The sequence below is a fragment of the Nocardioides sp. genome, from assembly GCF_035697785.1.
Classification (GTDB): Bacteria; Actinomycetota; Actinomycetes; order Propionibacteriales; family Nocardioidaceae; genus Nocardioides_B.
In genome coordinates, this window is record NZ_DASSCL010000043.1 from 1 (window position 1) to 57,671 (window position 57,671).

49 protein-coding genes (1 of these 49 running past the window's edge) are annotated in these 57,671 nt (G+C 71.8%); 16 read left to right on the forward strand and 33 right to left on the reverse strand.

The genetic code is table 11. The features are described 5' to 3' along the window. Positions 1-646, reverse strand: a 646-nt coding sequence (locus VFH10_RS04400) for a metal-dependent transcriptional regulator (protein WP_325126333.1), incomplete at its 3' end; no start/stop codon positions are given. A gap of 47 nt (positions 647-693) precedes the next feature. Between VFH10_RS04400 and VFH10_RS04405 the strand changes: the two genes are divergently transcribed. After that, positions 694-2,058 (forward strand): deoxyribodipyrimidine photo-lyase, encoded by a 1,365-nt coding sequence (locus tag VFH10_RS04405; RefSeq protein ID WP_325126335.1) that lies wholly within the window; start codon positions 694-696, stop codon positions 2,056-2,058. Next, entirely contained in the window at positions 2,055-2,804 is a 750-nt protein-coding gene (locus VFH10_RS04410) for a hypothetical protein (protein WP_325126337.1), read from the forward strand. Before VFH10_RS04405 ends, VFH10_RS04410 begins: the two co-directional genes overlap by 4 nt. Here VFH10_RS04410 and VFH10_RS04415 read toward each other — a convergent pair. The 6 genes from VFH10_RS04415 to VFH10_RS04440 form a co-directional block, all read right to left on the reverse strand. Beyond that, positions 2,801-3,271, reverse strand: a complete 471-nt coding sequence (locus tag VFH10_RS04415; RefSeq protein ID WP_325126339.1) for a hemerythrin domain-containing protein — start codon at positions 3,269-3,271, stop codon at positions 2,801-2,803. The two genes, VFH10_RS04410 and VFH10_RS04415, sit on opposite strands and share 4 nt — an antisense overlap. A gap of 130 nt (positions 3,272-3,401) precedes the next feature. After that, positions 3,402-4,118: a respiratory nitrate reductase subunit gamma gene (gene narI / locus VFH10_RS04420; protein WP_325126341.1), complete on the reverse strand. Its 717-nt coding sequence runs from the start codon at positions 4,116-4,118 to the stop codon at positions 3,402-3,404. Then, entirely contained in the window at positions 4,115-4,837 is a 723-nt protein-coding gene (gene narJ / locus VFH10_RS04425) for a nitrate reductase molybdenum cofactor assembly chaperone (RefSeq protein ID WP_325126343.1), read from the reverse strand. Before narJ ends, narI begins: the two co-directional genes overlap by 4 nt. Beyond that, positions 4,834-6,501, reverse strand: a complete 1,668-nt coding sequence (gene narH, locus VFH10_RS04430) for a nitrate reductase subunit beta (protein WP_325126346.1) — start codon at positions 6,499-6,501, stop codon at positions 4,834-4,836. The genes narJ and narH overlap by 4 nt, the downstream gene beginning before the upstream one ends. Beyond that, positions 6,501-10,208, reverse strand: a complete 3,708-nt coding sequence (locus tag VFH10_RS04435; RefSeq protein ID WP_414689835.1) for a nitrate reductase subunit alpha — start codon at positions 10,206-10,208, stop codon at positions 6,501-6,503. The genes narH and VFH10_RS04435 overlap by 1 nt, the downstream gene beginning before the upstream one ends. A 44-nt stretch (positions 10,209-10,252) precedes the next feature. Then, positions 10,253-11,464, reverse strand: a complete 1,212-nt coding sequence (locus VFH10_RS04440; RefSeq protein WP_325126351.1) for an MFS transporter — start codon at positions 11,462-11,464, stop codon at positions 10,253-10,255. A gap of 163 nt (positions 11,465-11,627) precedes the next feature. Here VFH10_RS04440 and VFH10_RS04445 point away from each other — a divergent pair, with 163 nt between their 5' ends. From VFH10_RS04445 to VFH10_RS04455, 3 genes are all read left to right on the forward strand, one after another. Beyond that, a complete protein-coding gene (locus tag VFH10_RS04445; protein ID WP_325126353.1) occupies positions 11,628-12,275 on the forward strand; it encodes a response regulator transcription factor in 648 nt (215 codons plus the stop codon). A 116-nt stretch (positions 12,276-12,391) separates the two neighbouring features. Continuing rightward, complete coding sequence (locus VFH10_RS04450) at positions 12,392-13,006, forward strand: hypothetical protein (RefSeq protein ID WP_325126355.1); 615 nt, start codon at positions 12,392-12,394, stop codon at positions 13,004-13,006. Next, a complete protein-coding gene (locus VFH10_RS04455) occupies positions 13,003-13,884 on the forward strand; it encodes a universal stress protein (protein WP_325126357.1) in 882 nt (293 codons plus the stop codon). The genes VFH10_RS04450 and VFH10_RS04455 overlap by 4 nt, the downstream gene beginning before the upstream one ends. Here VFH10_RS04455 and VFH10_RS04460 read toward each other — a convergent pair. From VFH10_RS04460 to VFH10_RS04495, 8 genes are all read right to left on the reverse strand, one after another. Further along, on the reverse strand, positions 13,881-15,446 hold the full coding sequence (locus tag VFH10_RS04460) for a GAF domain-containing protein (RefSeq protein ID WP_325126359.1): 1,566 nt from the start codon (positions 15,444-15,446) through the stop codon (positions 13,881-13,883). The genes VFH10_RS04455 and VFH10_RS04460 overlap by 4 nt on opposite strands. A gap of 39 nt (positions 15,447-15,485) precedes the next feature. After that, positions 15,486-15,926 carry a pyridoxamine 5'-phosphate oxidase family protein gene (locus VFH10_RS04465; RefSeq protein WP_325126361.1) on the reverse strand — a complete coding sequence of 147 codons (441 nt, stop codon included), beginning with the start codon at positions 15,924-15,926 and terminating at the stop codon, positions 15,486-15,488. A 103-nt stretch (positions 15,927-16,029) separates the two neighbouring features. Then, positions 16,030-16,476, reverse strand: coding sequence for a MarR family winged helix-turn-helix transcriptional regulator (locus VFH10_RS04470; protein WP_325126363.1), 447 nt, complete (start codon positions 16,474-16,476; stop codon positions 16,030-16,032). Further along, positions 16,473-18,056, reverse strand: a complete 1,584-nt coding sequence (locus VFH10_RS04475) for an MFS transporter (protein WP_325126365.1) — start codon at positions 18,054-18,056, stop codon at positions 16,473-16,475. Before VFH10_RS04475 ends, VFH10_RS04470 begins: the two co-directional genes overlap by 4 nt. 78 nt (positions 18,057-18,134) lie before the next feature. Continuing rightward, positions 18,135-19,382: an MFS transporter gene (locus VFH10_RS04480; RefSeq protein WP_325126367.1), complete on the reverse strand. Its 1,248-nt coding sequence runs from the start codon at positions 19,380-19,382 to the stop codon at positions 18,135-18,137. Positions 19,383-19,753: 371 nt separating this feature from the next. Continuing rightward, positions 19,754-21,790, reverse strand: coding sequence for an ABC transporter ATP-binding protein (locus VFH10_RS04485; protein WP_414689833.1), 2,037 nt, complete (start codon positions 21,788-21,790; stop codon positions 19,754-19,756). Beyond that, positions 21,787-23,517, reverse strand: coding sequence for an ABC transporter ATP-binding protein (locus VFH10_RS04490; protein ID WP_325126369.1), 1,731 nt, complete (start codon positions 23,515-23,517; stop codon positions 21,787-21,789). Before VFH10_RS04490 ends, VFH10_RS04485 begins: the two co-directional genes overlap by 4 nt. Then, complete coding sequence (locus tag VFH10_RS04495; RefSeq protein WP_325126371.1) at positions 23,511-24,143, reverse strand: helix-turn-helix domain-containing protein; 633 nt, start codon at positions 24,141-24,143, stop codon at positions 23,511-23,513. Before VFH10_RS04495 ends, VFH10_RS04490 begins: the two co-directional genes overlap by 7 nt. A 148-nt stretch (positions 24,144-24,291) precedes the next feature. On the opposite strand from VFH10_RS04495, the gene VFH10_RS04500 reads away from it, so the two are divergent. Further along, entirely contained in the window at positions 24,292-25,641 is a 1,350-nt protein-coding gene (locus tag VFH10_RS04500) for a hypothetical protein (protein ID WP_325126373.1), read from the forward strand. Between the two features lie 7 nt (positions 25,642-25,648). On the opposite strand, the gene pdxH is transcribed toward VFH10_RS04500, so the two are convergent. Further along, positions 25,649-26,314 carry a pyridoxamine 5'-phosphate oxidase gene (pdxH, locus tag VFH10_RS04505; RefSeq protein WP_325126375.1) on the reverse strand — a complete coding sequence of 222 codons (666 nt, stop codon included), beginning with the start codon at positions 26,312-26,314 and terminating at the stop codon, positions 25,649-25,651. A gap of 97 nt (positions 26,315-26,411) precedes the next feature. On the opposite strand from pdxH, the gene VFH10_RS04510 reads away from it, so the two are divergent. After that, positions 26,412-27,521 (forward strand): citrate synthase 2, encoded by a 1,110-nt coding sequence (locus tag VFH10_RS04510; RefSeq protein WP_325126377.1) that lies wholly within the window; start codon positions 26,412-26,414, stop codon positions 27,519-27,521. A 136-nt stretch (positions 27,522-27,657) separates the two neighbouring features. Next, positions 27,658-28,242, forward strand: a complete 585-nt coding sequence (locus VFH10_RS04515; protein WP_325126379.1) for a class I SAM-dependent methyltransferase — start codon at positions 27,658-27,660, stop codon at positions 28,240-28,242. On the opposite strand, the gene VFH10_RS04520 is transcribed toward VFH10_RS04515, so the two are convergent. The 3 genes from VFH10_RS04520 to VFH10_RS04530 form a co-directional block, all read right to left on the reverse strand. Continuing rightward, entirely contained in the window at positions 28,239-29,003 is a 765-nt protein-coding gene (locus VFH10_RS04520; RefSeq protein ID WP_325126382.1) for a hypothetical protein, read from the reverse strand. The genes VFH10_RS04515 and VFH10_RS04520 overlap by 4 nt on opposite strands. Positions 29,004-29,074: 71 nt before the next feature. Next, positions 29,075-29,497 carry an SRPBCC domain-containing protein gene (locus tag VFH10_RS04525; RefSeq protein ID WP_325126384.1) on the reverse strand — a complete coding sequence of 141 codons (423 nt, stop codon included), beginning with the start codon at positions 29,495-29,497 and terminating at the stop codon, positions 29,075-29,077. Positions 29,498-29,698: 201 nt separating this feature from the next. Beyond that, positions 29,699-30,202: a GNAT family N-acetyltransferase gene (locus VFH10_RS04530; protein ID WP_325126386.1), complete on the reverse strand. Its 504-nt coding sequence runs from the start codon at positions 30,200-30,202 to the stop codon at positions 29,699-29,701. A 162-nt stretch (positions 30,203-30,364) separates the two neighbouring features. On the opposite strand from VFH10_RS04530, the gene serC reads away from it, so the two are divergent. Continuing rightward, complete coding sequence (gene serC / locus VFH10_RS04535; protein WP_325126388.1) at positions 30,365-31,489, forward strand: phosphoserine transaminase; 1,125 nt, start codon at positions 30,365-30,367, stop codon at positions 31,487-31,489. 119 nt (positions 31,490-31,608) lie between these two features. Here serC and VFH10_RS04540 read toward each other — a convergent pair whose 3' ends face one another. Both VFH10_RS04540 and VFH10_RS04545 read right to left on the reverse strand, forming a co-directional pair. Further along, positions 31,609-32,604 carry a hypothetical protein gene (locus tag VFH10_RS04540; protein ID WP_325126390.1) on the reverse strand — a complete coding sequence of 332 codons (996 nt, stop codon included), beginning with the start codon at positions 32,602-32,604 and terminating at the stop codon, positions 31,609-31,611. After that, on the reverse strand, positions 32,588-33,847 hold the full coding sequence (locus VFH10_RS04545) for an SAM-dependent methyltransferase (protein WP_325126392.1): 1,260 nt from the start codon (positions 33,845-33,847) through the stop codon (positions 32,588-32,590). The genes VFH10_RS04540 and VFH10_RS04545 overlap by 17 nt, the downstream gene beginning before the upstream one ends. 221 nt (positions 33,848-34,068) lie before the next feature. Between VFH10_RS04545 and VFH10_RS04550 the strand changes: the two genes are divergently transcribed. Continuing rightward, positions 34,069-34,680 carry a hypothetical protein gene (locus VFH10_RS04550; RefSeq protein WP_325126394.1) on the forward strand — a complete coding sequence of 204 codons (612 nt, stop codon included), beginning with the start codon at positions 34,069-34,071 and terminating at the stop codon, positions 34,678-34,680. Positions 34,681-34,705: 25 nt separating this feature from the next. Here the strand turns inward: VFH10_RS04550 and VFH10_RS04555 are convergent, their stop codons facing one another. The 4 genes from VFH10_RS04555 to VFH10_RS04570 form a co-directional block, all read right to left on the reverse strand. Further along, a complete protein-coding gene (locus VFH10_RS04555; RefSeq protein ID WP_325126396.1) occupies positions 34,706-35,992 on the reverse strand; it encodes an MFS transporter in 1,287 nt (428 codons plus the stop codon). Next, positions 35,989-36,441, reverse strand: coding sequence for a MarR family transcriptional regulator (locus tag VFH10_RS04560; protein WP_325126398.1), 453 nt, complete (start codon positions 36,439-36,441; stop codon positions 35,989-35,991). The genes VFH10_RS04555 and VFH10_RS04560 overlap by 4 nt, the downstream gene beginning before the upstream one ends. A gap of 245 nt (positions 36,442-36,686) precedes the next feature. Continuing rightward, the gene (locus tag VFH10_RS04565; protein ID WP_325126400.1) at positions 36,687-38,267 is read right to left on the reverse strand and encodes a hypothetical protein; all 1,581 of its coding nucleotides are present in this window, start codon (positions 38,265-38,267) and stop codon (positions 36,687-36,689) included. After that, positions 38,264-39,169, reverse strand: coding sequence for an ABC transporter ATP-binding protein (locus tag VFH10_RS04570; RefSeq protein ID WP_325126402.1), 906 nt, complete (start codon positions 39,167-39,169; stop codon positions 38,264-38,266). The genes VFH10_RS04565 and VFH10_RS04570 overlap by 4 nt, the downstream gene beginning before the upstream one ends. 60 nt (positions 39,170-39,229) lie before the next feature. Here VFH10_RS04570 and VFH10_RS04575 point away from each other — a divergent pair, with 60 nt between their 5' ends. Continuing rightward, on the forward strand, positions 39,230-39,718 hold the full coding sequence (locus VFH10_RS04575) for a MarR family transcriptional regulator (RefSeq protein WP_325126404.1): 489 nt from the start codon (positions 39,230-39,232) through the stop codon (positions 39,716-39,718). A gap of 7 nt (positions 39,719-39,725) precedes the next feature. On the opposite strand, the gene VFH10_RS04580 is transcribed toward VFH10_RS04575, so the two are convergent. Then, entirely contained in the window at positions 39,726-41,216 is a 1,491-nt protein-coding gene (locus VFH10_RS04580) for an NCS2 family permease (RefSeq protein WP_414689834.1), read from the reverse strand. 200 nt (positions 41,217-41,416) lie between these two features. Here VFH10_RS04580 and VFH10_RS04585 point away from each other — a divergent pair, with 200 nt between their 5' ends. Further along, the gene (locus VFH10_RS04585; protein WP_325126406.1) at positions 41,417-41,731 is read left to right on the forward strand and encodes a DUF2530 domain-containing protein; all 315 of its coding nucleotides are present in this window, start codon (positions 41,417-41,419) and stop codon (positions 41,729-41,731) included. Between the two features lie 62 nt (positions 41,732-41,793). Here the strand turns inward: VFH10_RS04585 and VFH10_RS04590 are convergent, their stop codons facing one another. Next, positions 41,794-42,564 (reverse strand): DUF3027 domain-containing protein, encoded by a 771-nt coding sequence (locus tag VFH10_RS04590; RefSeq protein ID WP_325126408.1) that lies wholly within the window; start codon positions 42,562-42,564, stop codon positions 41,794-41,796. Positions 42,565-42,646: 82 nt separating this feature from the next. Here VFH10_RS04590 and VFH10_RS04595 point away from each other — a divergent pair, with 82 nt between their 5' ends. After that, a complete protein-coding gene (locus tag VFH10_RS04595) occupies positions 42,647-44,140 on the forward strand; it encodes an MFS transporter (protein WP_325126410.1) in 1,494 nt (497 codons plus the stop codon). A 179-nt stretch (positions 44,141-44,319) separates the two neighbouring features. On the opposite strand, the gene VFH10_RS04600 is transcribed toward VFH10_RS04595, so the two are convergent. Together VFH10_RS04600 and larE are read right to left on the reverse strand one after the other, a co-directional pair. After that, on the reverse strand, positions 44,320-44,703 hold the full coding sequence (locus tag VFH10_RS04600; protein ID WP_325126412.1) for a cold-shock protein: 384 nt from the start codon (positions 44,701-44,703) through the stop codon (positions 44,320-44,322). 123 nt (positions 44,704-44,826) lie between these two features. Then, positions 44,827-46,284, reverse strand: coding sequence for an ATP-dependent sacrificial sulfur transferase LarE (larE, locus tag VFH10_RS04605; protein WP_325126414.1), 1,458 nt, complete (start codon positions 46,282-46,284; stop codon positions 44,827-44,829). Between the two features lie 211 nt (positions 46,285-46,495). On the opposite strand from larE, the gene VFH10_RS04610 reads away from it, so the two are divergent. Beyond that, positions 46,496-49,291: a S8 family serine peptidase gene (locus VFH10_RS04610; protein ID WP_325126416.1), complete on the forward strand. Its 2,796-nt coding sequence runs from the start codon at positions 46,496-46,498 to the stop codon at positions 49,289-49,291. A 14-nt stretch (positions 49,292-49,305) separates the two neighbouring features. Here the strand turns inward: VFH10_RS04610 and VFH10_RS04615 are convergent, their stop codons facing one another. From VFH10_RS04615 to VFH10_RS04625, 3 genes are all read right to left on the reverse strand, one after another. Continuing rightward, positions 49,306-50,934, reverse strand: coding sequence for an AMP-binding protein (locus tag VFH10_RS04615; protein WP_325126418.1), 1,629 nt, complete (start codon positions 50,932-50,934; stop codon positions 49,306-49,308). Positions 50,935-50,974: 40 nt separating this feature from the next. Next, on the reverse strand, positions 50,975-51,589 hold the full coding sequence (locus VFH10_RS04620; protein WP_325126420.1) for a histone deacetylase: 615 nt from the start codon (positions 51,587-51,589) through the stop codon (positions 50,975-50,977). Positions 51,590-51,651: 62 nt separating this feature from the next. Further along, positions 51,652-54,387, reverse strand: a complete 2,736-nt coding sequence (locus VFH10_RS04625) for a helix-turn-helix transcriptional regulator (RefSeq protein ID WP_325126422.1) — start codon at positions 54,385-54,387, stop codon at positions 51,652-51,654. A 95-nt stretch (positions 54,388-54,482) separates the two neighbouring features. Here VFH10_RS04625 and VFH10_RS04630 point away from each other — a divergent pair, with 95 nt between their 5' ends. Continuing rightward, entirely contained in the window at positions 54,483-54,662 is a 180-nt protein-coding gene (locus tag VFH10_RS04630) for a hypothetical protein (protein WP_325126423.1), read from the forward strand. 75 nt (positions 54,663-54,737) lie between these two features. On the opposite strand, the gene VFH10_RS04635 is transcribed toward VFH10_RS04630, so the two are convergent. Next, positions 54,738-56,102, reverse strand: a complete 1,365-nt coding sequence (locus VFH10_RS04635; protein ID WP_325126425.1) for an MFS transporter — start codon at positions 56,100-56,102, stop codon at positions 54,738-54,740. Positions 56,103-56,372: 270 nt separating this feature from the next. On the opposite strand from VFH10_RS04635, the gene VFH10_RS04640 reads away from it, so the two are divergent. Then, positions 56,373-57,671, forward strand: partial view of a helicase C-terminal domain-containing protein gene (locus VFH10_RS04640; RefSeq protein WP_325126427.1) — the 5' portion only. The gene runs 1,113 nt beyond the window's last position; 1,299 of the gene's 2,412 nt are visible here — the first part of the coding sequence; it begins with the start codon at positions 56,373-56,375; the stop codon falls past the right edge of the window.

The window sequence follows — 57,671 nt, forward strand, 5'->3', positions numbered from 1 at the left end:
CGGAGCCGTCTCCGCCGACGATCGGCACGGGCACGCCGAAGCGACTGATCGGACGCACGTCGACGTCCTGACCGGGCACGATGCCCGCCCCCTTGAGATCCGACATCAGCCCGGTGTTCACCTGCACGTGCTCGGCGATCCGGCGCACCAGGACCCGCCCCTCCTCGTCGCTGGCCGCGTCGGACAGCGCCTCGACGCCGGTCATGAACTCCTCGCCCAGGTTCGCCTCGCCCAGCTCGTCGAGCCCGGGGATGGGGTTGCCGTACGGCGACTCGGTGGGGTGGTCGAGCAGCTTGATCAGCCGGCGCTCGACGGTCTCGGACATCACGTGCTCCCACCGGCACGCCTCGGCGTGCACCAGCTCCCAGTCGAGCCCGATCACGTCGGTGAGCAGCCGCTCGGCGAGCCGGTGCTTGCGCATCACCCGGGTCGCCAGCCGGCGGCCCTCGTCGGTGAACTCCAGGTGCCGGTCGCCCTCGACGGTGAGCAGGCCGTCGCGCTCCATCCGGGCCACGGTCTGGGAGACCGTGGGGCCGCTCTGGTGCAGGCGCTCGGCGATCCGCGCGCGCAGGGGCACGATGCCCTCCTCGACCAGCTCGTAGATGGTCCGGAGGTACATCTCGGTGGTGTCGATCAGGTCGCTCACGCGGCCATTGTTACGTACGACTGCGCGCCGCTGGCACAGTGGAGCAGGTGGCCCGCACCGACACCACCGTCATGTGGTTCCGCCGTGACCTCCGGCTCGGCGACAACCCCGCCCTCCTCGACGCCTGCGCGTCCGACGGCATCGTGCCGCTGTTCGTCCTCGACCCGGCGCTGTGGGGTCCGGCCGGTCCCGCGCGCCGGGTCTACCTGACGGCGTCGCTCCGGGCGCTCGACGCCTCGCTGCGGCAACGCCGGTCGGGGCTCTGCGTGGTGCGCGGCGACCCGGTCCGGCAGGTCGTCCGGGCCGCGCGGGCGGTCGGTGCCACGCGGGTGCACGTCGCCGCCGACTACGGCCCCTACGGGCACCGCCGGGATCTCGAGGTGGAGGAGGCGCTGGCCGCCCACGGCATCGGGCTGGTCAGGACGGGCTCGCCGTACGCCGTCGCGCCGGGCCGCGTGACGAACGGCTCGGGTTCGGCGTACCAGGTCTTCACGCCGTTCTCGAAGGCCTGGGCCGAGCACGGGTGGCGCACCCCGGTGGATCCACCCACCGACGTGCGCTGGCTGTCCCTCGACGAGACGGTGGACCTCCCCGACCCGACGCCGCCCGACGGGCTGGAGCTGCCGGAGGCGGGCGAGCGGGCCGCGCTGCGGCGGTGGCGGGCGTACCTCGAGGACGACCTCGGCGAGTACGACACCGCCCGCGACCGGCCCGGCCTCGACGCGACCTCGCACATGTCGGTGCACCTGAAGTGGGGCGAGATCCACCCACGCACGATGCTGGCCGACCTCTCCGCCGACAAGCGTGAGGGCGCCGCGACCTACCGCAAGGAGCTGGCCTGGCGGGAGTTCTACGCCGACGTGCTGTTCCGCCGGCCGGAGACGGCCCGGGAGTACCTGCGCAAGGAGTTCGCCGGCATGGAGTACGACGAGCCGGGCGAACCCTTCGACGCCTGGCGGCAGGGACGCACCGGCTACCCGATCGTGGATGCCGGGATGCGACAGCTCCGGGCGACGGGGTGGATGCACAACCGGGTGCGCATGATCACCGCGAGCTTCCTGGTCAAGGACCTGCACGTGGAGTGGCAGCACGGGGCGCGCCACTTCATGCGCTGGCTGGTCGACGGGGACCTCGCGTCCAACCAGCACGGGTGGCAGTGGGTGGCGGGCTGCGGCACCGATGCCGCGCCGTACTTCCGGGTCTTCAACCCGACCACCCAGGGACGGAAGTTCGACCCGGACGGCAGCTACGTCCGACGCTGGCTCCCCGAGCTGCGCGACGTCGGGCCGCGCCACCTGCACGAGCCGTGGGCGGTGCCGGACGGGCCTCCCGACGGCTACCCGGCCCCGATCGTGGAGCATGCCGAGGAGCGCAGAGAGGCGCTCGACCGACTCGAACGGATCAAGAAGTGAGCGACACCATCACCATCGAGCAGCGGTTCCGCGGACCCGCCCGCTCCGGCAACGGGGGCTACACGGCTGGATCCCTGGCCGAGCGGGTGCCGGCCGAGCACGAGCCGGCCACCGTGGAGGTGACGCTCCGGCAGCCACCGCCTCTCGACACCGCGATGACGGTGACGAGTGCCGTCGACGGCACCCGGCTGCTGGTCGGGGACCAGGTCGTCGCCGAGGCACGGGAGGTCGAGGACGAGCTGCACCCGGTGGAGGGGGTCGCCGCCGACGTCGCGGCAGGAGCCATGGCGTCGTACCCCGGCCTGCGGGTCCACCCGTTCCCGGGCTGCTTCGCCTGCGGGCCCGACCGGGTCGAGGGAGACGGCTTGCAGATCTACCCCGGACCAGTCACCGGCCGGGCCGACACGGTGGCGTCCCTGTGGGTGCCGCACGCCTCGCTGGCGGTGTCGGGCGACGTGGTGGACCGCGGTCTCGAGCGGGTCGGCACCGCCACGACGTGGGCGGCGCTCGACTGCATCGGTGGCTGGTCGGAGGACCTCGAGGGTCGGCCGTCGGTGCTCGGTCGGATGACGGCGCGCGTGGACGCGCTACCGGTGGTCGGCGAGCCGCACGTCGTGGTCGGTGCGCGGCTGCGACGGGACGGTCGCAAGACCTTCACGGCCAGCACGCTGTACGACGCCGACGGCCGGGTCGTGGCGACCGCTCAGCACGTGTGGATCGCGGTCGACCCGTCCGCGTTCAACTAGGCGGACGCGGCGGCCAGGAAGCTCGGCTCGGCCTCGTGGGCGCCGACCACGGTCTGCCACCCGCGGGCGCCCAGGGTGATCGTCGCGGCCGGGAAGATGCCGAGGTTCTCGTTGTCGATGTGGTCCGAGAGCTGAGCCAGCAGCGCGCGCACCCCGTCGGCGAAGTCCGCGGCGTCCGGGTCGAGCCCCGCCAGTGCCTCGTCGAACGAGACGTGCTCGGCCTCCAGCTCCTCGACGGCGTCGACGAAGTCGCCCTGCTCCTTCATCGCGGCGAAGACGCCCTGCTCCTCACGGGACACGTGCCGGCCCAGCAGTCCTGCCAGCCGCCCGAGGGTCTGCATGCAGCGGACCAGGTCACCGCCGGCGAGCTGCCTGCGGGCATCCCCCGACACCTCGAGCAGCGCCAGGTGCTCGTCCATCAGCTCCGCTATCGGCTCGACCTCGCGGCAGCCGCAGTGCTCACACATCCGGTCCCTCTCCCGTGCCCGGCGCGGGCTCGGCCGCGCCACAAGACCGCGCGTCTGCGGCCATCACCAGGCAACCGCACGGGGCCGGTCGGTCACAGGGGCGAAGGTCCCCCGCCCTTGGTGATCGCTGTCACCCGACGCGCTCCCAGCCCTTCCGGGGCTTGCGGGCACCGAGCCGCTCGTCCCGCGAGCGGTAGACGATGTAGGGGCGGGTCAGGTAGCCCAGCGGCGCGCTGAACACGTGCACGAGCCGCGTGAACGGCCACAGCGCGAACAGCGCCATCGCCACCAGGCCGTGCAGCTGGAACCCCAGCGGCGCCTCGGCCATCAGCTCCGGGTGCAGGTCGAACAGGAAGATGCCGCGGAACCAGACCGACACGGACTCGCGGTAGTCGTAGTGGTCGAGGATGTTCGACGCCACGGTGTTCCAGAGGCCGAGCAGGATCACCGCCGCGAGGAAGGCGTACATCACCTTGTCCATCACCGTGGTCGCGGAGAAGACCGGCCCGACGGTACGACGGCGGTAGATCAGGATCACCATCCCGACCAGGGTGCAGAAGCCCGCGACCGCACCCACGGTCACCGCCATGAAGTGGTAGAGCCCCTCGCTGACCCCCACCGCCTCGGTCCACGCCTTCCGCACGCCGAGCCCCATCACGTGGCCGAGGAACACCGCGAGGATGCCGAAGTGGAACAGCGGACTGCCGATGCGCAGCAACCGGTCCTCGTAGAGCTGGGAGGAGCGCGTGGTCCAGCCGAACTTGTCGTAGCGGTAGCGCCAGATGTGGCCGACGACGAACGCGGTCAGGCAGATGTAGGGCACGACGACCCACAGGAACTCGTTCATGTGCGCCCTCCCGGGAAGCTCGGCATCGGCAGCTCGGACGTGGAGCCGTGGCGGTCGGCGAGGGCGGGGTCGAACGCCGGTCCGGCGTACGGGTCGAGCCCGACCTCCTCCGCGGGCGGCCCCTCGGCGGCGAGGCGGCGGACGGCGTCGCGCTCGTCACCGCGCAGCGGCGGGAGCGTCGAGCTCAGCGCCTCGAGCAGTGCCGCCCACGGCGACCGCCGCTCGACGAGCGCCATCCGGAGCAGCTCCAGGCCGGCCCGGTGGTCGAGGAGGAGCCGCCGGCCGCGCTCGATGTCGACGGTGGCGGCGTACTCGAGCACGACACAGAGGTGGTCGGGCAGCTCGCCGCCGTGCTCCGACTCGGCGTCGAGCACGAAGCCGGAGCGCAGGTAGGTCTGCTTGAACCTCAGCAGCGCCACCCCGCGCTTGCGGGTGTCGCCGTGTGCGAAGTAGGTCAGGAAGAGGTTGCACCGGCGCCGGCTGTCGAACGTCTCGACGTAGTCGGCCTGGAGCTCCTCCAGCGGCGTCGACTCGAGGTGTACGACGAAGCCGCGGATCGGGTCACCCACCTCGTCGGGCAGGCAGCGGGACGCCTCCCGGACCGTCGCGGCGAGGCCGACCAGCTGCTCGTCGGGGTAGCCGAGCAGCAACGAGACCGACTGCCAGGCGACGCTCAGCGCGGTCGGCGGCAGCCCGGACCTCGGGTGCTTGCGGCTCATGACTGGTCCTCGGCGTCCTCGCGGGGCGGGAACAGGCCGGACGGGGAGCCCTTGCCGTCCCAGTTGAGCAGGTTGACCCGGTCGCCCTTGTTGCCCGGCGACGCCATGGTGTCGGAGGTCTGCCGGTCGCGCAGCATCTGGAAGTTCTCGACCGCGATCGGCGTCGAGGCACCGGACCCCTCGCCGAACGGGCCGGAGCCACCCATCCCGGGACCGCCCTCGTAGTCGAGCGCACACTCGGTGGCCAGCTCCTCCAGGGAGTGCGCCTGCTCGGCGTGTGCCGGTGGGATGACGTAGCGCTCGTCGTACTTGGCGAGTGCGAGGAGCCGGTACATGTCATACATGTCCTCCTCGCTCATGCCCACCCCTTCCGGGATCGAGCCGTCGGGGTCGCGGCCCATGTTGATGTCGCGCATGTAGGACCGCATCGCCGCCAGCTTCCTGAGCACGCGGTCGACCGGCGCGACGTCGCCGGCGGTGAACAGCTCCGCGAGGTACTCGACCGGGATCCGCAGCGCGTCGATCGCGGCGAACAGGTTGCCGGTGTCCTCGGCGTCGAAGCCGGTGTCCTTGACGACGTCGACCACCGGCGACAGCGGCGGGATGTACCAGACCATCGGCATGGTGCGGTACTCCGGGTGCAGCGGCAGCGCGACCTTGTAGCGGTTGATCAGCGCGTGGATAGGCGAGCGCTGCGCGGCCTCCACCCAGTCGCGCGGGATCCCGTCACGCTCGGCCGCCCGGACCACCTCGGGGTCGTTGGGGTCGAGGAGCACCGACCGTTGCGCCTCGTAGAGGTCGTGGTCGTCCGGCGTCGACGCGGCTTCCAGGACCCGGTCGGCGTCGTACAGCACCAGGCCGATGTAGCGCAGCCGGCCGACGCACGTCTCCGAGCAGACCGTCGGCAGGCCGACCTCGATCCGCGGGAAGCAGAACGTGCACTTCTCGGCCTTGCCGGTCTTGTGGTTGAAGTAGACCTTCTTGTAGGGGCACCCCGACACGCACATCCGCCAGCCGCGGCAGCGGTCCTGGTCGACGAGCACGATGCCGTCCTCTTCGCGCTTGTAGATCGCGCCGCTCGGGCACGACGCGGCGCACGACGGGTTCAGGCAGTGCTCGCAGATGCGCGGCAGGTAGAACATGAAGGTCTGCTCGAACTCGAACTTCACCTTGTCGGCGATGTTCTTGAGCATGGGGTCGTGCTGCGCGGTCGCCGCGGAGCCACCGAGGTTGTCGTCCCAGTTCGACGACCACTCGATCTTCATGTCCTTGCCGGAGAGCAGGGACTTGGGCCGGGCCACCGGCGTGTGCTCCTGCGCCGGCGCCTCGGTGAGGGTGGCGTAGTCGTAGGTCCAGGGCTCGTAGTAGTCCTTGATCGACGGCATCTTCGGGTTGGAGAAGATCGTCACCAGCTTCCTCAGCCGGCCACCTGCCTTGAGCTTGAGCCGACCGCGCTTGTTGAGCGTCCAGCCGCCCTTCCACTCCTCCTGGTCCTCGTAGGTGCGTGGGTAGCCCTGCCCGGGCCGGGTCTCCACGTTGTTGAACCAGACGTACTCCGTGCCGGTGCGGTTGGTCCACGCCTGCTTGCAGGTGACCGAGCACGTGTGACAGCCGATGCACTTGTCGAGGTTCATCACCATCGCCATCTGCGCCATGACCTTCATCAGTAGGTCACCTCCTGCGAGCGCTTGCGGATCACGGTCACCTCGTCGCGCTGGTTCCCGGTCGGCCCGAGGTAGTTGAAGGCGAAGGCGAGCTGGGCGTAGCCGCCGATCACGTGACTGGGTTTGACCAGGATCCGGGTCAGCGAGTTGTGGATGCCGCCGCGCTTGCCGGAGGTCTCGGCGATGGGTACGTCGATGAGGCGGTCCTGTGCGTGGTGCATGTAGACCGTCCCCTCGGGCATCCGGTGCGACACGATCGCCCGCGCCACCACCACACCGTTGCGGTTGACGGCCTCGATCCAGTCGTTGTCCTCGACCCCGACCTTGGCGGCGTCCTTGTCGCTCATCCAGATCGTCTGCCCACCGCGAGAGAGCGACAGCATGAACAGGTTGTCCTGGTACTCCGAGTGGATCGACCACTTGTTGTGCGGAGTGAGGTAGCGGACCGTGACCCCCAGCTCCCCCGTCGACCCGATGTCCGGTTCGGCGAACAGCGCCCCCATGTTCAGCGGTGGCCGGTAGACCGGGAGCCCCTCACCGATCTCGGTCATCCAGTCGTGGTCGAGGTAGAAGTGCTGCCGGCCGGTCAGCGTGTGCCACGGCTTGAGCCGCTCCACGTTGATCGTGAACGGGGAGTACCGCCGCCCGCCCGTCTCGGAGCCGGACCACTCCGGCGAGGTGATGACCGGGACGGGCGCGGCCTGCGTGTCCGCGAAGGTGATCTGCTTACCCTCGTGCTCGGCCGCGAGGTCGTGCAGCTGCGTGCCGGTGCGCTTCTCCAGGGTCTTGAACCCCTGGGTGGCCAGGTGGCCGTTCGTCGTACCGGACAGGGCCAGGATCGCCTCGGCCGCGTGGATGTCGCGCACCAAGGACGGCCGGCCGTCAGCCGGCCCGCCGCGCACCGGCCCGTTCTTCGAGCGCAGGTAGTCGATGGAAGCGGTGACGTCGTAGGTGATGCCCTTCGTGGTCGTGCCGAGCTTGTCCAGCAGCGGGCCGAGTGCCCGCATCTGCGCGCCGATCGCGGTGTAGTCGCGCTCGACCTCCACCAACTTCGGCATCGTCACGCCCGGCACCGGCTCGCACTCGCCGAGCTTCCAGTCGCGGACGACGCCGTGCGGGTTCGCCATCGCGTCGGGGGTGTCGTGCAGCAGCGGCACGGCGACCACGTCGCGCCGGGTGTCGAGGTGCCCGACGGCGAGCTCGCTGAACTTCGTGGCGATCGTCTGGAAGGCGTCCCAGTCGGTGCGGGTCTGCCACGGCGGCGCGATCGCGGGGTTGAACGAGTGCACGTAGGGGTGCATGTCGGTGGTGTTGAGGTCGTGCTTCTCGTACCACGTCGCGGCCGGCAGCACGACGTCGCTGAAGATCGTCGTGCTGGTCTGCCGGAAGTCGAGGGTGAGCAGCAGGTCGAGCTTCCCTTCTGGCGCCGCCTCGTGCCACTCGACGTCGCGAGGCCGCCGGTCCGGCCCGGTCTCCGTGGCCCGCAGCGAGCTGTCGGTGCCGAGCAGGTGCTTGAGGAAGTACTCGTTGCCCTTGCCGGACGAGCCGAGCAGGTTGGCGCGCCAGATCGCGAGCACCCGCGGGAAGTTCTCCGGTGCGTCCGGGTCCTCCGCGGCGAAGCGCAGGTCACCGGACCGGAGCTGGTCGACGACGTAGTCCGCCGCCGGCGTCCCGGCGGCGGCGGCCTCGTCGGCGAGGTCGAGCGGGTTGCGGTCGAACGTCGGGTACGACGGCATCCAGCCCATCCGCGCGCTCTTCGCGATCACGTCGGCGGTGCTCAGCCCGGCGAGCAGGCCGCTTCCGGTGCTGGCGGAGACCACGTCGGCGCCGAAATGGTCGTAGCGGAACTGGTTGGTGTGCAGGTACCAGTACGCCGTGTGGATCATCTGCCGCGGTGGCCGCTTCCAGTCGAGGCCGAACGCGAGCTGCGCCCAGCCGGTGATCGGGCGGCACTTCTCCTGCCCGACGTAGTGAGCCCAGCCTCCGCCGTTGACGCCCTGGCAGCCGGTCAGCGTGGTCAGCGCCAGGAAGCCGCGGTAGATCGTGTCGGAGTGGAACCAGTGGTTCGTGCCGGCGCCCATCAGGATCATCGAGCGGCCCTGGGACTCCTCGGCGTTGCGCGCGAACTCGCGTGCGATCCGCGCGGCCGCCTGGGCCGGGACCCCGGTGATGGTCTCCTGCCAGGCCGGCGTGTACGGCGCGTCCGCGTCGTCGTACCCCGTCGGCCACTCGCCCGGAAGGCCTGCTCGCGCCACCCCGAACTGGGCGAGCATCAGGTCGTAGACGGTGGTGACGAGGTGGTCGCCGATCCGGCGGACCGGGACCCCTCGAGGCAGCGACCCCGGCGTGCCGTCGAGGTCGTCGAACCGCGGGAGCTCCACGAGCGCCGTGTCCTGGCTGGTGTCGAGGAGGGACAGCTTCGGGTCCACGCCCTCGAGGTCGAGGTTCCAGCGACCCACACCGGTCTCGCCGAAGCGGTGACCGAGCGCGCCGTTGGGCACGACCGGCTCGTCGGTGCGTGCGTCCAGGAGCACGGGCTTGAAGTGCGCGTTCTCGGCCTGTTCATGGGCTGGCAGGTCCGCCGCGGTGAGGAACTTCCCGGCCCGGTAGACCTGTCCGTCGCCGACCTCGTCGAGGCGGACGAGGTACGGCAGGTCGGTGAACCGCTTGGTGTAGTCGGTGAAGTACGCCGTCGGCCGGTCGACGAAGAACTCCTTGAGGACGACGTGGCCCATCGCCATCGCCAGCGCACCGTCGGTGCCCGGGGCGATCGCCAGCCACTCGTCGGCGAACTTCACGTTGTCGGCGTAGTCGGGCGAGACCACGACGACCTTCTGGCCGCGGTAGCGCGCCTCGGTCATCCAGTGCGCGTCCGGGGTGCGGGTCACCGGGACGTTGGAGCCCCACATCACCAGGTAGCCGGCGTCCCACCAGTCGCCCGACTCGGGGACGTCGGTCTGGTCGCCGAACACCTGAGGTGAGGCGACGGGGAGGTCGGCGTACCAGTCGTAGAAGGACAGCATCGACCCGCCGAGCATCGAGGTGAACCGGGCGCCTGAGGCGTGCGACACCATCGACATCGCGGGGATCGGCGAGAACCCGGCCACGCGGTCGGGACCCCACTTCCTGATGGTGTGCACGTAGGCGGCGGCGACCATCTCGGTCGCCTCCTCCCACGACGCCCGCACCATGCCGCCCTTGCCGCGCGCGGACTTGTAGTGCCGGGCCCGGGCCGGGTTGTCCACGACGTGCGCCCACGCCAGCACGGGGTCACCGTGCTGGGACTTCGCCTCGCGGTACATCTGCAGCAGCACGCCGCGGATGTAGGGGTAGCGCACCCGGGTCGGCGAGTAGGTGTACCAGGAGAACGCCGCGCCGCGAGGACAGCCGCGCGGCTCGTACTCCGGCTTGTCGGGCCCCGTCGACGGGTAGTCGGTCTGCTGGGTCTCCCAGGTGATGATCCCGTCCTTGACGTAGACCTTCCACGAGCAGGAGCCGGTGCAGTTCACGCCGTGCGTGGACCGCACGACCTTGTCGTGGCTCCACCGGTCCCGGTAGAAGTCGTCGGCGTCACGGCCGCCGGTGTGGTGCAGGGTGCGCAGGTCGTCGGACACCTCCGCCTTGGTGAAGTAGCGACGCGTCCTCAGCAGAGCGTCGGTCCACGGTCCGTCCAGTCCGGGCTTGCTCGTGCCGGGGTCGGCGTCGATGCTCACGGGGCGTGATCCTCCAGGTCGGGGGCGGTGGTCAGCGTTCAGGCATGGGCCGGCTCCGCCTGTCTCAGGGTCGAGCGGACGACGGTCAGGGTGAGGACGAGGGTGAGCGCGGCCGTGACGGAGAGCAGCACCAGGCCGATCGCGTAGGAGTCGGTGCGGCCGTAGACGTAGCCCATGATCAGCGGGGGGACGAACCCGCCGAGGCCACCCGCGGCTCCGACGAGCCCGGTCACGCCACCGACGCGAGCCGGTTCGGTCACCTTGGCCACCAGGGCGAAGGTCGCACCGCTGCCCGAGCCGAGAGCGGCGGCCATCGACAGGAACGCGATCGTGCCGAGGTACTCGAGCAGCGGCGTGGTGGAGGCGATGGCGGCGCCGACGACGACCACGGCGTAGCCGCCGGCGAGCACGACGATCGGGCCGAACCGGTCCGACAGCCAGCCGCCCACCGGCCGCATGAGCACCGCCACCACGACGAAGCCGGCCATCCGGTTCGCCGCGTCGGCGGGGGTCAGCTCGTAGGCGGTCTTGAGGTACGAGGGGAGGTAGACCGAGAACGCGACGTAGCCGCCGAACGCCACGGCGTACAGCACGCAGGCCTGCCAGGTCACGGGCAGCTTCGCGTTGGAGACGAGCCGGCCCACCAGCGACCCCGACGGCGCGGTCCGGCCGGGCGCGTCGCGCATGACCACCCAGGCGACCACGGCGTACACGGCGAGCAGCGCGGCGGTGATCAGGAACGGCGCGGCGGACCCGAGGCCCTCGTAGAGCTGGACGGTGGTGAGTGCGCTGATCGCCGTGCCGCCCATCCCGGCGCCGAAGATGCCGACCGCGGTGCCCCGTCGCTCCGGGGGGTACCACGCGTTGACGAACGGCACGCCGACCGCGAACGCCGTGCCGCCGATGCCGAGGAAGAACCCGCCCACCAGGATGGCGGCGTACGACGACTGGGCCAGCAGCCCGATGAACAGCACGGGGACGATCGTCGCCAGCGACACGAGCGGGAACATCACCCGACCGCCGAACTTGTCTGTGAGCGCCCCGACCGGTATCCGGCCGAGCGACCCGACGATGACCGGGACCGCCACCATGAGCGCCACGTCGGACTCAGTGAGCGGACCCAGCGCGCCGTTCTCACGGAACAGCGGACCGAGCGGGCTGATCAGGGCCCAGGCCCAGAAGTTGATCGCGAACCCGATGGTGGCCAGAGCCAGCATGAGCGAGGGCGACCTTTGGACCCCCGGACTCATCACCGGCCTCCTTCCCATGCGGATGGCTGCTGACATGACACGTCCTCCTCAGACTCTGGCCGACTTCGCCCACGCTGCCAACCCCCTGCGCGTGCCGGAACGGGCCGAAGGTCCCGATTCCGAAGCCGGACGTCCCAGGACGCCGTGGCGCTACCGTGACCCCATGGCTGCACCTGATGGACCGATCCGGGTCTTCCTGCTCGACGACCACGAGGTGGTGCGCCGCGGGCTGCGCGGGCTGCTCGACGCCGAGGGTGACATCGAGGTGGTCGGCGAGTCCGGCCTCGCCGCCGAGGCCACCGCACGCATCCCGGCGCTTCGTCCGCACGTGGCCGTCCTCGACGCCCGCCTGCCCGACGGCAGCGGTATCGACGTGTGCCGCGACGTCCGTTCGGTGGACCCGAACATCAAGGCACTGATCCTCACCAGCTACGACGACGACGAGGCACTGTTCGCCGCGATCCTGGCCGGCGCCTCGGGATACGTGCTCAAGCAGATCGGTGGCCACGACCTCGTGGACACGGTCCGCCGGGTGGCCGCCGGCCAGTCGCTGATCGACCCGAGCCTGACGGCGAGGGTGCTCGACCGGGTCCGCAACGGGCCGGAGGAGCACGAGGAGCTGCAGAACCTGACCGAGCAGGAGCGCAAGATCCTGGCACTGATCGCGGAGGGGCTGACCAACCGGCAGATCGGCGAGAGGATGTTCCTGGCGGAGAAGACGGTCAAGAACTACGTGTCCAGCATCCTGGCCAAGCTCGGGCTCGAGCGGCGCACCCAGGCCGCCGTGCTCGCCTCCAAGCTGCTGGGCTAGCTCGTGCTCGGGACGGGACCTTAGCCCCGGGCCGGTCGTGTCCCATGACCCTCCCCGGGGGTACGTCGCCGCACGATCCTTGAGGGTGTCAAACAGTCACCAGGAGGCGAAAGGCCATGACACAGATCCGCCACCGCCACGAAGGCACGACCGACGTGGGCACCACCCTCGTCGAGACCGACGTCGTGACGACCACTACCGCCCGCAAGGGGCTCGCCGTACTCCGCTTGGCGTACGCCGTCACCTTCCTCTGGGCGTTCTTCGACAAGCTGCTCGCGCTCGGCTTCAGCACCGGCGCGGTCACCAACGACCAAGGCGTGAAGACCGGCACCGACTTCATGGCCGAGGGTGCTGCCTGGCTCAACGGCGGCAGCCCCACCGAGGGGTTCCTCACCTTCGGCGTCCCGGCGAACAACCCGTTCAAGGACATCTTCAACGGTATGGCCGGACAGCCGGTGTGGGACTGGCTGTTCATGCTCGGCCTGCTGGGCATCGGCCTCGCGCTCTTCGCGGGGATCGGGATGCGGGTGGCGGCTGCGGCGGGCGCGCTGCTCTACATGCTGATGTACGCCGCCTCGCTGCCGCTGACGAACAACCCGGTCGTCGACGACCACCTGATCGGTGCGATCGTCCTCGTGGTCCTGGCGCTGACGCTGGCCGGTGACACCTGGGGCGCCGGACGGGCCTGGGCACGCACCCACCTGGTCCGCCGGTATCCGGTTCTGCGATGACCGAGGCGCAGGCCGCCGCGACCACCGACGAGTGGGCATCCGCCCACCTGCCGGTGGTCGTCGGCGTCGACGGGTCGGAGGGCAGCAGGAGCGCGCTCGCCTGGGCGGCCGACGAGGCCGGCAGGGCGGGCGCGGACCTGCGTGTCGCCATCGCCGCGGGTTACCACCGCCGGTTCGGCCACGGTCGTCAGCAGGCCGAGAAGACCGTCGCCGCCATGGCCGCGGAGGTGACCGATGTCGTCCCCGCCGAGCAGGTCAGCCACGTGGTGTACGACGGGCCGCCTGAGACCGCCCTGCTCGAGCACCTGGACGACGCGCGGCTGCTGGTGATCGGCAAGCGCGGCCTGGGCACGCTCGGCCGGCTGTTCGTCGGGTCGGTGTCGCTGGCCGTCGCCGGCCGCTCGCCCGTGCCGGTGGCGGTCGTGCCCACCGGCTGGGACCAGGCCGCGAACCGCGCCCAGCCGCTGGTCGTCGGCGTCGAGCCGGACCAGCCGAGCCACCACCTCCTGCACCTGGCGCTGCACCGGGCCGAACGCCTCGGCGTGGCCCTGGTCGCGGTGCACGGCTGGGAGGCCCCGAGTGCGGAGCCCACCGACGGTGCGCCGATCAGGGGCGAGGCCGAGGCGCACGCCCGCTTCGAGGAGACCGTCTCCAAGTGGCGGGAACGGTTCCCCGACGTGGACGTGCGGACGCGCACCAGCTCGACGCACCCGGCGCTCGCGGTCCTCCAGGAGGCCGAGACGGCCGGGGCGCAGCTGGTGGTGCTGGGTCGGCACCACAGCAATCGGTTCGCCGGCTTCGGCTTCGGCTCGGTGACCCGGGCGGTGCTGCACTACACCGAGGTGCCGGTGCTCGTCGTCCCGACCGACGAGGCTTAGAGCGGGACGACCCACTCCAGCCGCGTGCCGTGCGGCTCCTCCGGCAGGAGCCGCGCGGCACCACCGTGCTCGGCGGCCCGCCGCCGCACGTTGCGCAGCCCGCTCTCGTGGCGGCTCTCCGGCAGTCCGGAGCCGTTGTCGGTGACCCGTAGCGCCAGCTCGTCCGCCGTGACCTCCACCTCGACCACCGCGGCGTCCGCCGCGGCGTGCCTGGCCACGTTGGACAGCGCCTCACGCAGCACCGCCAGCAGCTGGTCCGCCAGCGCGCGCGGCACGGCCGTGTCGAGCGGTCCCGTGGTCCGCACCATCGGGTTGAACCCGAGCGTGGGGACGTACTCCTTCACCACGCCCCGGACGTCGGCGCGCAGCGACCCGCTGTGCGAGTGCTGGAGCTCGAAGATCGTGGAGCGGATGTCGCGGATCGTGACGTCGAGGTCCTCGACCGCGGCCGAGAGGCGCTCCCGGACCTCGTCCCCGGCGATCCGGCTGGCGCCCTGCAGCTGCAGCCCGGTCGCGAACAGCCGCTGGATGACCAGGTCGTGCAGGTCGCGCGCGATCCGGTCGCGGTCGGTCACGAGGAGCAGCTCCTCCCGGTCGGCCACCGCCTGGGCGCGGTCGAGGGCGAGGCTGGCCTGGTCGGCGAACGAGGTCAGCAGCTCGATCTCCTCCCCCTCCATGGCCCGGCGCTCGGCGGCCATCAGCACCAGCAGCACGCCCGCGGCGGTCAGGTGGGCCCGTAGCGGCACGACCAGGACCGTGCCCGAGATGCCGTCCGGAGCCGGTACGACGACGCGCTCGCCGTCCGCCAGCGCTCGGGTCACCACGTCGGTGAGGCCGGCGAGCAGGTCTTCCAGCCGGCCGACACCGGAACCGTCCGCGGCGCGCACCGCCAGCTCCCCGTCGTGGTCCTGCACCACCGCGACGGCCTGGGCGCCGGCGACCCCGGCCGCGACCGCGGCCAGCTGATGGAGCGCGGTGTCCGCCTCGACGGGCGGCTGGAGCGCGTCGGTGATCCGGGCCGACGCCTCCAGCCACTGCCGGCGGCGCTCGCTGCGCGCGAAGGCGCGGGCGTTGTCCACGACGAAGCCGGCGGCGGTCGCGAGCGCGTCGACGAGCATCTCGTCGGTCTCCGTGAACGCGGCCTCGCCGGCCTTCTCGGTGAGGTAGAGGTTGCCGAACACCGTGCCGCGGATCCGGACCGGGACGCCGAGGAACGAGTCCATCGGCGGGTGGTGCTCGGGAAACCCGTAGGAGCGGGGATCCTGCTGCAGGTGCTCGAGCCGGAGCGGCACCGGGTGCTCGATCAGCAGTCCGAGGATGCCGTGCCCACGGGGCAGGTCGCCGATGGCGGCGCGCTGCTCGTCGGTGACGCCGTGGGTGATGAAGTCCGCCAGCATGCCGTCGTTGCCGAGCACGCCGAGCGCGCCGTACTGCGCTCCGGTGAGCTGGCAGGCGGCCACCACGATGCGGTCCAGGACCGTGTGCAGGTCGAGGTCGGAGCTGATCGCGACCACCGCGTCGAGCAGCGTGCGCGCGTTGTCCGGCAGGTCCAGCCGCGTCATGCGCCGGAGCCTAACCGGGAATCCGGGGGGGTCGTGTCGTCAGAGGGTCCGACGGACCGGGGCCGTGGTCCGGGCGGCCCAGCCGGCGCCGATGCGGCGGCCGGTGACGTTGTGCCAGACGATCTTCATGTACAGGTTGCGCTGGCCTTCGGCCCACGGCCGCGGGTCCCAGTGGTGCCGGATGTCGGCGATCTCGTCCGGGTCCTCGATCAGCTCGCCCCGGCCGTACGCGATCACGCTCCAGCCCTGGTGCTGGTCGTAGTCGATGTGGTCGATCTCGAAGGCGAGCTCCGCGTTCCACCCGTAGGTGCCCAGCTCGCTGTACGGCGCGGTCCGGAAGACGATCGTGTCGTCGCCGTGCATGGCGTAGTTGACCGGGACGATCCTGGGTCCGACGGGCGTGGAGAGCGCGACCCGCCCGACGATGTTGGTGCGGAGCAGGTCGAGGCACTCCTCGACGGACATCTCGATGGGCATCATGGCGGGCCTCCTTCCCTCCAGGGTGCGCCGTCGGGAGCCGTCGAGCATGGGTCTTTGGTCCCGTTCGTGCCGACCACCATCCCGGGCCGGGCCACACCGGCGGCTACTTCTCCAGCGTTCGGTTGTACTTCGCGAGCTGCTCGGCCAGCACGGTCAGCTCCTCGACGGTCCAGTCGTCGAAATGGGCGACGTACGCCGACCGGCGCTCCTGTCCCAGCTCCTGCATCCGTCGCTCCCCCTCGTCGGAGAGCCGGACCACGCAGACCCGGCGGTCGGCGGGGTCCTCGGCCCGCACCACGAGGCCCAGGTCGGCGAGCTGCTGCACCTGTCGGCTGACCGACCCCTTGTCCATCCCCAGGGCATCCGCGACGTGCGCCTGCGAGCAGCCGTCCTGGTCGCGGACGTGCGCGAGCACCTGGTAGCCGAGCGGGCCCAGCGCCGGGTCGATCGTCCGAGCACGCTCGCCGGTCCTCCGGCGGGCCCGGCGCAGCAGCGCCAGCACCTCGGCCTCGACCGAACGCACGACGTCGTACTTCGCGGGCTGCGTCATCGGGTCGCCTCCTCGAGCTCGTCGGCCCGCGCGATAGTCGTACGCAGCGGCACCTCCCGGATGAACAGGATGCACCCCAGGGCGACGACCGCGAACGGCACCGCCAGCAGGAACACGTGGCCGGTGGCGTCGCCGTAGGCCGCTTCGAAGACCGCGCGCACCGGGCCGGGCAGCGCGTCCACGTCCGGGATCGCCCCGCCCTCGTGGGCGTCGACCGGCACGCCGAGCCGGGCCAGCCCGGCCGCGACGTTGCCGGCGACCTGGTGGCCCAGCGCGGCTCCGAGGGCGGACACGCCGACCGAGCCGCCCATCGTGCGGAAGAACGCCGCCAGCGAGCTGGCCGCGCCGACGTCGCGCTGGGCGACGGAGTTCTGCACGGCCAGCACGAGGTTCTGGTTCACCGCACCGAGCCCGACGCCCATCACCAGCATCGAGAACGCGACGGTGAGAAGTCCGGTGGTGTGGTCGAGCCGGGAGAGCAGCAGCAGGCCGCCGACCAGCAGCACCCCGCCGGCGATCAGGTAGCGCTTCCACCTGCCGGTGCGGGCGATGAGCCGGCCGGTGGTGATGCTCGAGACCAGCAGGCCGAGCACCATCGGCAGCGTCATCAGGCCGGCCCTGGTCGGCGACATCCCGTGCGCGAGCTGGAAGAACTGGGCGAGGAAGACCGTCGCGCCGAACATGGCGACGCCCACCATCGCGGCCGCCACGGACGCGAGCGCGATGGTGCGGTCGCGGAACAGGTGCAGCGGGATCACCGGCTCGGCGACCCGGCTCTCGACGACCACCGCCGCCACGAGCAGCAGCACGCCGCCGGAGACCAGCACGGCCGTGGTCGCCGAGGCCCACGCGAACCGGGTGCCGGCGAGCGAGACCCAGATCAGCAGGACGGAGACGCCCGACGCGATCAGGGCGGCGCCGACGTAGTCGATGCTGACCCTCCGGCGTACGACGGGCAGGTGCAGCGTCCTCTGGAGCACGATGATCGCCACCGCCGCCACCGGAACGCCCACCGCGAAGCACCACCGCCAGCCCAGCCAGGAGGTGTCGACGATGACGCCGCCGATGAGCGGGCCGCTGACCGTCGCCACCGCGAACACGGCGCCCAGGTAGCCGAAGTAGCGGCCCCGCTCACGCGGGGCGACGATCGACGCGATCACGATCTGCACCAGGGCCGAGAGCCCACCGACGCCGACGCCCTGGACGACGCGCGCCCCGATGAGGAACCCCATCGACGGGGCGAGCGCGGCCAGGACCGAACCGGCCACGAAGATGAGGAGCGAGACCTGGACCAGCATCTTCTTGTTGAACAGGTCCGCGAGCTTGCCCCAGATGGGCGTGGTCGCGGTGAGGCTCAGCAAGGTGGCGACGATCACCCAGGTGTAGCCCGACTCGGTCCCGCCGAGGTCCGCGACGATCACCGGCAGGGCGTTCGAGACGACCGTCGACGAGAGCATCGCCACGAACATCGCGAGCAGCAGCCCGGAGAGCGCCTCGAGCACCTCCCGGTGGGACATCGGGGTCGCGGGTGCGTCCGGGTCGAGCGGCGTGGGGAGCGGTTCGGTCTGGGTGGTGGTCACGGGACTCCGTTGTCGACGAAAGATGGTTGCGGTCGACAACGATACTCCTTTAGTTGCTGTTTGCAACCATTGTTTCTCTCAGGGTGTGGGATGCCGGGCGTCGTAGGAGAGGAACGAGCGCTGCACGGCGACGGCCACCAGGACCCCGACGATGCAGGCCAGCCCGCCGAGCACGAGGGCCAGCCGCTCCGTGGTCGCCTCCCCCACCGAGCCGAGCAGGAAGTCCCCGGCACGCGGGCCACCGGCGACGACCACGATGAACACGCCCTGCAGCCGGCCGCGCAGCTCGTCGGGGGCCGCCACCTGGAGCACGGTGTTGCGGAACGCCGAGCTGACCGAGTCGGCGGCGCCGGAGACGGCGAGGAACAGCACGCCGGCCCAGAGCGCCGGGGCCAGGCCGACCGCGCCGACCGCGGCGCCGTAGACGAGGATCGACAACACGATCGCCACGCCGTGGAGACGCACCCGGCTCACCCAGCCCGACACCACGAAGGCCACCAGCGCGCCGACGGCGGGGGCGGCCTGCAGCACCCCGACGGTCGTGGCGCCGCCGCCGTACACCTTGTAGGCGAGGGCCGGGAACAGCGCGCGGGGGTGCGCGAACACCATCGCGCAGAGGTCCAGGACGAACGTCATCCGCAGGTTGGGCGAACGTCGCAGGAACCCGAGCCCGTCGCGCACCGAGCGCAGCCCCGCCCGCGGGCTGCCCGGCGTGGGGGGCATCGCGGGCAGCCGGAAGAGCGCGTACAGGGTGGCGGTGAACGTGAGCGCGTCGACGGTGTACGCCACCTCGAACCCGCCCCACGAGATCAGCACCGCGCCGAGCAGCGGCCCGACGGTGAAGCCCAGGTTGAACGACGCCGCGTTGAGCGCACCCGCCGCCGGCAGCAGCTCGGCGGGCAGGAGCCGCGGGATCATCGCGTTGCGGGCCGGGCTCGACGTGGCGAAGCAGGCGGCCTGCACCGCGATGCACAGGTAGATCACCCAGACGTGGGTGTTGCCGAGGAACGCCTGCGCCGCGAGCACGAGCGACACCGACCAGGACCCCGACGAGGCGATGATCGCGAGCAGCCGCCGGTCCACCGCGTCGGCGATCGACCCGGCGTAGAGCCCGAACCCGACCAGCGGGACCAGGCCGAAGATCCCGAGCAGGCCGACCGCGAACGACGAGTCGGTCAGGGCGTAGACCTGGACCGCAACGGTCACCGCGGTCATCTGCTGGCCGAGCTGGCTGATCGTGTTGCCGACGAACAGCCGGCGGTACGGCGCGGACACCCGGAGCGGCCGGACGTCGGTGAGCACCCTCGTCCACCGTCGGCCCGCCACGGGCGTCAGCCTCTCACCGGATGTCCGAAAACTCCCTTGAGGGGTCCGGGGGTGCCACGTAGCCTGTGGGCACACGGGAAAGGAGGTGGTCCAGAAGTGAATTCTTTGCGGACTCGTGAGGTGGCTGCTTCCTAGCAGCGCACCGACCAGCACGGCATCGTCCAACTGGCGTGCGCGCTGGTAATTCCAAGCAGTCACCCGGCCCGTGGGCGCTCCGGTAGTCCGACCGGAGAGCGGACCCGCTCCTTCGAAACCGTCGAGGGGTCAGGCACCCGCACCGCCCGCGGGCCGTCTGCATGCCGAGGAGTCACAAAATCAGGGCCCTGGACGGCGTGTCACTGCACAGCTGACCCCTCGCCGGTCCCAAATCCTCAGCCGCCGATCGGTTGTCCGAGCTCCTCCCGGGTGATCGCGGCGTCGTCGGCGGGAGCCGCGAACTGTGCGTCGTACAGGTCCGCGTAGGCCCCGCCCGCCGCGAGCAGCTCGTCGTGCGTGCCCTGCTGGACGATCCGGCCGTCCTCCATCACCAGGATCAGGTCGGCGTCGCGGATCGTGGAGAGCCGGTGCGCGATCACGAAGCTGGTGCGGTCGGTGCGCAGCGCCGCCATGGCGTGCTGGACCAGCAGCTCGGTGCGGGTGTCCACCGAGCTGGTCGCCTCGTCGAGGATCAGCAGCGCGGGCCTGGCGAGGAACGCCCGGGCGATGGTCACCAGCTGCCGCTCGCCCGCGCTGAGGCTGCCGCCCTCCTCGTCGATGACGGTGTCGTAGCCCTCGGGCAGGTTGTGCACGAACCGGTCGACGTACGTCGCGCGGGCTGCCTCGACGATCTCCTGCTCGGTCGCGTCCGGGCGGCCGTAGGCGATGTTGTCGCGGATGCTGCCCTCGAACAGCCAGGTGTCCTGCAGCACCATGCCGGTGCGGCCGCGCAGGTCCGCGCGGCGCATGGCGGCGATGTCGACCCCGTCGAGGGTGATCCGGCCCGAGCCGACGTCGTAGAAGCGCATCACCAGGTTGACCAGCGTGGTCTTGCCGGCGCCGGTGGGCCCGACGATCGCGACCGTCTGCCCGGGCCGCGCGACCAGTGACAGGTCCTCGATGAGCGGCCGGTCCGGGTCGTAGCGGAACGACACGTTCTCGAACTGCACCTCGCCCCGGCCACCGGTCGCCAGCCGCTCGGCTCTCTCGGCCGGCTCCTCCTCGGCGTCGAGCAGCTCGAAGACCCGCTCGGCCGAGGCGACCCCGGACTGCAGCAGGTTGACCATCGAGGCCACCTGGGTGAGCGGCTGGGTGAACTGCCGGGAGTACTGGATGAACGCCTGCACCTCGCCCAGCGAGATCGTGCCGTTGGCCACCCGAAGGCCGCCGAGCACGGCGATCACGACGTAGTTGAGGTTCCCCAGGAACATCATCACCGGCATGATCAGGCCGCTGACGAACTGGGCGCCGAAGCTGGACTCGTACAGTGCCTCGTTCTCCGTCTCGAAGACCTCCTCCACCTCGCGCTGCCGGCCGAGCACCTTGACCAGCGCGTGACCGGTGAAGGTCTCCTCGATGTGGGCGTTGAGGGTGCCGGTGCGGCGCCACTGGTCGATGAACAACCCCTGCGAGCGCTTCATGATCTGCGCCGAGACGAGCATGCCGACGGGCACCGTGAGCAGGCCGATCAGCGCCAGGGTCGGCGAGATCGAGAACATCATCGCGAGCACACCGATGACGGTGAGCAGTGAGACGAGCAGCTGGCTCATGGTCTGCTGCAGCGTCTGGCTGATGTTGTCGATGTCGTTGGTGACCCGCGAGAGCAGCTCGCCGCGCGGCTGCCGGTCGAAGTAGCTCAGCGGCAGCCGGTGCACCTTCGCCTCGACGTCGCCGCGCAGCCGTCGTACGGCGGACTGCACGACGTCGTTGAGCAGGTAGCCCTGCAGCCACATCAGCAGGGACGCCGCGACGTAGACGGCGAGCACGAGCAGCAGCACCCGACCGACCGCGTCGAAGTCCACGCCCCTGCCGGGCACGACGTCCATTCCCTGGAGCATGTCGGCGAGCCGGTTCTCGCCCTGGGCGCGGAGGTCGTCGACGGCCTCGGCCTTGCTGGTGCCGGCGGGCAGGTTGCGGCCGAACAGGCCCTCGAAGATGAGGTCCGTCGCCACGCCGAGGATCCGCGGCCCGGCCACGCTCAGCGCGACCGAGGCGACGGCGAGCAGCAGCACCGCGACGACCTTGGCGCGCTCGGGCGCGAGCCGACCGAGCAGGCGCCGGGCGGAGGGGCCGAAGTCCAGGGACTTCTGGCCGACCATGCCGCCGCGGCCGAACGGCCCGGACTGCTGGACGCGCTCGGTCTCCTTCAACGTGCCGGACGCCTCGGACGTGGAGCCTTCCTCGACGGGTTCGGTGGTCGACACCTCGCTCATGCCGCCGCCTCCGAGGTGAGCTGGGACGCGACGATCTCCTGGTAGGTCTCGTTGTCGGCGAGCAGCTCCTCGTGGGTGCCGCGGCCGACGATCTCGCCGTCCTCGAGCACGAGGATCTCGTCGGCGTCGACGATGGTGGAGACGCGCTGGGCGACGACGACGACGGTGGCGTCGGTGGTGATCGGCCGCAGCGCGGCGCGTAGCCGGGCGTCGGTGGCCAGGTCGAGCGCCGAGAACGCGTCGTCGAAGAGGTACAGCGCGGGCCGTCGGATCACCGCACGGGCGATCGCGAGCCGCTGCCGCTGGCCGCCGGACACGTTGCTGCCGCCCTGGCTGACCGGGGCGTCCAGCCCGCCCGGCATGGCCTCCACGAAGTCGCGGGCCTGCGCGACCTCGAGCGCGGCCCACATGTCGTCCTCGGTGGCGTCGGGCCGGCCGTGCCGGAGGTTGTCGGCGACCGTCCCGGAGAACAGGAACGCCTTCTGCGGCACGAGTCCGATCCGGCCCCACAGCAGGTCGGGGTCGAGGCGGCGTACGTCGACACCGTCGACCTCGACCGTGCCCGCGGTGACGTCGAAGATCCGCGGCACCAGGTTGACCAGCGTTGACTTGCCCGCACCGGTGGACCCGATGACCGCGAGGGTGCGGCCGGGCCCGGCGTCGAGGTCGATGTCGCGGAGCACCGGCGCCTCCGCTCCCGGGTAGGTGAACGTGACCCCCCGCATCGAGAGGCCGCGGCCGGTGGTCTGCCGGACCGGGTCGGCCGGCGGTACGACGGTCGTCTCGGTGTCGAGCACCTCCGCGATCCGGTCGGCGCAGACGGCCGCACGCGGCACCATCATCAGCATGAAGCTGGCCATCATCACGGCCATCAGGATCTGCACGAGGTAGGCGAGGAACGCGGTCAGCGAGCCGACCTGCATCGCCCCGGCGTCGACGCGGTGCCCGCCGAACCAGAGCACCGCCACGCTGGACACGTTGAGGATCAGCATCACGACCGGGAACATCGTCGACATCCAGCGGCCGACACTGACGGCGACCCTCGTGAGGTCGTCGTTCGCCTCCCCGAACCGCTCGGTCTCCACCGGCTCGCGCACGAACGCACGCACCACCCGGATGCCGGTGATCTGCTCGCGCAGCACCCGGTTGACGGCGTCGATCCGGGTCTGCATCAGCCGGAAGCCGGGCACCATGCGCGAGGCGACCAGACCCACCGAGGCGAACAGCAGCGGCACGGAGACGGCGACCAGCCAGGACAGGCCGAGGTCCTCGCGCGCCGCCATCAGCACGCCGCCGACCATCATGATCGGCGCGGTGACCATCATCGTGAAGGTCATCAGCACGAGCATCCCGACCTGCTGGACGTCGTTGGTGGTGCGGGTGATCAGCGACGGCGCCCCGAAGTGCGCGAGCTCGCGGCCCGAGAACGTGCCCACCCGGTGGAACACCGCCGACCGGAGGTCGCGGCCGACGCGCATCGCGGTGCGCGCCCCGACGTACACCGCGGCGATGCTGCACAGGATCTGCACCATCGACACGGCCAGCATCACGCCGCCCGCGCGGACGATGAAGCCGGTGTCGCCGACGGCCACGCCCTTGTCGATGATGTCGGCGTTGAGGCTGGGCAGATAGAGCACGGCCATCGTCGCGACGAACTGGAGCACCACGACGACGGCGATGTCGCGGTGGTACGGCGCGAGGAAGGCGCGCAGCAGTCGGATCAGCATGGTTCCCCCTCGCCGTCCGGGTCGGTGGAGCGCGGTCGGTGGATGCCGTCTAGGAGCACCCCGGCCACCTCGTCGGCGGTGAGTCTGTCCTCCGGTCGCACGCCCGGGTTGCGGGAGCCGAGCACGAGCGTGCGGAGCAGCAGCGCCGCGCGCTCCGGGGTGACCGCCAGCTCGTCGCGGTGCGGCTCGAACACCTCGGTGAGCCGCTCGAGCAGGGCCTCGTGGGACTGCACGACGAAGGCCGGTGGACCCGGGGACTCGTCCTCTTTCGCGTGCGCCATCCAGTGCTTGCGCATCGCCATCAGCACGGCGATCACCTGGTCGGAGCGGTGCAGCATCAGGTCGGCGGTGACCCGCACCTTGGTGGGCAGGTCGATGTGGTCGCCGAGTGCCGCCTGCAGCTGCTCCCGGGCGTCGGCCGGGTTGAGCGTCTCGACGGCGACGGCGTGCATCAGCTCGTCCTTGTCGGCGAAGACCCGGAAGATGGTGCCCTCGGCGACGCCGGCCGCCTCGGCGATCAGCCGGGTGGTGAGCCGGTCGCCGTGCTCGATCAGCAACGGGCGCACCGCGTCGATGATCGCCCGGCGGCGGTCGTCGGGGTTCATCGGGGCGGCGCGCGGAGTCACGCCGTCGAGATTAAGTGAGTGAGCACTCACTCACAAGTGTATTTCTTGTGTGATCACGAGCCCCTTCGGCGCCCGTACGGTTAGCCTCGGATCCGGTTCGATGCGAATTGGGGCTGACGGAGGCCTATCGATGAACAGCGTGCGGACAGTGACCTTCAGGGCCGCGTCGTCGGCGGTCATCGCGGTCGGTGCTGCGGCGTCCCTTGGTGCCACCGCCACGCCTGCACTCCGAGATTGGCCCAGTCATGGATTCAGGGCAGCACCCGCGACGACGGAACACATCTCGGTCGGGTTCGCTAGGGAAGAAGGCAACGATGGCAGCTCCTTCACCGATGTGTCATCCGGCTGTCGCTACGTGCTGTTCGGATCCAAAGCCAGCAACTGGCAACCAGGGGACACCCCTGGAACCGGGGACGTCTACATTCGTGATCGGTCCTCCGGCTCCTTGGAGCTGGTGTCCAGGGGCGTTGACGGTCGGCCGGCTAACGGGCGGACCGACGCGTTCGACATGTCCACCGACGGTCGCTTCGTTGTCATGACGAGCAGCGCCACAAACCTGGTCGACGATGCGGTGGGCGCCGGCCTGTTCATCCGCGACCGGTCGCTCGGGATGACGCAACGGATCACGCTTGTCTCCGCGACAGCGGACCGTCTGGATGTGACAGACGCCGCAATCTCCGACGACGGCCGTTACGTCATGTTGGCGTCAACGGCCTCTTCCGTATTGGGCGAAACCGATCCGCAAGGCCACGAGGGTTCCTACGACGCGTTCGTAACCGACCGGGCGACCGGAGTCACGACGGTAGCTTCCGTGCAGCACGACGGCGGAGCAAGCTGGATCGAGCCCAATAGCCCCTCTCCCATGCTGTCGCGGGACGGCAGGTACGTGATGTTCGAGTCCACCGACCCCGCTCTCGTCCGCCATGACACCAACGGCCAGTCTGACGTCTTCGTCCGTGACCTGCGCCGGGGCACCACGAAACGCGTCTCTACCGATGCACGAGGACGCCAGTTCGATGCCGGAGCGAAGCGCGCCGTGATGTCCCCCAACGGCTTGCGTTACGGATTCCTCGTGCGCGCCTCCCTGTCGCCGAAGGATGACGACCGCGGTTGGGACATCTACGTCAAGGATCTCCGAAGCGGCAGGATCGAGTTCGCGTCCCCGAGTCGAGTTCACGGACCTCGACGTGACCCGGTTCTGCCTCAGTCGATGTCTGCCAAGGGCAGGCACATCGCCTTCCTGACCCGGGACGACGACTTCCAGCCGCGAGATACCGATGGGCGGCTCGACCTGTTCGTCCGGGACCTACGGACGGGCACCACTCGTCTCGCCTCGTTGAAGGCGGACGGCGGTGCTGCGACCGCTCACGTGTATGGAGGCACACTGTCTGCGGATGCCAGCTGCGTAGGCTTCACGACCTCTCAGGCGAACCGGCTGTCCCCCAGCGATACCAACCAGCTCGCGGATGCCTACGTGCGAGTCGACTCCCGCTTCTGACCCGTTCCTACGGGGCCAACCGCTCGACCCGCCAGGACGCCTCGGTGCCCGGTGCGCCCGCGACCCGCACGTAGCGCAGCCGGTCGTGCATGCGGCCGCGCCGGCCCTGCCAGAACTCGACGACCTCGGGCGTGACGAGGTACCCGCCCCACTCCGGTGGCAGCGGCACGTCCGCCTCCCCGAACCGTGCCGCCGTCTCGGCGTACCGACGGTCCAGCTCCTCGCGCGAGGCGACCACGTCCGACTGCGGCGACGCCCACGCGCCGAGCTGGGAGGCGCGCGGCCTGGTGGCGAAGTACGCCGCGTTCTCCCGCTCCGTCAGCCGGCTCGCGGGGCCCTCGACGCGCACCTGCCGCTCGAGGTCCTGCCAGGGGAACAGCAGCGCGCAGGCAGGGTTCGCGTCGAGCTCGCGACCCTTGCGGGAGGAGTAGTTGGTGAAGAACACGAACCCGCGCAGGTCGAGGCCCTTGAGCAGCACCATCCGCAGCGAGGGGGTGCCGTCGACCGACGCGGAACCGACGACCATGGCGTTCGGCTCGTGCAACCCGGCGGCCGTCGCGTCGTGGAGCCAGCGCCGGAACATCGCGATCGGCTCGTCGGTCAGGTCGGACTCGTGCAGCCCGCCGACGGCGTACTCACGCCGCAGTCCCGCGAGATCCCTCTCGTCACTCATGTCACCAACGTAGAGCGTGACGGCCCGCCCGCGAGCGGGCATGATGAGGGAGTTTCGGGCCCGCTGGGCTCGACGGCTCGACGAGAGGAGCTGCCTGATGACCGAGGTCCAGCACGGCCTGGAGGGCGTCGTCGCCTTCGAGTCCGAGATCGCCGAGCCCGACAAGGAAGGCTCCGCGCTGCGCTACCGCGGCGTCGACATCGAGGAGCTCGTCGGGCGGGTCCCGTTCGAGAACGTGTGGGGCCTGCTGATCGACGGCGCGTACTCGCCCGGCCTGCCGCCGGCGGAGGCCTACAACATCCCCGTCCACACCGGCGACGTGCGGGTCGACGTGCAGGCCGCGATCGCGATGCTGGCGCCGGCGTTCGGCTTCCGGCAGACCTACGACATCAGCGACGAGCAGGCGCGTGCGGACCTCAGCCGGGTCGCGGTGATGGTGCTGTCGTACGCCGCCCAGTCCGCCCGGGGCCTGCACCAGCCGATCGTGCCGCAGGCCGACGTCGACCAGGGCAGGACGCTCGCGGAGCGGTTCCTGATCCGCTGGAAGGGCGAGGCGGACGCGAAGCACGTCAAGGCGATCGACGCCTACTGGAGCAGTGCTGCCGAGCACGGCATGAACGCCTCCACCTTCACCGCGCGGGTGATCACATCCACCGGCGCCGACGTCGCGGCCGCGTTCTCCGGTGCCATCGGCGCGATGAGCGGACCCCTGCACGGCGGCGCCCCGTCCCGCGTGCTCGGGATGATCGACGAGGTGGAGAAGCGCGGCGACGCCCGCGGCTACGTCAAGGAGCTGCTCGACAACAAGGAGCGGCTGATGGGCTTCGGCCACCGGGTCTACCGCGCCGAGGACCCGCGCGCCCGCGTGCTCCGGCGCACGGCCCGCGAGCTGAACGCGCCCCGCTACGAGGTCGCCGAGGAGCTGGAGAAGGCCGCCCTCGCGGAGCTGCGGGAGCGTCGGCCGGACCGGGTGCTCGAGACCAACGTCGAGTTCTGGGCGGCGATCGTGCTCGACTTCGCCGAGGTGCCGCCGAACATGTTCACGGCGATGTTCACCTGCGCGCGCACCGGCGGCTGGTCGGCGCACATCCTGGAGCAGAAGCGCACCGGCCGGCTGATCCGCCCCTCCGCGATCTACACCGGCCCCACCGTCCGGAAGGCCGACGAGGTCGACGGTTGGGACACCGCCTGGGCCGCCGGGGCGTGATGTTGGGGCGCAGGGCGGGTGGCCAATTCACTGGGTCCCCTGTGAATTGGCACCTTCCCGGTGTGAACTCACCACGGGATCGTGGAGATAGCCACGGGAAGTCAGCCGTGTCGGCGGGGCGCCTTAGGTTGAACCGATGAGCACCGAGGAGACCCGGGCCGCCTGGGACGCCGAGGCGGCCGGCTTCGACGACGAGCCCGACCACGGCCTGCGTGACCCGCTCATCCGGGCGGCGTGGCGCGACCTGCTGCTCGCGCACCTGCCGCCGGCGCCCGCGCGGGTCGCGGACCTGGGCTGCGGCACCGGGACCCTGTCGGTGCTGCTCGCCGAGGAGGGGTACGACGTCGCCGGAGTCGACCTGTCGCCCGAGATGATCGTCCGCGCCACCGCGAAGGCCGCGGGGCACAACGCGACGTTCGCGGTGGGTGACGCCGCCGACCCCGACCTGGCCGCCGGCTCGTTCGACGTGGTGCTGTCCCGGCACGTGCTGTGGGCCCTGCCCGACCCGGCCGCCGGCCTGGCGCGCTGGGTCGAGCTGCTCGCACCCGGCGGCCGGCTGCTGCTCGTGGAGGGCTGCTGGTTCACCGGAAGCGGTCTGGCCGCGGGCGACACCGAGGCGCTGGTGCGCGCGACCGGCCGCGACGCCGTCGTACGACACCTCCCGGAGCCGATCTACTGGGGCAAGGAGATCGATGACGAGCGTTACCTGCTGGTGAGCTAGACGCCGCCGCCGTCCCCGCCGCCGCCCCCGCCACCCCCGTCGAAGCCGCCCCCGTCCCCGAAGCCGCCGCCCAGGTCGAAGCCGCCGTCATGCCCTCCGGCGAACCCGTGCTCGACGGGCGGCGGGTCGAAGGCCCAGTCCAGGCCGACCACGCCGGGCACCATGCCGCCCACGAAGTAGCCCTGCCCGTACGGCAGGTAGGCCGCGCCGGCCTCCCAGTAGGGCACCATCCGAGACCCGATCCTCACCTTGCGCACCTCAGGAGTCTCGCCACTGCGAACCCGGGCCGCGTCCTGGGCGCACGCCGGCACGGTGCGGGTACCGCGACCCGGTGCTGTCCAACGGACGTCCTCCGTCGACGGCCCGTGCTGCGGGTTGAAGAAGCACGGCACACGGAACGCCGGGACCGGTCTACCCTCCAGACGAGCCTGCACGCATGCGATCGCGTAGCGGCCGTTCGAGAGGGTGTCGGTCACGGTGCTGATCTCGTCGACGCCGCGCATCCGGGGGACGGCTCGCTGCGCGGACTCGTAGGCGTCGAGTGCCCGTTGGTAGTCGGCTCGACCCTCGGCATCGAGGTCCCATACGGCGCCGTCCAGGCGTTGGAGCTGCTCGCCGAGCAGGGTGACGTCCTCGTCCGCGAGATCGCGGACACCGTCCAGCTCGTCGTCGTTCTCGCGGTGGACACGTCGACGATCCAGCCAGTACCTGCCACCGAGCACGAGACCACCGCCGGCGACCAGGGCGACCAACCACTCCATGACGGCTCCCCTCGTCTTTTCGAGGCTACGTCCGCGGGATGGGTGACGGAATGGCCCAACCGGGCGGCGGCTCAGGTGGTCGCGACGAACGCGAATCGCTCGAGAATCAGGTCCCAGTCGCCGAACTTCTGCCGGTAGGCCGCGTTGCCCTCGTGCCAGCCACCGTGCTCGACCCGGACCTCGGAGCCGTCGCCGTCGTCGGTGAAGGTGACGGTAAGCGAGCTCGGCGCCGCCGGGTCCTGCGCGAGGGTCCAGGTCTGCGCGTAGAGCCGGCCCGGCTCCCAGGCGGTGACCTCGCCGATCTGGTGCTCGACGCCACCGGACATCCGCATCACCACCCGGCCGCCGACCGACGGCTCGATGACCACGCCGTCGAAGGCCTCCGGGTCGGGGGTGTAGGCCTCGGGCCACCACTCCGAGGTGCGCGCGGTGAACACGTCGAACGCCTCAGCGGCGTCACAGCTCAGGGACACCGTGTGGGTGCGTGGCTCCATGCGCGCAGTCTGCCACCGAGACCCGGCAGCCGTCCGGATCATCGAGACCCCGACGGGCCGGTATTGGCGACTCCCCGTTGTCGCCGTCGCCGGCCCGTCGGCCCCCGTCCCTCGTCAGCGTCCGGTCTACGGGCCCTCCGCGGAGTCCGCGACGCGAACTGTTCTCCGTACCGGAAACTAGACGTTCCACACCCCGCCCGACTAGTTGCCCGATGGTCCTACGACCACCCCGCCGAGTCGCTTGCCGTAGCACCGCGACTTGGGCGACCAGGCGTAGTGACCGAACTTCTCGACCGGCGCATAGCCCGACGACTCGTACAGCGTGATCGCCTCCGGCTGCGCGATCCCCGTCTCCAGCACCATGACGTCGGCGCCGGCCTGGGCCGCCGTGCGTTCGAGGTGCGCGAGTACGGCGCGGGCGAGGCCCGTGCGGCGGCCGGCCGGGGCGACGTACATCCGCTTGATCTCGGCCGACAGCCGGCCGCCGAGCCTCGTCACGTCCGGCCGGAGCCGCCACCCGCCCATCACCATGGGCACGTCGCCGAGCTTCCCGACGAAGAACGCACCGTGGGGCGGGTCGAACACTCCGGGCTCGAGCGGGGTGTTGTCCGGGCCGCCGTAGCGGCGTACGTACTCCTCCTGCACCTCGGTGATCAGCGCCTGCGCGGCGGCGTCCGTGACCGGGACGCGCTCGATCCTCAGCACGACTCACCCGACCTCACCCGACCCCAGATGGGCTGGCTCGACATGTGTCCCCGTCTCCTCACGCTGGTGGGCGGATGCCAGAATAGGCCGCGCTGGTCCCTCGACCGCACTGACAACGAGGTCAGGTCACTCTCACTCCGAGACGTCTGACGAGGTTCTGTCGTGACCGACACGATCACCATCCCCGACCACCTCAAGCCTGCCGACGGACGCTTCGGCGCGGGACCGTCGAAGGTGCGGATCGAGGCGCTCCAGGCCCTCGCCGGCACCGGGGACACGCTTCTCGGCACGTCGCACCGTCAGGCTCCGGTCAAGCAGCTGGTGGGCCGGGTCCGCGAGGGCATCTCCTCGTTGTTCGCCCTGCCCGACGGCTACGAGGTCGTGCTCGGCAACGGCGGCGCCACCGCGTTCTGGGACATCGCCACGTTCGGCCTGATCCGCCGGCGCAGCCAGCACCTGTCCTTCGGCGAGTTCTCCTCGAAGTTCGCCAAGGCCGCGCAGAGCGCACCGTTCCTCGGCGCCCCCACCGTGATCACCTCCGACCCCGGCACCCGCCCGGCACCCCGCGGCGAGGCCGGCATCGACGCGTACGCCTGGGCGCACAACGAGACCTCCACCGGCGTGATGGCGCCGGTACGCCGGGTCGAAGGCGCCGACGACGACGCGCTGGTGCTGATCGACGCCACCTCCGGCGCCGGCGGCCTGCCGGTCGACATCACCCAGGTGGACGCCTACTACTTCGCACCGCAGAAGAACTTCGCGGCCGACGGCGGCCTCTGGGTCTCCGTGATGTCACCGGCCGCACTGGAGCGCGCCGCCGAGATCGCGGCGACCGACCGGTGGGTGCCGGCGTTCCTCGACCTGCCGACCGCGATCGACAACTCGTCGAAGAACCAGACCTACAACACCCCGTCGCTGGCCACGCTGTTCCTGCTCGCCGACCAGCTCGACTGGCTCAACGGTCAGGGCGGACTGGACTTCGCGGTGTCCCGCACCAGCGACTCGTCGAGCCGGCTCTACGGCTGGGCGGAGAAGACCTCCTACACGACGCCGTACGTAGCCGACCCCGACGAGCGCTCGCTGGTGATCGGCACCATCGACTTCGACGACGCCGTCGACGCCGCGGCCGTCGCCAAGACCCTGCGGGCCAACGGGATCGTCGACGTGGAGCCGTACCGCAAGCTCGGCCGCAACCAGCTGCGGGTCGCGATGTTCTCCGCCATCGACCCGGCCGACGTCGAGGCGCTGACAGTCTGCATCGACCACGTGGTCGAGCGTCTCGGCTGAGGCCTGCCCAGCCACTGGTACACGGCGACCGACAGGCCACCGATATCGGTAGTGCCACCGTGGTCCAGGGGTCACGGTCGGACTACCGATATCGGTGGGCGACGGGACGAGAAATTCGTTCAGGGACGGTCCGCGCGCCACAGCCGGCGCAGGCCCAGGCCGAGGGCGCCGAGGAACACCAGGCCCGCGGCCAGACGCAGGCCGAGCGCGAGCGGGTGCCGGTCCGGTCGGTCCCGCGGCCGGGGGTCGTCGGCGGCCGGGTCCGGGGTGACCGGCGCCGCGCTCGCCGAGGGCGCGGACCCGGGCCGCACGTCCCGGGTCAGCCGCGCGGGTATCTCGACCTGCAGCACCTCGGCTCCCACGCCCTCGCTGCTCAGCAGCACGCGGCCACGGGGGCTCACCGAGACCGCCTCCCCCTGGCGCTGCTCCGGCAGGTCGAAGGTGCCGCGCACCTCGAACGCGGGGAACGTGAAGACGGTCGCGGTGGCATAGCTGCGCAGCACGACGTGCCGCCCGTCGGGCAGGAACGCCCCGTCGGTGATGAGCCCCGGCACCTGCGCGAACCGCCGCATCGTCAGGGTGCCGCCCGGTCGGGCGCCGGCCGGCACTGCGTAGACGGTGCCGCCGAAGACGGTCTTGGACACCACGAACAGCCGCCCGGTGCGCGGGTGCGCGAGCAACGTCTCGGCGTCGCGCGGGCCGTCGGGGTAGGCGAGGTCGAGCCGCGGCGCGGTCGTCGTCGCGCCATGCCGGGCCCGGTAGAGCGAGACGGAGTCGCGCGAGCGCTGGTTGTCGCCGACGTCGGCCACCCACACCGTGCCGGCCCGGCCGGGAGCGAGCGCCTCGACGTCCTCGACCTCGTCGGGGGTGTACGTCGTGCGGCGCGTGGTGTCCCCGCTGCGGGGGTCGACGGCGTAGAGCACCGGCCCCGAGCCGGAGTCGTTGACGGTGTAGACCACGGCGCCGGTGTCGACCAGTCCGCTGGACTCGGCGATCGCCCGGTCGGTAAACGCAAACAGGGGCCGACCCGCCTCGTCCGCCGCGGCTGCGGCACCCGGCGTACCGATCAGGAGCAGGACCGCCGTCAGCAAGAAGGCGCTAGACCAGCCGGTCATGCAGCCGCTCCGCGAGGGCCGGGTGCACGCCCCAGGTGCGGGTCAGGTCGTCGTACTCCGCGCGCGCCTTGTCCGAGGGCGGCGCCCCGGTGCGCACGGCGCGGAGCAAGGTGTTGCGCGGCGTGTGCTTGCTCTCCACGAACTCGATGACGTCGACTCGGTAGCCGACCAGCCGCAAGACGCCGGCGCGGACCGCGTCGGTCAGGGTGTCGGCGAACCGCTCGCGCAGGATGCCGTGCCGGGTGAGCATGGAGTACGGCGGTGGGGTGGGCGTGCGACGCAGCTGGGCGGCGACGTCGTGGTGGCAGCAGGGTGCGGCCAGGACGAGGGGGGCCTGCCACTCGACCGCCCGGGCCAGGGCGTCGTCGGTGGCGGTGTCGCAGGCGTGCAACGCCAGCACCACGTCTGGTCGCTCGTGTACGACGGCGGTGGCGATGTCGCCCTGCACGAACGTGGCCGTGCCGGCGATCCCCAGCTCCTCGGCGACGGCGCTGTTGTGCTCGCGCGACTGGGCCTTCACGTCCACGCCGACGAGGTGGACCGGGAGTCCGCGCACCTCGCTTAGGTACGCGTGCGCGGCGAACGTGAGGTACGCGTTGCCGCAGCCGAGGTCGACGACCCGAAGGGGCTCCCCCGCGGTCGGGGTGCGCAGTCGTCCCGACGCCATCGCGTCGTCGACGGCCGGGCCCAGGCTGCGCAGGAACTCCTCGACCTGCCGGTACTTCGCCTGCCGGCTCGGCTTGACCCGGCCGTCGGCGTCGGCGATCCCCACCGCACGGAGCACGGGATGGTCCTCGGGAAGCAGCCTGGGCTTGCGTCGGTCGTGCGCCCGCGCCGGCGCCGCGTCATCGGTGTCGGGGCTCCCGTCGTCACCGGCGGACGAGGCCGTGCGGCTCCTGGGCGTCGTGTGCACCATCGCCTCGAGCTTCTTGGTGACCCGGAGCTGGTAGGTCTCGGTGGTGGTCTCGACGTGCCAGTTGCCGAACGGCTCGTCGAGCAGCGCTTCCACCGCGTCCCGCGCGGGCTCCCCCGGCTCGTGGTTGCTCGTGTGCGCCTGCGTGTCGTCGTAGGCCGTCAGCTGCAGGCGACGGCCGGCCTTGAGGTCGACGTACCGCAGCTCCACCCGCCGCCACCCCGGCTGCCGACCCTTCTGCCGACCGGACGCCACCGCGCGCACGAGCACCGCGTCGTCGAGGAGCAGCCCACGCATCCGGGCCAGCGCCCGCAGCAACGGCTCGGCCACGTCCTAACCCCGGACGAGGGCGGCGATGGCGACGATCAGGATCAGCCCCACCAGGGCGCCCGGGATCACCATGCGGCGGTAGCGGGGGTTCATGCGGCGAGTTTATCGGGGCAGAACGGACGACCCGATCGCGCTATGGACCCGCGGAGGGCCCACGCCTAGCGTGCGTTGGTACCGACGACCTGGACGTGTGTGCTGACGCGCGCCCAGAAGGAGGCAGCATGTTCATCCAGATCATCCAGGGCAGGTGCAAGCGGCAGGACGAGATGCGGGCACTCGGTGACCGGTGGCTGCGGGAGGTGGCGCCCCAGGCGCCAGGCTGGCTCGGCGGCACCTACGGGTTCACCGACGACGGCGAGATGATCGCGGTCATCCGGTTCGAGTCGAAGGACGCGGCGATGGCCAACTCGCAGCGGCCGGAGCAGCAGGCGTTCTGGGCGGAGATGGAGCGGTTGTACGACGGTCCCGTCGAGTTCCACGACTGCGAACGGGTCGTGATGATGATGGACGGCGGATCCGACCAGGCCGGCTTCGTGCAGGTCATCCGCGGCAAGCTCGACGACCCCGACGCGCTCGAGAGCGGCATGCACGACATGGAGACGATGCTGCACGAGGCCCGGCCCGAGATCATCGGCGCGACGTTCGCGATCGAGGACGACGGCACGTTCACCGAGACCGTCGCGTTCACCGACGAGGCCGCGGCGCGCAGGGGCGAGAGCCAGGCGATGCCGATCTCCGGCCCGATGCACGACGCCATGATGCAGTTCGACCACATGGTGCACGACGTGGAGTACCGCGACCTGCACGCACCCTGGTTCGCCTCCAGGACCTAGCGGGCCCGCCCGAGGTTCCCCGGGGTCAACGAGCTTGAACTGCGGGGGCACGGACGCGCTTACGCAGCCGCGGCCGGTCGTTGACCTCGGGGTCGAGCATGCCCTGGCTGCGGCTGAACACGGCCGCGGCCAGGAGCACGCCGAGGATCGTGCCGAGACCGCCGCCGATCAGCGTCCAGCGCGCCCCGAACACCTCCCCGATCCAGCCGACGATGGGTGCGCCCAGGGGCGTCCCGCCCATGAAGATCATCATGTAGAGCGCCATCACCCGGCCGCGCATCATCGGGGCGGTGCCGAGCTGCACCGTCGCGTTGGCGGCGGTGATCATGGTCAGCGCGGTGATGCCGAGCAGCGGTGTCCAGAGCACGAACGTGAGGTACGACGGCGCGAGGCCGGCCAGGATCTCGACCGTGCCGAACGCCAGCGCGGCCAGCACCACGAGCCGGTGGCGAGGACGGCCACGCCGCGCGGCGAGCAGGGCGCCGGCGAGCGAGCCGACCGCCATCGTCGTACCGAGCAGGCCGTACTCCGTCGCGCCCTTGCCGTAAACGTCGGTAGCCATCAGCGCCGAGGTCATCTGGAAGTTGAGGCCGAAGGTGCCGGCGAAGAACACGATCGCCAGCACCAGCATCAGGTCGGGACGTCCGCGCACGTAGCGCATCCCCTCCCGGATCATCCCCTTGCCGCGCGCGGCGAGCTCGGCCGAGTCGAGGTCCTCGGGTCGCATCCGTTGCAGCACGTAGATGACCGCGCTGTAGCTGAGACCGTTGAGGATGATGACCCAGCCGGTCGCCTCGGCCCCGGAGCCCAACGCGGCGATCAGGACGCCGGCGAGCGCCGGGCCGACCATGCGCGCGGCGTTGAACGACGCGCTGTTGAGCCCGACCGCGTTGGTGAGCAGCTCGGGCTCGACCATCTCGCTGACGAACGACTGCCGTGCCGGCGCGTCGAAGGCCGTGCCGATGCCGAACACGAACGCCAACACGTAGACGTGCCACGTCTGCGCCACCCCGGTCACAGCGAGCACGCCGAGCAGGATCGCCGGCACCGCCATCATCAGCTGGGTGACCTGCAGCAGGCGGCGCTTCGGGAACCGGTCGGCGATCAGGCCGGCGTACGGCGAGAGCAGCAGCATGGGCAGGAACTGCAGCCCGGTGGTGATGCCGAGCGCGGTGCCGTTGTTGGCGCTCAGCTGGAGGACGAGCCAGTCCTGCGCGACGCGCTGCATCCAAGTGCCGGTGTTCGACACCACACCACCGGCTGCGTACAGCCGGTAGTTGCGGTTCGACAGCGCCTGGAACGTGGGACTCAAATGTGGGCCAATCTGTCTAGGAGGGGTGCCGCCTGGCGCAGCACGTGTCGTTCTTCGGGGGTGAGCTCGCGCAGCCGTTGGGCGAGCCACACGTCGCGCCGCTTCCGGTCGGCTCTCAGCGTCTCCTCGCCCTTGGCGGACAGCGCGACCACGACCTGCCGGCCGTCCGTCTCGTGCGGACGGCGGACGACGTAGCCGCCGTCCACGAGGCAGTTGACGGTCCGCGTCACCGACGGGGGCTGCACCCGCTCCTCGGCCGCGAGCTGCCCGATCGTGGACGGTCCCTTGCGGAACAGCGTGCCGAGCACCGACAGCTGCCCCACCGGGAGCAGCTCGTTGTCGGGGTCTCGTTCCGCACGCAGGCGACGGCTCAGCCGGGCGAGGGAGACGCGCAGCGCCGACGCCAGACCGCTGTCCGTCCGCGCGACCTGCTCGATGGTGGGTGACATATCGTTAGCGTAACTCATTAGCCATGCTAACGATTCCCGTGGGATGTTGAGACGTGCTTGCGGGCGTTGAGAGGCGGGCCCGGGGCCGTGAGATGCGGTTCGTGGCTGTCGAGCAGCGTCCCGCGAGTCCTCGAAGCGCGGTCCGAAGGGCCGACATCCCCATACGCGCGCTTCGAGACCCCCGGGGCGCGTCTCGACATCCCGGGAGGCGCGTCTCAACACCTCACAACGCGCGTCTCAACAAGTCAGGCGATGTCGCGTCTCCGGAAGCCCAGGGCACCCACGACGACCAGCACGACCGCCACCAGGGTGAGTACGACGAGGGGGGCGACCGTGACCTCCTCCACGGGTACCTGCGGCAGGTGCTGGAACGGCGACAGCCCACTGAGCCACGACGGCAGCGACAGCAGCCCGCCCAGCCACCCGACGACGAAGGCGAACCCCACCACGGCCCAGGCAACGGCCGTCGCGCGCGGGAGCCAGCCCATCAGCAGCACGGCCAGCCCGACCAGGACGAGGACCGCCGGCAGCTGCACCCACGACTGCGCGACCAGCGGCAGCACCGCGCCGAAGTCACCGCGCACCAGCGCGTCGGCCAGCCCGACCCCGAGGCCGCCGACCGTCACCAGCAGCGCGGCGCCGCCCACCGTCACGACGAGCGGGGTGAGCAGCATCCGGTCCCGGCTCACGTCGGTGGCGAGGAGCGGCTCGAGCCGGCCGGCCGACTCCTCCCCGTGCAGACGCAGCGCGGACGCCACCGCGAACCCGGCCGCCCCGAGCCCCATGAACAGCAGCGCCACCGCGAAGAAGGCGTCGGTGATGCTGCCGCCGGTCTCCGCGAAGTACTCCTGCAGCGTCGGGTTGTCCCGGACCATGTCCTGGAGGTCATTGCTCACCGAGCCGAACACGACGCCGAGCAGCACCAGCCCGACCCCCCAGCCCACCACCGTGCCACGTTGCAACCGCCAGGCGAGCCCCAGCGGAGAGGACAGCAGCCGACCGGCGCGGCCCGGGCCCGGCCGGTCGGCCCAGACCCCGGAGCCGACGTCGCGTCGCGTGGTCAGCCACCCCGCCAGGCCGAACAGGCCGACGGCGAAGACGAGCGAGATCAGCAGCGGCCACCAGCGGTCGCCCGCGAGCAGGTGCACGCCCTGCGACCAGCCCACCGGGGAGAGCCAGGAGAGGAAGCTGCCCTGCACGTCCCCGATCGCACGGAGCGCGAAGGACGCGCCGAGCACCGCCAGCGCCGCCCCGGTTGCGGACCGTCCGTGCGACATCAGCTGCGCGGTGACGGTCGCCACCGCGGCGAACACGATGCCCAGCACGGTCACGGACACGCCGTACAGGACCGCAGCCCCGGTCGGGAACGGCGTCACCAGCACGGACCCGGTGACCCCGAGCCCGACGACCAGCGACGCGCCGACCGCGACGGACACCGCCGCGGCGGTGCCGGCGTGCCGACCGACCACCGCCGAGGCGAGCAGCTCGGTGCGGCCGACCTCCTCCTCGCTCCGCGTGTGCCGGACGACGGTGAACAGCGCCATCAGCGCGACACCGAGCAGCACCGTCAGGCTGGTCTCGTAGACGACGATGCCGCCGATCGTGTCCAGCGCCACGGGCGGCCCAGCCATCGCGATCGAGGCCGGGCTCGAGCCGATGTTGCGGGCGTACGACGCGATCTCCGCGGGAGTGTCGTACGTCGACGCGACCGCCGACGCCGACGCCGCGGTGACGCCGACCAGCGCGAGCACCCACACCGACAGCCGGATCCGGTCGCGACGCAGGGCCAGCCGCACCAGCGCCGGCGTACCCGTGAACGCCTTCATCGCGCCGGCTCCTCCTCCATCACGTCGCCGAACTGGCGCAGGAACAGCTCCTCCAGCGTGGGCGGGTGGCTGACCAGCGAGCGGATCCGCAACGGCGCCAGGTGGTCCATGGCCTCGTCGAGGTGGTCGGTGTCTACGTCGAACCGGACCTTGCCGTCGACCCGCTCCACGTGCAGCACCCCGGGGACGTTGGCGAGGCCGTCGGCCGGCCACTCCGTCGCCACCTCCACGGTGGTCCGGGTGAGACCGCGCAGGTCGGCCAGCGTGCCGGTCTGCACGACGCGCCCCGACCGGATGATGCTCACCCGGTCGCAGAGCGCCTCGGCCTCGGCGAGGATGTGGCTCGACAGCAGGATCGTGCGGCCCTCCTCGCGGATCTCCCGCACACACTCCTGGAACGTCGCCTCCATCAACGGGTCGAGCCCCGAGGTCGGCTCGTCGAGGAGCAGCAGCTCGACGTCGCTGGCCAGCGCGGCGACGAGCGCGACCTTCTGCCGGTTGCCCTTGGAGTAGGACCGGGCCTTCTTGGTCGGGTCGAGGTCGAAACGCTCCAGCAGCGAGGCGCGCCGCTTCTCGTCGATGCCGCCACGCAGCCGGGAGAGCAGGTCGATCGCCTCACCACCGGTCAGGTTGGGCCACAGGTTCACGTCACCGGGCACGTACGCCAGCCGGCGGTGCAGGGTGGCTGCGTCGTGCCACGGGTCGCCGTCGAGCAGCTGGAGGGAGCCCGAGTCCGCGCGCATCAGCCCGAGCAGGATGCGGATGGTCGTGGACTTGCCGGCCCCGTTCGGCCCGAGGAACCCGTGCACCTCCCCCGTCGCCACCTCCAGGTCGAGCCCATCGAGGGCCCGCGTGCTGCCGAAGGTCTTGACCACGTCTCGGGTGGAGATCGCTGTGCTCATTCCTCCATGGTGCCACTAAATTCACGACTTTGTGAACCTTCTGAAGGTTATGATGCCGCCATGACCGACGTCGCGCGACCGACCCAGGACCACGAGCGGCTGCTCGCCGCCGTCGAGCAGGTGGCGACGCTGCTCGCCGAGGGCGGTATCCCCCGCATGGCCGCCCGCGTGTTCGCCTACGCGCTGGCCGAGGACTCCGACCGCTACACCGCAGCGGACTTCGCCGAGGGTCTGCGGATCAGCCCGGCCGCCGTGTCCGGCGCCGTTCGCTACCTCACCGCGACCCGGCTGCTGTTCAAGGAGCGGGCACCTGGCTCACGCGCCGACCTCTACCGGGTGTACGACGAGGACGTCTGGTCCACGATCATGCTCGCCCGGCTGCCGATGCTCGAGGTCTGGGAGCGGGCGGTGCACGACGCCGCGGACGCCGTCGGCCCGGAGACCCGCGGCGGCCGTCGGCTGCGTGAGACCGAGGAGTTCTTCCGGTTCTCGCGCATGGAAACCGCGTCGATGGTCGAGCGGTGGCGCGAGCACCGCCGCACGCTCTGAGCGCCGGCTACCCGATCAGCTGCCGGACCGGGTCGATCGCGAAGTAGACGACGAACAGCGCGGACACGACCCACATCAGCGGGTGCACCGAGGCGGCCTTGCCGCGCACGCACTTGATCAGCACGTAGGCGACGAAGCCGGCGCCGATGCCGACCGAGATCGAGTACGTGAACGGCATCAGCGCGATCGTCAGGAACGCCGGGATCGCGATCTCCAGGTCGTCCCAGTCGATGTTCTTGACCTGCTGCATCATCAGGAACCCGACCAGCACCAGCGCGGGGACCGCGGCCTCGTTGGGGATCACCTCGACCAGCGGCGCGAAGATCGTGGCGAGCAGGAACAGCAGGCCGGTGACGACGCTGGCCAGGCCCGTGCGCGCACCCTCGGCGACGCCCGTAGCGGACTCGATGTACGACGTGTTGCTGGAGACGCCCGCGGCACCACCCGCGGCCGCGGCCAGCGAGTCGACCACCAGGATCCGCTTGGTGTTCGGCGGGGCACCCTGCTCGTCGAGCAGGCCGGCCTCCGCACCGATCGCGGTCATGGTGCCCATCGTGTCGAAGAAGTCCGCCAGCAGCAGCGTGAAGATGAACAGCACCGCGGTCACGAACCCGACCCGCTCGAACGACCCGAGCAGGGAGAACTCGCCGAGCGTCGGGAACGACGGGATGTCCACGATCGCGTCGGGCAGCGCCGGCACGTTGAGGTTCCAGCCCTTGGGGTTGAACGCGCCGTCCGCGCCGACCATCGGGCCGATCTTGGCGATCGACTCGACGACGATCGCCAGCACGGTCGTGACGGCGATGGAGATCAGGATCGCGCCCTTCACGTTCCTCACGAACAGCGTCACCATCAGCACCAGCCCGAACACGAACACGAGCACGGGCCAGCCGACCAGGGCCCCACCGCTGCCGAGCTCGACCGGCACCGGTCCGGCGCCGGTACGGCGCACGAAGCCGGCGTCGACCAGCCCGATCAACGCGATGAACAGGCCGATGCCCACGCTGATCGCAATCTTGAGCTGGGCCGGCACCGCGTGGAACACCGCCGTGCGGAAACCGGTCAGCACCAGCACCAGGATGATCAGGCCCTCGAGCACCACCAGGCCCATCGCGTCCGCCCAGGTCATCCCGGACGCGATCGAGAACGCCACGAACGCGTTGAGCCCCAGGCCGGTGGCGAGGGCGAGCGGGTAGTTGGCGACCACGCCCATCGCGATGGTGAGCACGCCCGCCACCAGCGCGGTGGCCGCCGCGATTCCCGCGAAGTCGCCGCCGGCGAGCAGCTGCCCGTCGGCGTCCTGCGCGCCGAGCAGGATGATCGGGTTGAGCACGATGATGTAGGCCATCGTGAAGAACGTGACGACACCGCCGCGGAGCTCGCGGCCCACGGTCGATCCCCGCTGGGAGATCTTGAAGAAGGAGTCGACGCGGCCTCGGGCTCCGCGGTTGACCTCCGAGCTCTTGGGGCTCTGGGGGCTCTTCGCTGACGTGTCCACGCTGGGGACTCCTCGCACGTGCGCAGGGGGATGGGTGTAGCGCGGGCGGGGCGGTCCGAGCCGGTCGCCCCCGCGCCGGTGCGTATTTTGCCAGATGCGACCGGTTCGTCCTCATTGTCGTACGCCGCCTCGCCCACCGTGTCGCGTCGGCGGGCGTCCCGCGTGCGCCGGCCCGCCCGGCGCCGGGTTAGATTCGTCGGGTGGACCAGCCCGAGGAGCCGACCGAACTCAAGACTCACGAGATCGGCAAGCGCACCTACATCGTCGCGGACGTCGACCCGCTCGACGTCGACGGCGTCCGCACGGTCGCGGTGGGCGCCGCGATGTGGTTGGTCGGCTTCGTCCTGCTGCTCCCCTTCGCGGGCCGTCTGGCCGACACCGACAGGCTCTGGTGGCTGTGGACGTGCCTGGCCGGTTTCGGCCTCGGGGTCATCGGCTGGGACTACTGCCGGCGGCGCCGCAACCGGCGGCAGAATCGTCCGCCGGGGCAGGTCCCGCTGGACCCGACGAACTGACGACCACGGAAGCCCCTGGCTCCGCCTGCTCCTCGGGGAGTGCGTGCCGGATGACCCGAGTCTCAGAACTGGTCGAGCTCGTCCCAGGTGAGCGTGTCGAGCACCGGCTCGGGCAGCGGTTGCGGACGACTCTTCTTGCCGAGCCGGGCCTCGCTGTGCGCGCCGCAGCCGTGGTCGAAGGAGACGACGCGACCGTCGTCGTTGGCGTAGGCGTTGGCGCAGACCCCGAACACCTGCGACAGCGGGCCCGCCATCCTCACCAGGAAGCCGCAGGTGCTGCACGAGCCCGGTGCCGACTGGGCGATCGGTGCGTCGGGACCATGCGATCCGTCGTACCAGCGCTGCGCGGCCAGGTCGCGGCCCTCGAGGGAGAGCACGCGGGTGCGGCCGAACCCCAGCTCGTCGGCGACCTCGCGGACGGAGTCCTGGTCGACGACCTCGTCACCGGTGGTGTAGCCCGGCACCAGCCGGGGGTCGTCGTCCTCGGTCGGGAGCAGGTCCCCGGGGCCGAGGTCGCCCGGCTTGATCCGGTCGCGCCACGGCACCCACTCCGGAGCGACGATCGCCTCGTCGCCCGGCAGCAGGACGACCTCGTCGACGGTGACGGCCTTGGCGCGCGGAGCCCGCGCGACGGTGACGGCCCAGCGCCAGCCCTTGTACCCGGGCCGGACGCAGGCGAAGAAGTGGGTGACGACCCGCTCGTCCTCGCCGACGTGGCCGAGGTGCTCGCCGATATCGACGACGTCAACGGACTCGAGGAGCGCGGTGCGGGCGGCGTCGACCGCGCGGGCACCGACGGCGTCCGCCTTCTTGGTCGCTGTTGCCGTGGTCACGACGGGTGATTCTTCCCTAACCGTCCGCGCGTTGTCGCCCCGGGGCGAAGAACTGGTCACCGCCGTTGGGCAAGATGGGTGCATGTCGCCGGACGACCGCCTCCCGCCCGCGGGGGAGGAGTCCGCCGCCGGGTCCGGCAGCACCCGCACCACCGCCTCCGGCGACGCCCCAGGCGACGGCTCGACCCCCGAGTCGCCCCAGGGCCCGAGCCGGGCCGAACGGGTCCGGGCCGCGGGTCGCGGGGTGGGCCGCGGAGTGGGCCGCGCCGCTGCCGCCTCCGGTCGTGGCGTACGCCGGGCGGGCACGGCCACCGGCTCGGCCGCCGGCTTCACGCTCCGGCAGGCCCGCCGTGCGACCCATGCCGAAGGGGCAGGGCAGAGCGGGCTGTCGCGTCTCATCGAGCTGCACGCGTTCAACGCGGCGGGAGACGCGGCGGTGGCGATCTCGCTGGCCGGCACGCTCTTCTTCCAGGTGCCGACCGAGCAGGCCCGCGGGCAGGTCGCGCTGTTCCTCGGCCTGACCATGTTGCCGTTCGCGATCGTGGCGCCGCTGATCGGACCGTTCCTCGACCGGTTCAGCCAGGGCCGGCGCTGGGCGATCGGGTCGACCATGGCGCTGCGCGGGTTCCTGTGCTGGGTGCTCGCGGACGCGGTGGCGACCGGCTCGGTGGCGCTCTACCCGGCGGCGCTGGGGTGCCTGGTCGCGTCCAAGGCGTACGGCGTCACGCGGGCGGCCGCCGTACCCCGGTTGCTCCCCGACCAGCTCACCCTGGTCAAGGCGAACTCGCGCATCTCGCTGGCCGGCGTCGCCGGAGCCGCCATCTCCGCACCGCTGGCCGTGCTCGCCTCGACCTTCGGCGCGCAGTGGTCGCTGCGCTACGCGTTCGCGGTGTTCGTCGGTGGCACGATCCTGGCGATCCTGCTGCCCGAGCGGGTTGACCACGCGGCGGGTGACCGCGAGCCCGGCTGGCGACGCCGGCCCCGCCCCGCCGTACCCCGTCCGGTCGTGCTCGGGCTGCGCTGCAATGCCGGCCTCCGGCTGCTGTCGGGGTTCCTGACGATGTTCATGGCGTTCCTGCTCCGCGACGAGCCGTTCCCCGGCTGGGAGACCCGGCCCGAGCTCCTGCTGGGTCTCGTCATCGGCGCGGCGGGCTTCGGCAGCACCCTGGGCATCGCCTTGGGCTCGGTGCTGCGCAACGTGAAGCCCGAGATCACGGTCGTGGTCGCGCTGGTGGCCGACGCCCTCGTCGCCACAGTGGTCGCCTTCTTCTACGGGCTCCCGACCGCGGTGCTGCTCGGTCTCACGGCGGGGCTCGCGCAGTCGTTCGGCAAGCTCTCGCTCGACGCGCTGATCCAGCGCGACGTCCCCGAGGCGACCCGGGCCAGCGCGTTCGCGCGGTCGGAGACGCTGCTCCAGCTGTCCTGGGTGGTCGGCGGCTTCCTCGGCATCGCCCTGCCGCTCATCCCGCAGGTCGGGCTGGGCGTGGCCGCCACCATCCTGGTCGCCTGGGCGGTGTTCGTGGTCAGCGCCGTGCGCAGCGACCGCGGCAACCCCGGCGCCACAGCGGCGAGGTAGCTCCCCGTTGCGGCCGCGCGGGGCCGGGCCGATTACCACGGTCCCGTGGTAATCGGCCGCTTCCCGGGGAGAGTTCACCACGGGAAGCGGGAGATCCCCTGGGGAAGGTTGTGCGTGCCACCAAGCGCGAGGGTGAATTACCACGGTCCCGTGGTAATTGACCCCCCATGGCCCGAAGGTCAGAGCTCCAGCTCGTCGGCCAGCGCGCGCAGCAGCTTGGCGGTCGGCTTGGCCGTCTTGGGGTCCGGGTGCCGCCCGTTGCGGTAGCCCTTCTCGATGTTCTCGAGCAGGCGGTAGAGGTCCTCGACGATGTTGACCATGTCCTCAGGCTTCTTGCGCATCGCCTTCGACACCGACTGGGTCGGCTCGAGCAGGCGCACCTGCAGCGCCTGGTCGCCGCGGCGTCCCTGGACGATCCCGAACTCGACGCGGGTGCCCCCCTTCAGCGTCGTGACGCCGGCGGGCAGTGCGTCGTTGCGGACGTAGACGTCGCCGCCGTCGTCCTTCGACAGGAAGCCGAAGCCCTTCTCGGCGTCGTACCACTTGACCTTGCCAGTCGGCACGAGTCTGACCTCTTCTGATTCGGTCCGCGGGTGCGCCGCGGATGCTGCTGGGTGCGAAGCACCAGCCTACGGCGCGGGGCGTACGCCGTTCACCTCGGTTGTTCCGCGGGCCACCGTTGCGCGCTAGCGGTACCGCTCCGGGTCGGCCAGTCGTTCATTCATCGAGCCGGACCGGAAACCGCGCGGGTCGACCCCTGCCTCGGGGAAGCCGGCCTCGACCAGGGCCGAGACCAGGGCCGAGACCACGGACGGCGACGCGCACGCCCGCTCGACGGCGTCCTGGTCGACCTCGAGGCTCGCCCGGTCGCCCAGGTCGCGCACCCGCAGGTTGCGCACCTCCATGCCGGCACCGGCGAGCACCGCCCGGGCAGCCGCCTCGGCGCGCTCGACCCGAGCCAGCCGGTACGAGCTGACCTCGATGCCGTAGGCGACCCGCGAGGACAGGCAGGCCGCGGCCGGCTTGTCCCACGTCGGCAGCCCCCAGGCCCGCGAGGCCTCGCGCACCTGCGCCTTGGTGAGCCCGGCGTCGAGGAGCGGCGTGACCGCGCCCCGCTCGGCGGCGGCCCGGATGCCCGGCCGGAACCCGGCGACCGCGTCGTCGGCGTTGGTGCCGGTGGCCACGTGGGCGAGGCCGTGCTCGTCGGCGAGCGGCCCGAGCACGTCGAGCAGCTCGGCCTTGCAGAAGTAGCAGCGGTCGCCCGCATTCGCGCGGTAGCCGGCCCGCTCCATCTCGTGGGTCCGCGGCGTCAGCAGCCGCACCCCCAGCGACCCGGCGAAGGCACGGGCCGGGTCGCGTTCGGACTCCGGCAGCGAGTCGCTGTACGCCGTGGCCGCCGCGACGCGCTCGGCGCCCAGGGCGCGCACCGCCGCGGCGAGGAGGAACGCACTGTCCGCGCCGCCGGAGAACGCCACCAGCACCGAGCCACGACGCCGGAGATCGGCGTCCAGGGCGGCCAGCCGGGTGCCGAGGACATGGGCGTCCAGCCAGCCCGGGAACTCGTCCAGCGAGTCCAGCAGCACGTCGGTGCCCGCGGCACGCAGCTCGTCGGCGGTGCTGCCGCCGGTCAGCACCGAGACGCTCAGCGCCCCGGCCGCGCGGGCGCCCTCCACGTCGTGCACGTGGTCGCCGACGTACACCGTGGCGCCCCGCTGCCGCAGGACGTCCGCCTTGCCGACGCCCCAAACCTCGCCGGCCAGGTGGTCGACGTCGAAGCCGAGCGCGTCGACGTGCAGCCGCGCGTTGGGCGTGAACTTGCCGGTGACCAGCACCGTGCTGCCGCCGTGCCGCCGCACCGCCGCCAGCGCCTCGTGGGCGCCGTCCAGCGCAAGGGTCGGCGACACCGCGATGTCGGGGTAGAGCGCGCGGAACCGGTCGACCAGGCCGGTGAGCTGCTCGCGCGGGTAGTACGGCGCCAGCAGGTGGTCGAGCGGCGGCCCGAGGTTCGCGGACAACGCCTCGACGTCCAGCTCCACGCCGGTCTCGCCCGCCAATGCCCGCAGGGTCGCCGCGAACCCCGGCCGGGTGTCGATCAGCGTCATGTCGAGGTCGAACCCGACCACGAGCTGGGCATTGGCAGTCACCCGGCAACTCTAGGCCGCCGCACCAGCTGGGCCGGGTCGGGACCGACCGACCGTTGAATACCCCGCGACGCCCTGCGACCATGGTGGGCCCGTCGCAAGGCGTCGCACCAGGTCAGAGAGGCAGCCAGCCGTGTCCGCCCGTCCGCCCGGCTCACCGTGGGCGAGATCAGTTCTCGCTGCCGTCACGGGGCTGTTGCTTGCGCTCGGCGCGATGGTGGTCCCCACCCCGGCGACGCTGGCGACCGCGGCGGTCGACCCGCTCCGCGCGACCGGCGAGGGTCTCTACGTCGTCACGCTGGCCGGCCAGCCGTCCGCTGCACACCGGGCGACGCGGCCCGCGAGCGGCGAGCGCTTCGACCGCACCCGGCCCGCGGTGGCTCGCCACCAGCAGCGGCTGCTGACCCGTCAGGACGCGGTGCTCGCCGCCGTCGGCGGTCCCGAGGTGCTCTACCGCTACACCACTGCGCTCAACGGCTTCGCGGCCCGGCTCGACCCGGCGCAGGTCAAGCGGCTGCGCGCCCGCGACGACGTGCTGCTCGTCGAGCGCAGCACCGTGCGCCCGACGGCGTCCGACACGACCGACTTCCTCGAGCTCGACCGGCCGGGCGGTGCCTGGCAGCAGGCCGGCGGGCCGCCGAACGCCGGCCGCGGCACGGTCATCGGCCTCGTCGACACCGGCATCTGGCCCGACAACCCGAGCTTCGGCGGACTTCCCCAGCGGGTGCCCGGGACCGCCTCCGGTCTGCCCGGCTTCCACGGGGCGTGCGAAGCCGCGGAGCGGTGGAGCCCGTCGGACTGCAACGCCAAGCTCGTCTCGGCGCGTTGGTTCGTGCGCGGCTTCGGTGAGGAGGCGCTGGCCAGCACCGAGCACCTGTCCCCGCGCGACGCGGTCGGCCATGGCACCCACATGGCCTCCTCGGCGGCCGGCCGGAGAGACGTCGGGGTGGAGATCGAGGGACAGTCGTTCGGCCGCAGCAGCGGGATGGCGCCCGGTGCCCGACTGGCGGTCTACAAGGCCTGCTGGAGCGCACCGGACCCGGCCGACGACGGGTGCAGCACGGCCGACGCCGTCGCCGCGGTCGACACCGCGGTGGCCGACGGGGTCGACGTGCTCGGCTTCGCGGCCGCCGGGTCGGACAACCCGCAGGACTCCCTGTCGCGGGCGTTCCTCGGCGCCGCCGCCGGAGGCGTCTTCGTCGCGGCGGCTGCCGGCAACGGTGGCTCCGAGGCCGGCACGGTCGGCCACGCCGCGCCGTGGGTGACGACGGTGGCCGCGGGCACGTCCCACGTCTACGAGGGCTCCGTGCGGCTTCCCGACGGTTCGTCGTACGACGGGGCGATGACCGCCCGCCGCGGCGTGCCCGAGGCCCGGGTGGTGCTCGCCGCCGACGCCGCGGCTCCGGGGGCCGACCCGGACGCGGCCCGTCGCTGCGAGATCGACTCCCTCGACGCGGCCGCGGTGCAGGACGCCGTGGTGGTGTGCGAGCGCGGCGTGAACGCCCGGGTCGACAAGTCCACGACCGTCGCGGGCGCCGGCGGTGTCGGCATGGTGCTGGCCAACACCGGACCCGACAGCGTCGACGGTGACGTGCACGCCGTGCCGACCGTCCACCTCGACGCCGATGCGGGGGCGGAGGTGGCGACCTACGTCCGCGAGGCCGGCCCCGACGCCCGGCTGGCCCTCGTGCCGGCCGGTGGCCGCGACCTCGGCACGCCCGGTGTCGCCCCGTTCTCGTCCCGCGGCCCGGTGCCCGGCGGCGACCTGCTCAAGCCCGACGTGACCGCTCCCGGCGTGGCCGTGCCGGGCGCCGTCGCTCCCCCGGCGAGCTCCGGCCGGCTGTGGGACCTGCGGTCCGGGACTTCCGTGAGCACCGCCCACGTCGCCGGGCTCGCCGCGCTGGTCCGGGGGGTGCACCCGTCCTGGTCCCCGGCGCAGGTGAAGTCCGCGATGATGGCGACCGCCTACGACACCAGTGACCGCAACCCGTTCAGCCAGGGCGCCGGCCACGTCGACCCGAGCAGGCTGCTCGACCCTGGCCTGGTCCTCGACAGCGGACCCGCGGACTGGCGGGCGTTCCTCCGCGGCGAGGTGCGGCCCCAGGACCTCAACCTGGCTTCGATCGCCGTGGGTGGGCTGGTGGGCCGGACCACGGTGGTACGCCGGGTGACCAACGTGGCGTCGACGACCGAGACCTACACCGCCTCGGTGGCGGGGCTGGCCGGCGTGACCGCCCGGGTCCGCCCGGCCACCGTGACGCTGGAGCCCGGGGAGTCCCGGCGGGTGCGGGTGCGGCTGGTCGCCGGCCCGAACGCGCCGGTCGACGACTTCGACAGCGGCACGCTGACCTGGACCGGCCTGAGCCACCAGGTCCGGCTGCCGCTGGTGGTGCGCACCGTGGACGTGTCGGCGCCGGGCGAGGTCGCCGCCTCCGGCGGCAGCGGATCCCTCGAGGTCGTCGGGCACAGCGGTCGCGGCGCCGCCGTCGCCCCCGTCGCCAGCGGGCTCGTCCCGGCCACCCCGGTCGGCCTGTCCCTGCGGCCCGGCGACCTCGACCCGGCCGCCCCCACCGTGGACGACGACACGTTCGGCACCGACCTCACGGTCCCCGAGGACACCGAGGCCCTGCGGGTGGAGGTCGCGGGCCGCAACGGCGGCGACGACCTCGACCTGTACCTGTTCCGTGGTGCCGAGCTGGTCGAGTCCTCCACCAGCGACTCGCCGGACGCGATGGTCACGGTCGAGGCGCCCGAGGCGGGCGACTACCGGCTGCTCGTGCACGCGGCGCGGGCCGGCAACGGGTCGACCGCGACCGCGCAGCTCACCACCTGGGTGGTCTCCCGGGCCGGCGGCAGCCCGCTGACGGTCACCCCGGGGCAAGCGGCGGGCCGGGCCGGTGACGAGTTCGGCTACACCGTGTCCTGGGAGGACCTCGACCCGACGCAGCGCTGGCTGGGCGTGGTCCGCTACGCCGGCACCGACCGTCGTACGCTCGTCCGCGTCAACTAGGGCCCGTCGGCACCCTAGAGCCCGAGCCGGTGCGCGGCCTCCTCGCGCATCTGCACCTTGCGGATCTTGCCGGTGACGGTCATCGGGAACTCCTCCACGATCATCACGTAGCGCGGGATCTTGTAGTGCGCGAGCTTGCCGGTCGCGAAGGCCCGGACCGCGTCCGCGTCGAGCGGCTCCGTGCCGTTGCGCATCTTGATCCAGGCGCACAGCTCCTCGCCGTACTTCTCGTCGGGGACGCCGATGACCTGCACGTCCTCGATGTCGGGATGCGTGTAGAGGAACTCCTCGATCTCGCGCGGGTAGATGTTCTCGCCGCCGCGGATGACCATGTCCTTGATCCGGCCGACGATGTTGCAGTAGCCGTCCTCGCGCATCACCGCCAGGTCTCCGGTGTGCATCCAGCCGTCGCCGTCGATGGCCTCGGCCGTCTTCTCCGGTTCGTCCCAGTAGCCCAGCATCACCGAGTAGCCGCGGGTGCAGAACTCCCCGGTCTCGCCGCGGTCGACGGTCTCCCCTGTGATCGGATCGACGACCTTGATCTCGACGTGCGGGTGGACGCGGCCGACGGTGGCGGTACGACGGTCGAGGTCGTCGTCGCTCCGGGTCTGGCACGACACCGGGGAGGTCTCGGTCATGCCGTAGCAGATGGACACCTCGGCCATGTGCATGTCGTCGACGCAGCGCTTCATCACCTCGACCGGGCAGATCGAGCCGGCCATCACGCCGGTGCGCAGCGTGGACAGGTCGAACGACGCGAAGTCGGGGTGGTTCTGCATCGCGATGAACATCGTCGGTACGCCGTACACGCCCGTGCACCGCTCGTCCTGCACCGCTCGCAGGGTGATGCCGGGGTCGAAGCCGGGCGCCGGGATCACCATCGTCGCGCCGTGGGTGGTGCAGCCCAGGTTGGCCATCACCATGCCGAAGCAGTGGTAGAAGGGCACCGGGATGCACAGCCGGTCCTCGTGGGTGAAGTTGATCAGCTCGGTGGTGAAGAACCCGTTGTTGAGGATGTTGCGGTGCGACAGGGTCGCGCCCTTGGGGAAGCCGGTCGTGCCCGACGTGTACTGGATGTTGATCGGGTCGGTGTTCGACAGGGCCGACATCCGCTCCGGCAGCGCGTGCTCGGGCAGCGACTCCCCTTCGGCGAGTAGCGCGTCCCAGTCGTCGGTGCAGAAGAACACCGCCCGCTCCAGCGGCAGGTCGCCGGAGGCCTCGCCCGTCGCGACCACCTCGTCGACCATCGCCCGGTAGTCGCTGGTCTTGAACTCCGTCGCCGAGAACAGCAGCCGCAGGCCCGACTGGTTGAGCGCGTAGGCGAGCTCGTGGGTGCGGTAGGCCGGGTTGACGTTCACCAGCACCGCACCGGCCTTCGCCGCGGCGTACTGCACGAGCGTCCACTCGGCGCAGTTCGGGGACCAGATGCCGACCCGGTCGCCCTTCTCGACGCCGGCGGCCATCAGGCCGCGGGCGACCCGGTCGACGTCGCGGTCGAGCTCGGCGTAGGTCCAGCGCCGCCCGGTCGCCACCTCGACCAGCGCCTCGCGGTCGGCGTGCTCGCGGGCGATGCGCGCGAAGTTGTCCCCGATCGTCTCCTCGATCAGCGCGGGTGAGGTCTCACCGGTGGCATAGGACGTCATGGTTCTCGACCCTAGTCAGGGCCGGCGCGTGAGGTAACCCTCAACGGCGTGACGCGGCCGCCTCGGAGCGCGGAACGACCGCGTCGAAGTAGTCGGCGATGTCGGTGTCGTCCCAGCCGCGCGACTCGCGCAGCCCCGCGGCCAGCATCGAGAGGTACGCCGCCGTGGGGGCGTTGTGCTCGACGTGGTCGACGCCGTGCGGCGAGGTGAACGTGAGCAGCGGGACGCCGTCGTGCCGGCCGACCTCGACCAGCGTCTCGTAGCGCCCTGGTCCGACTGTGTGCCGACCGCCGTCGAGCGGGCCGGCCACCACCTCCTCGAGCGGGTCGCCCTCCTGCGGGATGCGGTACATCTCCTGGGCGGCGATGTCGGCGAACTGCGCGGTCGTCACCAGGTAGCCACGCGCGGCGGTCCAGCCCGGCGCGGTGTGGTCGTAGAAGGCGACGCCGCCACCCCACTGGGGCGATTCGCCGGCGAAGTACAGCGTGCCGGGCAGGTCCACCGGCATGTCGCGCGTCGGCAGCGACCGGTCGCGGGCCCCGGGGTTCTCGCGTGACCCGCCCGGGGGGCGCCCGCCGAGGACGTAGCAGGCCAGCCGGTCGGCGGACATGTTCGACCCGTAGCTGACGTACCAGACGTGTGTGCGCATGCTCATCTGTCTTTACCCTGCCAGACCGGCGGTCAGTCCGGGAGCCGGGGACCGTTGGCCGGTGGGCCTCAGGCCGGGGCGGAGTCCGCCGCCCGCGCGTACGCGTGGGCGAGCTGGGTCCGGGACCGGAAGCCGCGCTTGCGGAAGACGCTGCCCAAGTGGCGTTCGACGGTCTTGGGGCTGAGAAACAAGGCCGCGGCGACCTCCCGGTTGGACATGCCCTGGGCGACCAGGAGTGCGACGCGGGTCTCCTGGGAGGTGAGCGGCTCGTCGGCCACCGGACCCCGCCGTCGCGCGGTCGCGCCGGTGGCGGCCAGCTCGTCGGCCGCGCGCCGGGCCCAGAGCGTGAGGTCCATGCTGACGAAGGCCTCGTGGGCGGCCCGCAGGTGCTCCCGGGCGACGACCCGATGGCCCGCTCGTCGGGTCCGCGCGCCGTACAGCAGGCGGGTGCGGGCCGTCTCGAACGGGTCGCCGGCGGCCTCGTGCGCGTCCAGAGCGTTCTCGAGCGCGGAGCGGGCTGCCGAGTCCTCGACGGCGGTGAGGCACAGGCATCGGGCGACGAGGGCCGTGGTCAACGCCGGGGCCGACGAGAGGGTGCTGGCCGCATAGCGCTTCGTCAGCGTGGCGGCGTCGTCGGCCCGACCGAGACCGACGTATGCCTCGACCAGCAGAGGCGCGACCCCGAGCGGCTCCCCGCGCGCGCCGATCCCGCCGTCGGCGTCGATCCTGCCCTCGAGCAGCGCGACGACCTGCGCGAGGTCGTCGCGGCACAGGGCGCAGAAGGCCGCGGTGAGCGCCTGGTGGGCTGCGAAGCGGGTGGTGCCGGCGAGGTCGGTGAGCACCCGTGCACGGGCGAGCGCGGCCGCGGCGTCGTCGTGAAGACCACGAGCGGCTGACTGCCAGGCCAGCATCTCGACAGCGACCGACGCGTCCGCCGCGTAGCCGATCTGCTCGGCGAGCTCGGCCGCCTCGCCGGCGTCCGCGAACGCCCCGGCATGGTCACCGAGCCAGGCACGACCGGCAGCGCGGATCCCGAGGGCCGGAACCAGGAGGCCCAGGGCGCCGCGTCGACGGATGTCGTCGATGCGGGCCGCCCCAGCGGCCATCGCATCCTCGACGTCACCGCTGAAGCCGGCCGCCAACGCCAGCAGGAGCGGGGCACGGGGGTCGTCCTCGAGCTCGCCGGACACGGCCAGCACGCGCACCTCCGTGAGCCAGGCGAGACCCGTCTCGAGGTCCCCGCGCAGCATCGCGGCCACCCCGGAGGTGAAGCGCGCGAGCAGACGCTGCTCGGGATCGGCGAGGTCGGCCACCCCGTCGATGCGGGCCGCTGCCTCCGCGATCCCGTCGAGCTCGTTGAGCCGGAACCGGGCCATCGCCAGCTCGGTCAGCGCGCGCACCAGCTGCACACCCTCCAGGAGGTCGGCGGCGGCGGCCAGGTGCTCGACCGATCGTGGGACCGATCCGGCGTACTGCTCGAGCATGCCCAGCACGAAGAGCGCCCGGCCGCGGACCTCGCGGGGCGCGGACGACTCCGACACCCTGGCGACCAGGTCACGCGTCCGGGTGACGTCGCCGGCGAGAAACGCGTCCTCGGCGGCAGCGGCCAGTCGCTCGGTGGCCCGCTCCGGCGCCTGGGTGAGCAGTGCCGCGCGCTCGAGGGCCGCCGACGCGGCCGCGAACCCCAGCCGCAGCCGGTCCGTGTCGGCCGTCCGGGTCAGCTCGTCGGCGATGCGGTCGTCGGCGCCTACCGTGGCCTCCGCCTGGTGCCGGGCCCGCGTGGGTACGCCGGGAGGGAGCGCGTCGGCGATGGCGCGGTGCGACCGTCGGCGTTGCGCCGGCGTCGCCAGCCGCAGCACGGCCGCGCGCAGGAGCGGGTGCCGGAAGCCGAAGCCACGTCCGTCGGCGACCAGGACGCCGAGCTCGCTCGCCTCGTCCAGGGCGCCGGCGGCATCGCCGCGCTCTCGTTCGAACGCCGATGTCGCGGCCGCCGGGCTCTCGGGTGCGACGGCGAGCAGCAGCAGCAGCCAGCGGGCGTCGGCGGACAGCCCCGAGAGGACGGACTCGTAGTACGTCTGCAACCGGTCGCCCACTGGCAGTGGGTCGGGCAGCGGGACGGCACCGACGCGTTGCCCGGCACTCAGCCGGGACGACGCCTCGAGCAGCGCCAGCGGGTTCCCGTGCGTGGCGGTGACCACCCGGTCCACGACGTCCGCGCTGACGCCCGGTGGTACCAACCGTGACGCCGCCGAGTCGGTCAGACCAGGGATCCGGAGCACCGGGAGGTCCCGCGCCGCACCGGTGGCCGAGACCGTCCGGGCGGCGAACAGGAACGCCACCGGGTCCGGCCCCAGGCGGCGGGCAGCGAAGAGGATCGCGGCGGCCGACTCGTGGTCGAGCCACTGGAGGTCGTCCACGACCACCAGGACGGGCGCGGTGTCGGCCGCGGCCGCGAGGATCGACAGGGTCGCGGCGGCGACGAGGAACCGGTCCACCGGCATGTCGGCCGTGCTCCAGCCCAGCGCCGACCCGAGGGCTGCCGCCTGAGGGTCCCCGATGTCGGGGAGCCGTTCCCGGACCGGGTTCAGCAGCTCGAGCAGTCCGGCGTGGGCCAGCACCGACTCGGACTCCACCCCGGTGGCGGACAGACAGGTGAAGCCGGTGGCCAGCGACCGCGCCGAGTCCAGCAGGGTCGTCTTCCCGATCCCGGCTGCACCTTCGAGCAGCAGTGCCGCCGATCGTCCGGCCCTCGCGTCCGCCAGGAGTGCGCGGATCCGCGTCAGCTCCTCGTCGCGACCCACCACGTCGCGGTCCGGGTTGGGGGATTTCCCCGACGCGAGGGTGTGCGCTCCGGTGCGACGGTCAACCGAAGCCGAGTCGACGTCCACAGGAGGTCCCGATGAGCACACCGACCACGATCTCAGAGAAGATCGGACAGTGGGTCATGTCGCCGGGATGGGCCTACTGCTCGATGTGGCTGTTCCTGCCGCCGCTGCCACCCGGCCCGTCGGACGGCCCGTCCGACGCGACCGACCCGAGGGGCAACGGGACCCGTCGCGGCGGGAACGGGCGGGCGTAGTCCGGCTGACGGTCGCCCGGGACGACCGTGGCCCCGCTCCGGTTCGGAACGGGGCCACGTCAGCGACAGGACCGGCTACTTGTGCGCGCCGCGCACCACGCGGTCGTGGCGCATCGACGTCGCCTTGGTCTCCTTGGCGAACAGCACCGCGATCACGGTGAGCACGGAGGCGATCGTCACGTAGATCGCCACGGCGGTGGTGTTCTTCTCCTCGACCGTGCCGAGCAGCTCGACCGCGATGATCGGGGCGAGCGCACCGGCGAAGATCGACGCGAGCTGGTAGCCCACCGAGGCGCCGGTGTAGCGCACCGAGGTGCCGAACAGCTCGGAGAAGAACGCCGCCTGCGGGGCGTACATCAGCGAGTGGAAGAACAGGCCGACCGTGACGGCGAGCAGGACCTTGCCGGAGCTGAGCGAGTCGATGAGGCCGAAGAACACGAACGACCATGCGGCCACCCCGACCGCACCGACGAGGTACAGCGGCCGGCGTCCGACCCGGTCCGAGAGCGCGCCGAGCGCCGGGATCAGGAAGAACTGGAACGCCGCCGCGATCAGCAGCATCTGGAGGATGATGTCGCTGTCGGCGCCGAGGTACGTGGTGACGTAGGTGATCGAGATGACGGTGAAGATGTAGTAGGAGATGTTCTCCGCCATCCGCATGCCCATCGCGATCAGGACCTCCTTGGGGTAGGTCTTGATCACCTCGAGGATCGGCAGGTGCGAGTCCGCGTTCTTCTTCTCCGCGATCTCGGCCTTGGCCTCCTTGTAGACCGGGGACTCCTCGAGCTGGAGACGGACGTAGAGGCCGATCAGCACCAGCACGGCCGAGAGCAGGAACGGGATGCGCCAGCCCCACGCCTCGAACGTCTCGTCGCTCTGCACGGCGGCGAGCACGAACAGCACACCGGTGGCGAGCAGGTTGCCCAGCGGCACGCCTGCCTGCGGCCACGACGACCAGAAGCCGCGGCGTGCGTCGTCGCCGTGCTCCGCGGCCATCAGGACCGCGCCACCCCACTCGCCGCCGACCGCGAAGCCCTGGAGCAGCCGGCAGACCAGCAGCAGGATGGGTGCCGCGACGCCGATGCTGGCGTACGTCGGGAGCAGGCCGATCGCGAAGGTCGCGACCCCCATCAGCATCAGGGCGACGACGAGCATCTTCTTGCGGCCGACCCGGTCACCGAAGTGGCCGAACACCACGCCGCCGAGCGGACGGGCGACGAAGCCGAGGGCGTAGGTGCCGAACGCCAGCAGAGTCGCGGTCACCGGCTCCGACTCGGGGAAGAACAGGGTGCCGAACACGAGGGCTGCGGCCGAGCCGTAGAGGAAGAAGTCGTACCACTCGACGGCGGTGCCGACGAGGCTGGCGAAGACCACCTTGACGATGGACGTCTCCGATACCTGCGGAGCCGCAGACTGGTGTCCCGTGGCGGATGTGGACATGAGGCGGGTTCCTTTCGCGGGGCGGCCTCCGAGCGGGCGGCTCACCCGAGGGGTTTGCACACGTCCCCGGCTGTCCCGGGTCCGTGACGTGCGTCTCTTCGGTACGTACCCCGGACGCTACGAATCGCAAACACGCATGGATATGTGCGCAGCACCCACAACTCACCCGTCGATGTGTGCGCAACCCCGCCCCGGCCGTTGGGTCGGCGCGGCGCTGAGCGGTTCTCGAGGCGCCCGTCACCGAGGAACCGAGGTTGTAGCGTGGTGCGGATGCCCTCGGACGCCTCCCCGCGCACGCTCGCGGACCAGCTGCGGAGCTGGCCCGACGACGCGCTGGAGCGTCTGCTGCGGGAACGACCCGACCTGACCGCGCCGGCGCCGCAGGACTCCGGGCAGCTCGCCTCGCGGGCCGCCACCCGCGCGTCCTCCCTGCGCGCCGCGGACCAGCTCGACCGGCTGGAGCTCACCGTGCTCGACGCCGTCATCGCCGAGGGCGGCACCTCTTCGGTCGCCCTGGTGCGCTCCCGCGTCCACGCCGAGCGGGCCGACGTCGACCGGGCCCTCGACCGGCTCCGTGCCCTGGCGCTGCTCTGGGGCGAGGACGACCGGCTGCGCTGCCTGAGCGTGCTGCCCGACGCGGTCGGCACCCCCGTCAGCGGCCTCGGGCCGGGCGCCGAGGTGCTGCTCGGCGGCTACGGGCCGAGCCGCGTGGCCGCGCTCGCCGCGGACCTCGGCGCCGCGCCCAGCGGCGACCGTGCCACCGACATCGTCGCCGTGAGCACCCGCCTCGCGGACCCGGCCGTCGTCGGCAAGCTGCTCGCCGAGGTCGACGAGAAGGCGGCGGCGATCCTCGACCACCTCGACCGGGAGGGCCGCGACGGCAGCGTCGAGGCGACCGACCGTTCGGTACGACGAGGCGACCACGCCGGGCCGGTCGACCAGCTGCTCTCCCGGGGGCTGCTCGTGGCCCGCGACCGGCGCCACGTCGCGGTGCCCCGCGAGGTGGCGCTGCACCTGCGCGGCGGCCACACCACGCGTGACCCCGTGGGCACGCCCCCGGTCCTCGCCACCGGCGCGCGCGACGCGGCGCTGGTCGACCGGGCCGCCGCGGGAGCCGCGTTCGAGCTGGTGCGGCACGTGGAGCTGCTGCTGGAGCACTGGGGCACCGAGCCGCCCAACGCGCTGCGGGCCGGCGGCCTCGGCGTACGCGAGCTCAGGGCGGCGGCCGAGCTGCTCCACGTCGACGAACGGGTGGCCGCGCTGCTCGTCGAGCTCGCCGCGGCCGCCGGCCTCGTCGACGTCGGCTCCACGGACGACCAGGACGCCGCCTGGCTGCCCACCGACGCCTTCGACGTCTGGTCGGCGGCGGCACCTGCCGACCGGTGGACCCGGCTGGCGCTGGCCTGGCTGGACACCCCGCGGATGATCGCGCTGGTGGGCAGCCGCCCCGGCGGCAAACCGGTCAACGCGCTGACGCCGGACCTCGAGCGCGGCTGGCTGCCCGAGACCCGCAGGATGGCGCTGGCCGAGCTCGGCGCCCTCCCCGCGGGCGAGGTGCTGGCGGCCGGG

Coding starts and splice junctions, on each gene's coding strand:
- narJ (WP_325126343.1), bottom strand. CDS start 4,837: ATGAGCCGCAAGCACCCGAGGTCCGGGCTGCCGCCGACCGCGCTGAGC.
- VFH10_RS04455 (WP_325126357.1), top strand. CDS start 13,003: ATGACCGAGGCGCAGGCCGCCGCGACCACCGACGAGTGGGCATCCGCC.
- VFH10_RS04575 (WP_325126404.1), top strand. CDS start 39,230: ATGACCGACGTCGCGCGACCGACCCAGGACCACGAGCGGCTGCTCGCC.
- VFH10_RS04630 (WP_325126423.1), top strand. CDS start 54,483: ATGAGCACACCGACCACGATCTCAGAGAAGATCGGACAGTGGGTCATG.
- VFH10_RS04445 (WP_325126353.1), top strand. CDS start 11,628: ATGGCTGCACCTGATGGACCGATCCGGGTCTTCCTGCTCGACGACCAC.
- VFH10_RS04610 (WP_325126416.1), top strand. CDS start 46,496: ATGGTGGTCCCCACCCCGGCGACGCTGGCGACCGCGGCGGTCGACCCG.
- VFH10_RS04550 (WP_325126394.1), top strand. CDS start 34,069: ATGTTCATCCAGATCATCCAGGGCAGGTGCAAGCGGCAGGACGAGATG.
- VFH10_RS04620 (WP_325126420.1), bottom strand. CDS start 51,589: ATGAGCATGCGCACACACGTCTGGTACGTCAGCTACGGGTCGAACATG.
- VFH10_RS04520 (WP_325126382.1), bottom strand. CDS start 29,003: ATGGAGTGGTTGGTCGCCCTGGTCGCCGGCGGTGGTCTCGTGCTCGGT.
- VFH10_RS04490 (WP_325126369.1), bottom strand. CDS start 23,517: ATGCTGATCCGACTGCTGCGCGCCTTCCTCGCGCCGTACCACCGCGAC.
- VFH10_RS04465 (WP_325126361.1), bottom strand. CDS start 15,926: ATGATGCCCATCGAGATGTCCGTCGAGGAGTGCCTCGACCTGCTCCGC.
- VFH10_RS04615 (WP_325126418.1), bottom strand. CDS start 50,934: ATGACGTCCTATGCCACCGGTGAGACCTCACCCGCGCTGATCGAGGAG.
- narI (WP_325126341.1), bottom strand. CDS start 4,118: ATGAACGAGTTCCTGTGGGTCGTCGTGCCCTACATCTGCCTGACCGCG.
- VFH10_RS04540 (WP_325126390.1), bottom strand. CDS start 32,604: ATGACCGGCTGGTCTAGCGCCTTCTTGCTGACGGCGGTCCTGCTCCTG.
- VFH10_RS04525 (WP_325126384.1), bottom strand. CDS start 29,497: ATGGAGCCACGCACCCACACGGTGTCCCTGAGCTGTGACGCCGCTGAG.
- VFH10_RS04515 (WP_325126379.1), top strand. CDS start 27,658: ATGAGCACCGAGGAGACCCGGGCCGCCTGGGACGCCGAGGCGGCCGGC.
- VFH10_RS04415 (WP_325126339.1), bottom strand. CDS start 3,271: ATGTGTGAGCACTGCGGCTGCCGCGAGGTCGAGCCGATAGCGGAGCTG.
- VFH10_RS04450 (WP_325126355.1), top strand. CDS start 12,392: ATGACACAGATCCGCCACCGCCACGAAGGCACGACCGACGTGGGCACC.
- pdxH (WP_325126375.1), bottom strand. CDS start 26,314: ATGAGTGACGAGAGGGATCTCGCGGGACTGCGGCGTGAGTACGCCGTC.
- VFH10_RS04460 (WP_325126359.1), bottom strand. CDS start 15,446: ATGACGCGGCTGGACCTGCCGGACAACGCGCGCACGCTGCTCGACGCG.
- VFH10_RS04510 (WP_325126377.1), top strand. CDS start 26,412: ATGACCGAGGTCCAGCACGGCCTGGAGGGCGTCGTCGCCTTCGAGTCC.
- VFH10_RS04440 (WP_325126351.1), bottom strand. CDS start 11,464: ATGAGTCCGGGGGTCCAAAGGTCGCCCTCGCTCATGCTGGCTCTGGCC.
- narH (WP_325126346.1), bottom strand. CDS start 6,501: ATGAAGGTCATGGCGCAGATGGCGATGGTGATGAACCTCGACAAGTGC.
- VFH10_RS04570 (WP_325126402.1), bottom strand. CDS start 39,169: ATGAGCACAGCGATCTCCACCCGAGACGTGGTCAAGACCTTCGGCAGC.
- VFH10_RS04485 (WP_414689833.1), bottom strand. CDS start 21,790: ATGAGCGAGGTGTCGACCACCGAACCCGTCGAGGAAGGCTCCACGTCC.
- VFH10_RS04565 (WP_325126400.1), bottom strand. CDS start 38,267: ATGAAGGCGTTCACGGGTACGCCGGCGCTGGTGCGGCTGGCCCTGCGT.
- VFH10_RS04595 (WP_325126410.1), top strand. CDS start 42,647: ATGTCGCCGGACGACCGCCTCCCGCCCGCGGGGGAGGAGTCCGCCGCC.
- VFH10_RS04560 (WP_325126398.1), bottom strand. CDS start 36,441: ATGTCACCCACCATCGAGCAGGTCGCGCGGACGGACAGCGGTCTGGCG.
- VFH10_RS04470 (WP_325126363.1), bottom strand. CDS start 16,476: ATGACGCAGCCCGCGAAGTACGACGTCGTGCGTTCGGTCGAGGCCGAG.
- VFH10_RS04635 (WP_325126425.1), bottom strand. CDS start 56,102: ATGTCCACATCCGCCACGGGACACCAGTCTGCGGCTCCGCAGGTATCG.